Origin of the sequence: Paenibacillus sp. 203, assembly GCF_037027525.1 — a bacterium.
In the GTDB taxonomy this organism is placed as follows: domain Bacteria; phylum Bacillota; class Bacilli; order Paenibacillales; family Paenibacillaceae; genus Paenibacillus; species Paenibacillus polymyxa_B.
In genome coordinates this window covers 1-57,671 of record NZ_JAXCHD010000009.1, presented here as the reverse complement: position 1 = coordinate 57,671, position 57,671 = coordinate 1, and the positions used below count along the sequence as shown (strand labels likewise).

The following is a 57,671-nucleotide window of genomic DNA, read 5'->3' as shown; positions in this document are numbered from 1 at the left end:
CGAATAGCATCGCCCAGAAAAACATCTATATTCTGATGATATTCAGGTTTGTGAATAAACACACCGGGAATAAGCTTCTCCAATTCATCCGCTTCTTCTGTAGCCATGTTTAGTCTACCTATTCGTTCGTGAGCTATGTTAATGATCCAATCCTCTCCATCCGCATTCTGGAAGCACAAATCTTCAGGCAATTGGGGATGTACCCAGGAAAACAGACTGGACGCCGCTTGCTTTAATAGTCCCCCTGCCTCAGGCGCACATTGGTATCGGTAAAATGTTCCTTGTGTGTAGGCAATGGAATGCATGCCCCTAATTTCCTCATATGAGTGTGTGGACAGCATAAAAGGATTCAATTGCTGTAACAATTCCTTGAACAGGACATCCTGGTCGATCACTCCATTCTCATCCTCTGTCGCCCATTTATGTATGCCTAGCATAAACGTGTCTGCCCGTTCCATAGCATAATCAATCAGTCTTTCATAGGCTGCTCCCCGAACATCGCTGTATAATCTGAACATGTCTCTCCCCCTCTGTGCCCTCCGCCTTACAATAAAAAAAGCCGAACTCATATCTATTATGAGTCCAGCTGTCATATTTTTCAAACTTGATCAGAGACACCCAATACGACTTATTGAATAGGGCTTACCGCTTACTCTGTCACTGTTCCATAGATCAGCACTGGTGCTTCCGCATGATCCGCAATACGGATGTTCGCGTAGATTTTCTCCAGCACTTGGGCTACATCTTCACGGTTCGCATGGATGGTAACCAGTGAATCGCCTTTTTGAACAGCATCCCCGACCTTTTTGTTCAGCATCAAGCCGACAGCCAGATCAATCTCGGATTCTTTGGTCGCACGTCCTGCTCCAAGCAACATCGCAGCCGTACCGATTTCGTCAGCCACGATTTCAGCTACCACACCATCCTGCTTCGCAGGCACCTCAATAAGGTACTGTGCTTGTGGCAAGCGTTCAGGATGATCCACCACAGAAGCGTCGCCGCCCTGATTCGCAATAAACTCTTTGAATTTCTCCAGTGCTTTGCCATTGCGAATGACTTCTTTGAGCTTTTCTTCGGCGTTTTCAAGGGATTCTGCTTTCCCTGCCAAAAATACCATCTGACTGCCCAAAGTCATACACAGCTCTTCCAGATCTTTCGGTCCTTGGCCGCGTAGCGTATCAATCGCTTCTTTTACTTCCAGCGAGTTACCGATGGCCACACCCAGCGGTTGACTCATATCGGAAATGACTGCCATCGTTTTGCGACCCACATTGTTACCGATGCTCACCATGGCATGTGCCAGTGCTTTGGCATCATCTACGGTTTTCATAAATGCGCCTGCACCTGTTTTTACATCGAGCACGATGGCATCGGAGCCGGCAGCGATTTTCTTACTCATAATCGAGCTGGCAATCAGCGGAATCGAGTTGACCGTCGCCGTAACGTCACGCAAGGCATACAGCTTTTTGTCCGCAGGTGTCAGGTTGCCGCTTTGTCCGATGACCGCAATTTTGCTGCGATTCACCAGATCCACGAATTCGTCCTTGCTAATCTCGACGTGGAAGCCTGCAATAGCCTCCAGCTTGTCGATTGTTCCTCCGGTATGTCCGAGGCCGCGGCCTGACATTTTGGCTACCGGAATGTCCAAGGCCGCTACGAGCGGAGCCAGTACCAGCGTTGTTGTATCCCCCACACCGCCAGTGGAATGCTTATCGACCTTTACACCTTCAATCGCGGACAGATCAATGGTATCACCCGAATGAACCATCGCCATCGTCAGATCAGCGCGTTCGCGTTCAGTCATATCTTTGAAGAAAATGGACATCGCCAATGCACTGACTTGATAATCAGGAATTTCACCCTGAGTGTAGCCTTGGATAATAAAATTAATTTCCTCCGTACTCAGTTCTTTTCCGTCACGTTTTTTCTCAATCAAGTCTACCATTCTCATATGTCATTTCTCCTCACTGTGCGTATGATCGTTTACAGAGATACTGCTGTATCCAGTGCAACTTCCATCATTTCTTTAAAGGTCGTTTGCCGTTCTTCCGCCGTCGTTTCTTCACCTGTCAGCAAATGATCGCTTACCGTCAGAATCGTCAGTGCGTTTACGCCAAACTTGGCTGCCAACGTGTATAAAGCCGAAGTTTCCATCTCTACGCCCAGCACGCCGTATTCCATCAGCTTTTGTACCACTGATTTGTCATCACGGTAGAAGCTGTCTGAGCTGAATACATTACCGACATGCATGTTCAGGCCTTTGGCAACACCACGATCATAAGCGCCCTTCAATAGATCGAAGCTGGCAATCGGCGAGTAGTCGTAGCCGCCAAAGATATGGCGGTTCATACCGGAATCCGTACAGGATGCTTGTGCCAAAATGACGTCACGAACGTGCACATGCTCCTTCATTCCGCCGCATGTACCTACGCGGAACAGGTTTTTCACACCGTATTCGCTAATCAGTTCGTTGACATAAATACTGATGGAAGGCAGCCCCATCCCAGTTCCCTGCACAGATAGGCGTTTGCCTTGGTACGTACCCGTGAATCCGAGCATTCCGCGAACCTCGTTGTAACAGGTCACGTCCTCCAGATACGTTTCAGCAATAAATTTTGCCCGTAGCGGGTCTCCTGGCAGCAAAATCGTTTCTGCAATTTCTCCGGGTTTGGCTCCAATGTGTACACTCATGTTTTTTATTCCTCCGTCCCATTTGTCCATGCTTGTATCGTTATTTATATCGTTACTAGTAATCTCGCTTACTCTTGCTGGTCCTTGATTACTGAAGCTCTGCCAAAAAGCTCGTTCCGTGTTCAGGCAGTTTTACACCAAAGTTATCTGCTACAGTCGCTCCAATATCAGCAAAGGTTTTACGAACCGCAAGCTCCTTGCCCCCAGCTGTAAAACGCGGGGAATATGCCAGCAAAGGTACGTATTCGCGGGTGTGATCCGTTCCCCGATACGTCGGGTCATTCCCATGATCTGCAGTAATGATCAGCAGATCGTCATCGGTCATTTTGGCAAAAACTTCTGGCAAACGCGCATCGTAATCGTCCAAAGCTTGACCATATCCCTGCGGATCACGACGGTGACCGTATACAGCGTCAAAGTCCACCAAATTCAGAAAGCTTAATCCGGTGAAATTCTCATCGAGCGTAGCCACCAGCTTATCCATGCCGTCCATATTAGACACCGTACGCACCGCCTTCGTCACACCCTCACCGTCATAAATGTCGGAGATTTTACCTAAGGCGATCACATCCAGGCCTGCATCCTTCAGCTCGTTCATGGTGGTGCGACCAAACGGCTTGAGCGCATAATCATGTCGATTGGAGGTACGGGAGAAGTTCCCTGCCTCGCCTACGAACGGACGTGCAATAATGCGACCCAGCATGTACGGATCTTCCAGCGTGATTTTACGGCAGAACTCGCAAATCTCATAGAGTTCCTTCAAAGGTACAACTTCCTCGTGCGCCGCAATTTGCAGCACAGAGTCCGCCGAGGTATAAATGATGAGCGCTCCAGTTTTCACGTGTTCTTCGCCCAGTTCATCAATGATTTCCGTTCCGCTCGCAGGCTTATTGCCAATAACTTTGCGACCTGTGTGCTCCTCAATGCGTTGAATCAGCTCATCTGGAAACCCATCGGGAAATACACGAAAAGGAACAGCAATATTCAATCCCATGATTTCCCAATGCCCCGTCATTGTATCCTTACCATTGGATGCTTCCTGCATTTTAGTGTAATACGCGAGCGGCTTGTCGGCCGCTGCTACTCCTTCTATGGAACGAATATTGGACAGACCGAGCTTACCCATATTCGGCATCTTCAGGCCACCGCGTTCGCGGGCAATATGACCGAGCGTATCTACATCGTAATCATCAAACTGGGCAGCATCCGGCGCTTCGCCGATACCAACCGAGTCCATAACCACCAAGTGAATCCGTTTGAATTTAGACATCATAAAAATCCTTTCCTGATTCGCTGTTTTTTTTACAAAAACAACCCTGCAATCGTTGCCGACAGCACGCTAACCAGCGTTGCCCCGTACAACAGCTTCAGACCAAAGCGGGCCACCACATTTCCCTGTTTTTCATGCAACCCCTTCACCGCCCCAGAAATGATACCGATGGATGAGAAGTTAGCAAAGGATACGAGGAATACCGATACGATCCCGACCGTGCGCTCCGACAAGCCTGTTTGCTTGGTCAGATCCAGCATGGCCACGAATTCGTTGGATACGAGTTTGGTAGCCATAATGCTGCCCGCCTGAACGGCTTCGTTCCACGGAATACCCATGACAAAAGCGAAAGGCGCAAACACATATCCAAGCAACGCCTGAAAGCTGATTCCAAACAACCAGGAGAAAATCCCGTTAACCATGGCAATCAGCGCCACAAAACCGATCAGCATTGCAGCTACCGTAATAGCAACCTTGAAACCGTCCATAATATATTCCCCGAGCATTTCGAAGAAGGACTGCTTCTCTTCCTCCTGAACCTCCAGTAAATCGTCTTCCTTCTCAATCTTGTACGGATTAATAATGGAAGCGATAATAAAACCGCCGAACAGGTTCAATACCAAAGCTGTGACCACATATTTGGGATTTAACATTTGCATGTAAGCTCCCACAATCGACATGGACACTGTAGACATCGCAGACGCACACAGCGTATACAACCGATGTTTTGGCAGCAGACCAATTTGCTTCTTAACGGAAATAAACACCTCGGATTGACCCAAGATAGCCGAAGCTACAGCGTTGTAGGATTCCAGTTTACCCATTCCGTTTACTTTGCTCAAGACAAGCCCGATATATTTAATAATAAAAGGTAACACTTTTACATATTGCAAGATACCAATCAGTGCGGATATGAACACGATTGGCAGCAGTACACCGATAAAGAACGGTGCTGCTCCTTCATTCGCAATTCCGCCAAAAACGAAGTTAATCCCTTCAGTTGCATATGCCAAAAGACTCTTAAAACCTTCTGCAAAGCCTTTGACCAAAAATTCGCCAATTCCTGTATGCAGTAATACGAAAGCAAGCGCTGCTTGCAGAACAACCATAACTATCAGCGGACGATACCTGATTTTACGCTTGTCACTGCTGGCAACGTAAGTAAGTGCAAATACAACGAGCAGTCCCACCAGAGCGATTACATATTTCATTTAATTTCCCCCTCATTACATTAAGCGCTTACATTCCCTATAAAAAGAATGCGCTCCAAAGAGGCATTCTTTTTTTTATTTGCCCAGATCCGCAGGTCGAAAAGCACCCGGCAGTAATTGATCCACCGTCCACTCTTCCGTGTTGCCATGAAGGTTTGTCAGATAAATTTTGGTATCTTGATGAGCAAATTCGGAAATAACCTGACGGCATGCCCCACATGGAGACACAGGCCCTTCCGTATCAGCTACAACCGCAATCGAATCAATTTTACGGCAGCCTTCGGATACCATTTTAAAAATCGCTGTCCGCTCTGCACAATTGCATAAGCCGTAGGAGGCATTTTCCACATTACATCCGTGATAAATCGTGCCATCGCTTCCGAGAACCGCAGCACCCACCTGAAAATTCGAATACGGAACGTATGCCTGTTTACGCGCCTCAAGCGCTTTCTGAATCAATTGATCCTTCATCGCGAATCCCTCCATGACTTTAAAATAAACTTAGTAGGAAGATGTAGACTGCTCGCCCTCGATGATCTTCACACCGGAACTTGCACCGATCCGACTTGCGCCAGCTTCTACTAATTTTTGCACGTCTTCCAGACTGCGTACACCACCTGAAGCCTTAACACCAATCTCAGGTCCTACCGTTTTGCGCATCAAAGCCACATCTTCCGCAGTAGCACCACCTGTTGAGAAGCCTGTCGAGGTTTTCACAAAATTCGCTCCTGCTTTGACGGACAGTTCACATGCCAGTACCTTCTCTTCGTCTGTCAACAAACAAGTTTCGATAATCACTTTTACCAGTGTACCGGCAGCTGCCTCGACGACCGCACGGATGTCCTGCTCGACGAGCTGTACATCACGTGCCTTCAAAGCGCCTATGTTAATAACCATATCAATTTCAGTCGCGCCGTTAGCAATAGCATCTTTCGTTTCAAATGCTTTCGTTGCCGACGTGCTCGCTCCCAGCGGGAAACCGATAACTGTACAGATGGCTACACCTGTGCCTGCGAGCTGTTCTGCTGCATAAGCTACCCATGCCGGGTTCACACATACAGAAGCAAACTGATATTTTTTGGCCTCGGCAGTCAATTTCGTAATTTCATCCTTCGTCGCATCTGCACGCAACAATGTATGGTCGATTAATGCTGCAATGTTCATATCTAAAAGCTCCTTTATTAGATAAATAGTGTGAAGACAAAAGTCATTTATTTCTCTGTGATGAGACCATCATAGCACGGCTTTGAACATATGTAAAACACATTTTGAAATTATGTTCAAGCTTGTGCACAAGTCGTCACCTACATATCATATTACCCTGTAGGGACGTGCCATAACCGTATATTTTGCTGGGTTGAGACGACTTGCTCTATTGTAAAAGTGCTTGAGCCGTAAACTGATCCGTCACCAAAATATTCGCATACTTGCCACGCAGCGATGCCCGAATGGCCTCCACTTTACGCTGGCCTCCAGCGACGAGAATAGACTTCTCCTTCTTTCGCAAATCAGGCAAATCAATCCCGACGGTACGGCTATTGATTTCCTGACTGCATATATTGCCTTCAGCGTCAAAAAAGCGTGAGCAAATATCACCCTTGCCAATTCTTTGCAGTAGCTTCTGCTCTTCCCCGTTAAAATAACCCAATCGGAACAGCAACGCATCCTCCTTGACCGTCCCCACCGTAAACACAGCGATGTTCGCCTGCTTGCCAAGTTCAATAATGCGCTGGATATGCCGATCCTCCTCGACCATTTTCTTAACAGCGTGACTGTCGAAAATCACAGGCAGCGGTAAATACCTTGCTATGGTATGAAAGGCTTCTGCGAACAAATTCACGGTTTCCACGGCATATGTGTTGACATGTGAATGGCTCACGCCTCCTTTGAGCTGAACCACCTCAACACCCTTGACCTGCTTTTGTTGGAGATGAAGCGCCACGGCATGCATTGTTGTTCCCCATGTCACTCCAATAATATCAGCATCCTGTACCGTTTCATGCAAATAATCGGCTGCTTTTTTGCTAATATGCTTCTTAATCTCCTGATATTCATTTAACGGCGAATAACAGACTAACACAGTATCCAGTCCGTACTTCTTTTTCACCTGCTCTCCGAGCGCGTCCATATCCTCCATCGGGTCCACAATACTGATCCGCACGTATCCCTGTTCCTTGGCAGCCTGAAGTAACCGCGATACCGTAGGACGCGAAACCCCGAGTCTGACCGCGATATCTTGCTGACTGTAGTCGTTTAGATAGTATAATCTGGCTGCCTCGATACTTAATCGCTGCTTTTCATGATCCATTCTACCTCAACCCGCTTATCTTAAAATGTAGTGCCATCGGACACAGCTTTAGTCCCCAACATTATATATGAAGGGAAACTTGAAGCCACGCCTTGGCCGTATGGTTGTTATTTTGGAAGATTTAACTGCTCGTTTGTGATATTCTGTGATTAACTACAACTACTTTACCGCATCCTCAACTTTATCGTTCCATCTGTCAAAACGCAATAGTTAACCCATTTTACCGCTCATTCACAATCTGTGATGGCTTATCTGAATATGTAAGGAGAATTGCTATGTCTGAATTTATTGTGTGCAGTCTGGCGGACAAAAAGTTCGCTTTAAACTTTGTGGAAGTAGAAGAAGTCATGAATGCCAAAAAAGGGACCCCACTTCCCTTTTCCGAAGCGTGGCATGAAGGAATGGTGACTATTCGCGGTGGTGTCTTTACAATCCTTAACTTACGCAAAAAGCTACTTCTTCCTGCATCAAGCGATTCCTCCGAGGACAAAATGATTTTGCTCAGCCGTGCGAAGATTGCTCTGCTTGTCGATCAGGTAGAGGACACAGCTTCTACCGAGGACAGTCAGCTACAAAGCAATGAGGAAGAGTGGCAGCGCGAGTTGTTCCCTACTGTGATGGAGCATCAGGGGACCCTCATTCCGGTGATCGATATGGACGCTTTTCTTGCATCCACCAAGACGAACTAAAACGCAAAATACTCCCGAACCTTGAGCTGGCTTGCACTCATCGTTCGGGAGTATTTTCCGTTATTGGAGTCCCTGCCCCTCTTTCATGTGAACCAGCGTGTTCAGCTGCTCCAGCAACGTATTCCCGCCAGTCAGCGAAATCGTGCCAATCTTCTCGCAGATTTTTTCCATGAATTCCAGTTCTTTAAGACGATAGAGGGTGGCATTCTCGTCCATCAGCTTGGCCGTATTGAGCAGACTACGAGTGGATGCCGTCTCTTCACGTCGTGTGATAAGGTTGGCCTGTGCCTTCTTCTCTGCCAACAGCACGGTATTCAGAATATCCTTGATATCCCCTGGCAAAATAATATCCTTCACCCCTGCTGACGTAAAAGTCACTCCATATTCGCCGCTCTGCTCATTTAGTCGAGTCAAAACATATTCCGCAATCTCCTGCTTCATTTTCAGCAAATCATCCAGCTTCATCGTGCCAACGTACTCACGCAGCAGCAGTTGAAGCATAATGTACATTTGTTCCTCGTATGCTCGGAATTCCAACGCCCGCAACGGGTCGATGATACGGTACTGACAGACAAAGTTGAGGCGCAGCGTGATTTTGTCCTCTGTCATGATTTCCTGTCCCATCAGGTCCAACTGCTGCTGTCGCATATCTATCGTTTTGATCTCTGTATTCACTGTGGACATCCAGAAATAATATTTGCCCGGTTTCAGCTCACCCTGCAACACATGATCGTAATACAAAAAGCCCATTTCATAGCTGGCCACCTGAAGTGCCTTCCAGAAGCCCGGTGTCTTGGACAAGAATGCTTGCCCCAACAATGCCTTATCAATTGCAGGCTGCCGAGTATCTGCACGAACAAAACGATGCTCCTTAAGCATGTTCCAAAAAGCATATTTCCCAGCCGTCAGAAGCCCCACAAACCGATTATCCTCATAATGCAATACATATTCATGGTCCTCTACATCGATGACATTCAATTGTTCAAGCAATAGGGGATCTGCCAAAAACAAACGAATATCATGACCCGGTACAAAAAATGGTTCGGCTACATTCAAAATTTCAACTGCTTCCTGCTGAAATGTCTTTAATAGGTAAGTTCCTGGGTGCAACAACTTGTGGTAGCTTCCTTTTTTGAACAGCAGCCCGCGCTCATCAGATTTAATCGTTATCTTCTTAAACATCGTATCACTCCTAGTATTTAAAATCCTCCACTTAAAAGTATGCTTCTTTCTATGTGTGGCGGCTCCGCGGTCCATTTGATCTTCCGATCGCTGTTGCCACTGAATTTTTAGAATGGATGAACCCGTTATAGGGTAAAAATTCAGTGGCAAAGGCGAACGCTTCGCTTCTTCAGATTCAAATGGTCCGCTCCGCTGCTGCCCGCCTTAAAATCAACACACTTTTAAAAAGAGGATTTTTTATTTTTATTTGTTGTAGTAGGGTTAGTGACCCTTGCAGAGCATCCCTCCGGTGTGGACGGCGGGGCCAAGCTTGAGGAAAAAGGAAGATACCGCCTGTTCCCGTGTTCCTAAGATGGTGTCCAGCAGTCCGACTTCGACTGTGAACTCGCATCTCCCGAAGCTTCGGAGCCTGTCGGCGCTTGCTCTCTCCGGTATCCGCTGGCCGCATAGCCATCGTCCCGGTATCTGTCATCGAGACCAGACATGGGATGCTCTCATCCGGGTCTTTTCACTGTTTTTATTCGATCATTCGAATACTCTACCAGAAGTCGCGTGGAAGGCGATTGGGAATTGAACCCTAATTGTTGATAGATACATCAGATTTACAGGATACCTGACCCAATCAGGGTAGGCACTGCGGGACCTTTGGAAATCCACGCCTCGGTAATATCTTTCTGTATCAGCCTTTATCATTATCGCTCAACCTGGAACTCACGAACATGGTGAAAGTATTACGACCCTATAAAAAAAGACACAGGAGAAGCGTATGTGCTTCCCTTGTGTCTTTCTTTCTATAGTTAACTGTCGCGTTCGTATCTTAGGTCTGATCCACTAGGATGTTTTTTCGAAAACGGGATCAACGCTCGGTAGTGGAAGTTGTGGAACGTCTGTTGTTGTAGAAGAAGTCTGCTGGTGTGTATAGCTGAATGAAGGGGTCTCGTATTGCAATCCCGCCTTTTCATAGGTAAACCAATAGCTGACAGCCTTCCCGATATCGAGGTCTGTAACCCGCTGCTCCCAAACACCGCCGTTGTTTGTCATCCGGTAATTGAGCTGTTGTCCACCCGTTAAAGTATAATGCACGTCAACATAGGCTGAGGCTGTTTTTTTGGGTGTAAATTGAAGCAATGCTTCACGATCGCTGACAAAGCGAGCTCCTACTTTATAATCCTCCGTTTCTCCGCCACCCTCATTACCACCAGATGCTGGCTCTGTCGTTACCTCTACGGAATTGCTTGCTGCAGATAGGTTGCCCGCTGCATCGCGAGCCTTAACGGTAAAGCTGTAAGTGGAAGCTGCACTCAGCCCTGTAATTGAAGCGGAAGTACCGCTTATCTCTGCTGCCTGAGCCCCGTCCTTATAAACGATATAACCCGTAACGCCAACATTGTCTGTAGCTGCATCCCACTCCAGCGTGACTACCGAAGCCGTTTTGGTCGTAGCTCGAACATTCGCCGGGATGGATGGAGCCTCCGTATCAGGTTGCGGATTGCCACCGCCGCTTCCATTTCCGGTATTAAAGCTATTCGGCTGCACAGTAATACTGTGCCCATCTGAGAAGGTTACCGTTTTGACCTGGTTTGTAAAGTTGTAGGCCACATAAGTTTTTACACCGTTTTTATGAAATACAGCATAAATAGGTGAATTAGCGGTGATGCTGCGGTCGATGTTGCCTAAAGCATCCAAATTGTAGATCCAGTGGTAGGCATTCGCCTTGGAATTCCCTGCTTCCGGTGTCATGGCCGCTGCGCGTGCACTGAATTTGGCCTTGGCATCGGACGGGTCCGAGATCGCTCTGTACATATACACAATATCTTCCCACGGACTGAAGTTCCCACCGCTTTTTCGCAGCAGATCGTTATAGTTCTTAGCCGCATACTCCGAATATTGCGTCAGATACAAGGAGGCCGAGGTAATCGGGAGCCAGTTGATACCATGCACCTCTGTGGCATTATTGGTCCACCATGTTGCATTCCCTACCGTTTTACCGCCCCAGATCATGCTTGCCGTCGCGCTTTGCATCCCTGCAGGGGTGTTTGTGCCATGCACATCAAACCAGTATTCGTTAATCGCATTCATTTCCGTTGTGTATAGATAGATGCCGAGATCACGAGTTTGAGTATTTCCCGTCGCCTCGCCCCATAAAATAAGACCGGCCCAAGCATTCATCGCCTCCGAGGAGGATTCATTGTTGTTGCCGTCGCCAAATTTGGCATGGCCGGAAGCCCAAGTGTGCCCGGCATAGGGATCAAAATTACGCAAATACGGAAATTTTGAATCAGACCTGTCGGTATTGGCGATATCGCGAATGAGCAACTGCACCATTTGTCCCCATTGGGAATCGGATGCCCAGCTCTTGTCCACACGTGCAATTTCGGCTGCGGCCTTGATAAAGTAGCCATAATGGAAATGATGGTCATTTAATTCTACCGCACTACCAAAGCTGTCGGGATAACCGATCAATGTCCCCCAATGGTTGTTATACACAAATAGACTGGAGCTTTTCAGATTCCCCGAGCTGTCACTGGCCTTAAACCAGTCCTGCAGCCGGCTTTTGATCTCATTGCGGAACTGGGTCGCTGCTGCGGTATTGCCAGCCTGGTCGGCAATCGGCGCCAGCGCTGCTAGCTTGCCCAGACGTTTTCCAGTCCAGTACGTATCTCTATCGCCGGAGTAGACTTCTGCTTTCGCTTCGTTTATATAATTGTTGAGCGTATTTTTATCGTAGGACCCCAAGTCGGGCAGGGAAGGCAGTACTCCTGTAAATTTCATTTTCGTTTGAAAAGACGCACCCTCTGCTGTTTTCATCAGACCACGTACAGAATTGTACGTATAGCCTAGCAGGGGTTGTGATGAATTCTTCCACTGATGCGGGTATAAGGCAAAAATAGTGCCGCTTTGTGTGCCTTCCTTTGCTGTGGTTGCAACGTTAAAGGTGGTCGTTACCTCGGAAGAGGCTTCGTTATAGCTGTACTGTGCTTTGGAGTTTGTAACGAAAGAATAAGCGTATTGCTGAAACTTGTCCAATGTCGCTTTTGTTTTGTCAGGCAAAGCCGCCACTGTAAAATAGTTTTTCCCGTTCAATTGATTGATCAGAGTACTCGTTCCGAGGCCAGACCAAGTGCTGCCTGAAGGAGCAAACAGACCATAGTGTGAGCCATTAACCGTAATGCCAAGTACAGGAGAACTAGCTGACCCAGACCATACCTCTGGTACCCCATTAAATGAAAGCTTGGGATTGCCACCGCCAAACTCAAAAAAAACATAGGGGGAGCCGTGTCCATAGGTAGCACTCATTTTATTGCTGCCGCTTTGAAATAATGATTTGACAAACCAGTCGCTGAAACCGTCCACCTTGGCATCAGGAAATGAAGCGCTTACAGAATGACCGACGGTAAAATCGTTCACATCATCCATCCAGCCTGCGATGTATCCAGTATTTACCGTAATTTTCCCACTCGGGTTAAAGATGCGTAAACCGTTTTGCTGATTTTTCAAGGCAAGGGGATGTGGATATTGAGCCTCGGAGTACGGTACCCAGGCCAGACTGCTCCACCAGTCATTGGTAGGCATTGGGCTGGTTATATTCGCTGTTTTGTAAATCTCGTTTTGCGGTGTTGCTGCTCCGGTAGGTAGTGTGGTTGAATATGAGCCAGCGCCTTGTGTGACCTCACCCGAAAAGGCTTTAGTAGAAACTGGTGCAGCTAAAAATATCAGACTGGCACTTAACAAGCATAATATCGTTTTTTTCACAACCTACATCCTCCTTTGATTTCTCTAATCCCTTTTACTGCAAGGCTTTTCCCTTCTCTCTTCCAAGTTGAATTCAACTTCATTGTGCTTGATCTCAATTTCCAGGTCAATCCTTTTATTTCTATATTCTAACTAAACGAGGCGAAAGTCTCTAAAAATACATAAGAAACCAGTACGAAAAACCCAAGCATGCGTAATTATGTTATCTCGACTTCACCCCATAAGACATTCACCCTATGAGTTATTCATCCCATTAACCATTCACCCTAATAAACGTTTAGCATATAAAAAAAGAATCCTCCAGGCCTTTTAGCCCTTCAGATTCTCTGTTTTGAATTTATAAGTTTTTGAGTATTTAGTTTCTAATGACCTTCCCATGCTCCGTACCATTTCGAAAAATGAGTGACTTTGCGGTGGGCAGCAGCGGAGCGAGGGGGTTGAATCTGGAGAAGCGGTAGCGTTCGCCTTTGCAGTGGGATTCTTACCTTTTAAATATCTTAATACAATCCGAAGAATCCCACTGCAACAGCGATCGGAAGATCAACCCCTTCGCGGAGCCTCCTTCACTCGAAACAACTCACTCATTTTCCCCGCTCAAAATACCCTTCTATTTTCCAGTCTACGCCCACCTGCGTTACGCTCAAATCCTGCAATGCCACCGCATCGCTCATCGCAGACACGCCCTCTCCCCCGAGAAATCCCGGGGCAGCGCGTCCTCCAACCAGCTTTGGTGCAATGTACAGCACCAGCTTGTCTGCCAGCCCTTGCTGCACGAACGAAGCGTTCACCTCGGCTCCGCCTTCCACGAACACCGATGATACCTCCGCCGCACCCAGAATATCCAGCATTTGCGGCAGGTTCACCCGATCGCTGTTTTCATCCTGTGTCGGATATATCCTCACACCAAGCTGTTCCAACTGGCTTCGCTTGCTTTCATCATAAGTGCGTCCTGTGAATATCCAGGTAGGTGCCTCCCCATCTGTAATGACACGGGCATCCAATGGAATTCGAAGCTTGCTATCCAAAATGATACGAATCGGATTCCGTCCTTCCGGTAGACGAGTCGTAAGCTGAGGATTATCGTGAATCACCGTCTGTACACCGACCAGGATTCCCACATGCTCGTTACGAAGACGATGCACATCCTCCCGTGCAGCCTCAGATGTAATCCACTTGCTTTCCGAGGTCCGGGTCGCAATTTTACCGTCCAGCGTTACTGCCGATTTGATCGTAATAAAAGGACGCTTGCTCACGATATATTGATTGAACACTTCATTCATGCGGATGGATTCCTGCTCACATACTCCGACAATGACCTCAATGCCCGCATCTTTCAAAATCTGTACCCCTCTGCCGGAAACCAGCGGGTTCGGGTCCAGCGCTGCAATCACCACTCGACGAATGCCAGCCTTCACAATCGCTTCCGCGCACGGGCCTGTCCGACCGTGATGGGAACACGGCTCCAGCGTTACGTAAATCGTCGCTCCCTGAGCGTGTTCACCCGCCATACGCAACGCATGAATCTCGGCATGTGGCTCGCCGGGCTTCAGATGAGCGCCGATCCCAACGATACGACCGTTGTTGACAATGACTGATCCGACGAGCGGATTCGGTTCTGTTTGCCCTTTAGCACTTCTGGCATTTTCCAGTGCCAGGCGCATATATTTTTCGTGAGTGGTCATAGAACCTCCCTGAGATCGGAATCCCGCAAATGGCCGGATCGTTCCACTTTTGTATTCAAATACCGTTCATTATATTGCGACACATCGCCCCAGAGCGGCATGCGACCCGCCACATTCATACCCGATTTCTTCAAGGCATCCATTTTTTTAGGATTATTTGTAATCAAAGTTACCGGTTTTTGTCTCAGGTGACGGAGCACACTAATGGCATCCGCATAGTTGCGTGTATCATCTTCAAAACCCAATTGATGATTGGCTTCGACAGTATCCATGCCCTCTTCCTGCAGAATATAAGCCATTGCTTTACTAAACAAACCGATTCCGCGGCCTTCATGGTTAGCCAGATAGAACAATGCACCCGTTCCATGCTCCACGATCATTTTCATGGACTGGTGGAGTTGAAATCCGCAATCACAACGCTTGCTACCAAAAATATCTCCAGTATGACAAATACTATGCATGCGAACTAATGCATTTTCCGACTGTTGAAGATCACCGTACACCAAAACGCTTGACTGTTGTCCCTCTGCCAAATCCAGTGTGGACAATCGCTTCACAATCGTTTCAGCAGTGGCATTCAGTAAATCCTGACGATCTTCCTCATCCCGTACGTGCAACCAGCAGTACCACTGAAAAACAACCGTTTCTCCTTCCAAATTAACTGGCAGCTTGATCGGTCCTACCAAAATCGTCGAAGATTGCTCTCCACGAACGGTTTGAATTTTATCGTTAAGTAGCGTAGCTACATCTTTTTGGTTCATCTCCCTGCACCATCCTTTATATGAGCTCTATATAGAAAATGCCTATTCTTCAAAGGCTAATCGTTATTGTCAGGGTATAAATCATTGAACTATGTGTAAGAAATGTTCATGGAACGTGGATTCCATCGTCAGCTGCCGTTCCTGAAGCTCGGTGACAGCCTGTCGTCGTCCGTCTTCGAACGCCTTTAGGTCTCCTGCGGTATAGCTCTTCTGTCGTAAACGAAGAAGCTCACTAGCTAGCACATCGGCATCCTTCAAAGCTGCATTCAAGCCAAAAGCTCCGGTAGGTGTCATGGTATGCGCCGCATCTCCAATAAGGACCAGTCCGTTCTGCGTCCAGGTGTCACTGCGGCTGCTGAAAATATCCAACGGTACGAAGTCCTTCCATGAACGAATGTGATCATGCACACTATGCTTCAAATCTGGAAAAGCCTCGGTAAACAGTTGTATAAATGGTTCAAAGGATTGCTTAAACAGGGTTGAAAAGCTACCTTCCTCCACATTCCAGCCAATTTGAATATAGCCCTCAGCCTGCGAGAATAAAGCCAACTGCCCTCCGTTGACCCGTGCCAGACGAGTGACAGGCTCCCACCCAGCAGGTGCCGTGATTTTCGCCCATAGCAGATCATAGCCGTGTCGAATGTTCGTCACAGGCATCTGAGCCAGCTTGCGCACAGTCGAATAGCGACCGTCTGCCCCTACAATCAACGAACTGTCAATCGTGATCTCATGACCGTTCTTATTGCGGGCGATCAAGCCGGTATACCCCTGCGTGCTGTTCCCCTCCAACGCAGTCACCGTTGTACCTGCCAGGTAACGGAAAGACTCGTAGATGGACGCCTGCTTGAGCAAAGCCTCCAAAAATCGAGGCTGTGGAATATGAACCCCTACATTACCATTTACTGAACCCGGCTTGACCGTTTTTACCTGCTGCTGGTGCTGCCAATACTCGATTCTTGTGGAGGCGAGAATATAATCCTCATGAATTTGTTCGAGCAGCTTATGCTTTTGGATCACTTCTTGACCCTCATCATTTAAAATTTCACCGCGGAAAGCCTTTCCGGGCAAGCTCTGCCGCTCAACCAATATCGTGGAAACACCCTGCTCCGCCAGTAGACAGGATAACAAAGTCCCTGCGGGTCCTCCCCCAACTACACACACTTCACATTCCAGCTTCATCCGACTTCCCCCTGCGCCCAAACCATAACCACAACGATTCGTTCGTACCTGTTCATTTTATCATTAATCTTATCAAAACAAGTTCAATTTTTAAGTATTCACATAAAAGGCTCCGTATCAAATCCAACAAGTTACTTTATGTAACAAAGTATATTTATATCATTCAATTTCGTCAAGTAATAAATTTATGTAAAGTAAAATCATTTACTTTTAACAGTGAATCGTTAATAATAAGAGCATGAGGTGATCACATGAACATTCCGCAGATGTGCCCACGGTTTGAAAAAGCTATGGAGCTACTGAGTAAGCGTTGGACGGTGTTGATCGTATTTCAACTAACCAATGGTCCGCAACGTTTCGTCGCTATTGAGAATTCAATCCCTAATTTAAGCGGAAAGGTCCTTTCCGACCGTTTGAAAGAGCTGGAGGAAGAAGGGATCATACAACGTATGGTTTATCCTGAGAAGCCTGTACGGATTGAATACTCTCTTACAGATAAGGGACGCGACTTAGCTCCTTTGTTTGACCATATCGGTACTTGGGCTACACGCTGGATTGAGGTTCTACCAGCACTAGAAAAGCAATGATCTATATGGACTACAGCTATTTTTCCTAAACTAACATGATAACCACACACAGACTGCTAACATGCCAAAGAACGCCTTTGCTCTAAGTGCAATTTGTACTCATAGTGCAAGGCGTTCTTCATATAAAGGAACTTTAAACGTTCCCCTCACCGCTGCGTTGCATTTCCTCACGAATGGATTGCACCCGTTTTTTCCCCCAGTCATACATCATCTCCACAATCGGTAAAATCGTCATTCCCAGCTCAGTCATTGAATATTCCACTTTTGGAGGCACTTCGGGATACACTTCCCGATGCACAATACCGTCCTCCATCAACTCCCGCAACTGATTGGTCAGCACTTTATGCGACAGCTTCGGAAACAGCCTTTGCAGGTCACTGAAACGGTGCGCTCCTTCCACACCCAGATGCCATAAAATGACGACCTTCCATTTTCCGCTTAACACTGACAAGGTTAGTTCCTTTTCGCAGTTATAGTCTCCGTTAACGATCTTTTCCCGTATTTCTTCCCTCAGCGTATCGGTCATATATCAACTAACTCCTTCTAAACCATCATGGTCTTGCACTCTAATAGTAACCTGCAGGTAACCTCCGTACTTGAAAGTGCATTCTTCACAGCCTGACGAAGCCACCCTACAATAGTAGATAACGTTACACATTCAAGGAGGAATAAAGTATGAGTAAAAAAGCTCTTTTTATTATACCCCCAGAGCGCTTTAATGAGGATGAATTGTTTAAACCCAAGGAAGCACTGGAGCAAGCAGGTGTTACTGTGACGCTAGCTAGTACAAAAACAGGCGAAATCACGGGGGACTACAACGGTAAAGCGACAGCTGATCTTGTTTTTACAGACGCTGTGCTGGCTGATTATGATGTAGTATCTGTGATCGGCGGATCAGGTACGAATGACCATCTGTGGAATAACGCGGATCTCCAAGCTCTGCTAAAACAAACTCATGAGCAAAAGACTTTATTGGCTGGCATCTGCGCAGGCTCTGTAGCCGTGGCTCAAACCGGACTACTCTCTGGTAGAACGGCTACATGCTATCCAGTGGATGTACAAAAAGATCAGCTCCAATCGCATCAAGCCGAATATGTGGCGCAGCATGTCGTTGTGCATAGCGACATTATTACGGCCGACGGTCCAGATGGCGCACAGGCATTTGGCGAGGCGCTCGTTCAAGCCCTGCGATAAGCACCCTTTAAAGTCCCGTATGGGGACTAAAAACGAGCATCCCCAAAGAAGCCGCATCACGTCCTTTCTATTGTATGGGACCTGATGTGGCTTCTTTGTGTCATTTTCATGCTTAAGTGATTAATTTAATTGTATGGTCCTGGATTTTCGTGTTAGCTTTAAACAATCGACGTTTAGCATAGGAGGCTTATATGCCGTGTTTATGAAAGGTAAAATACATTTACATCAGGTAACGTCCGAATCGTTGCGACTGGGCGCCTTACTATCATTAGTAGGGGGCTTTTTGGACACATATACCTTTGTTGGAAGAGGCGGTGTTTTCGCCAACGCACAGACAGGCAATATCGTGCTGCTGGCTGTCAAAGTCATTCAGGGGCATTGGATTCAGGCGTTATCCTATATCCCACCCCTGATCGCCTTTTCACTGGGCGTTTTTGTTGCTGAAGGGATTAAACGAAAATCAACCCACCGTCTAACTCCGGACTGGACCCGCGCAATTATTTTATTGGAAATTGCAATTTTTTTCATCGTGGGACTGATTCCGCAAGGAGTTCCCAATACGGTAGTGGTGGTGATCGTCTCGTTCGTCGCTTCCGTGCAAATGACTTCCTTCCGCAAGCTCATTGATGTGCCGTACACCTCCACGGTCAGCACCGGTAACCTCCGATCAGCTATCGAGGCTGTGTATGTCGCCATAACGACCAAGGACACGAACGCTGCCATTCGAGCGATGCGTTATGGTGTTATCCTGGCAGCCTTCTTGGTAGGAGCCTTGCTGGGGGGATTTCTAACTTTGACAATTGGGGATAAAGCCGTTTGGGGCGCTGTTGTTGTACTTATTTTTTCTTTTATTTTATTTACAGAAAAGGAAAAGTGGAAGCTTCCCCTACGCCACTAATCCTCCATTACATCAGCCCTGAATGAACTGCCGCTGGGCCGTTTCAAAGAAATTCAAAAGGTCTTCGCGGGACGAGAATGCTGCCTGAGCAGATTGGTTGCTACCGCCCCCCTTACCGTGAAACGCGCCCAGATTTCCCTTTAAAAACGCTCCGCAGCTAATGGATTGGGTACCGTTGTGTGCCAGAATGATTTTGTTTTCTGCTGTTGTGGCAAATAAAACAAGCAGATCATGCTCAGCTGTCAGCTTGGTAGCCAATTGCTGCATCTCCTGAAAGGATTTCTGTTCGAATACACGAGCAAGAACATGCCCCTGTACAGCAGATAGCAACTCTTTCGCCTGATACGATGCATTTTCCTCTTGCAGAAGCTCCACTTGCGCCTTGAGCTGCTTATGCTCCTGCTCCCACTTTTCGAATCGAGTCAAAATATCCTTCCGCCCGGTATTGAATTTCGTAGATAACACGTCCAATATCTGAACACTATCGTTAAAATCCTGGAGTGCGCGAACGCCACATTTGAAATGGATTCTTGCCATCCCCTTCTGCTTCTCCCATTTTAAGCATTTAATGATCCCAATTTCCCCGGTCTGAGCTACATGTGTGCCGCCGCAAGCGTTATATTCAATGCCCTCGATCTCGACAATCCGAATATTTTCTGTCACTTTGGGCGTTTTCACCAGCGGAATATCCTTCAATTGCTCACTGGTTACAAAAAAACTTTTGATGCTGCGATTACTATAGATTTGCTGATTTACTTCCTGCTCGATTGCCGATAGCTGCGCAGGCGTTACATCCGAACAGTTCACATCAATCGTGGCATATTCTTGTCCCAGATGAAAGCTTTCAGTACGCGCACCCAACAACTCCAGACAAACCGCTGACAGCAAGTGCTGCCCGCTATGCTGCTGCATATGATCAAATCTGCGCTCCCAATCCAATCGGCAGGCTACTTTCCTATCCTCCGGCAAACGCTCTACCTGATGCCAAATATCCCCATCCTCAAGAACAACATCTAATACACGGATGCCCTGAATTGTTCCTGTATCACAAGGCTGACCTCCGCCATGCGGATAAAAGGCCGTTTCCTCCAGCATAACCAAATATTTTCCGTCTCTTTCCATGTTCTGTGTAATATGAGTGTCCCACTCCGTAAGATTTGGAGCAGTGTAGTATAATTTTGTCGTCATTACAGGTTCCTCACTTTTGAGTTTTTGGTCTCGTACGATATCCACTTATTATCAAGCACTTCATTGTAAATATCAATGTAGGGAATAACTTGAATTATTGTACGAAGAACCCTCCATATGGTGAAAATCCGCATGACGATTAACAAAATTTAGCTTGAAATTCATTTTTGAATAGATTAAGATTAGTCGGCTAACTAATTTGTCGATTGGAACATACTGTAAGAAGAAAGGAGAACCTTATGGATTTTGATTTACGGGACTTGCCCACTCGTGAGGCGCTACAAGAATTTTCTAAGCGTATCCCCGAGATTGATGTAAGAGCGACGGAAGCTATGTTATTTTTTATGCGAGTATCTTCCAGTGTTTTTAAAGTCAGCTTTGAGGGCTTTGAGAAATTCGGTATATCTCATGGTAAATTTTCGATATTAATTCTTCTGTACCGCAACATCCATACAGGATTGCTGGCTACAGAGCTTGCGGAGAAAGTAGGGGTTAGCAAGCCTACCGTTACCGGTCTGCTTGACCGCCTGGAACGCGATGGGCTTATTATTCGATCTGTTCATCCTTCCGACCGCCGCATGAGCATTGTTAAACTGACCGATCAAGGAACAGAAATGATGGAAAGACTGCTGCCTATACATTTTACAAGCACTTCCACACTGATGAGCTACCTGTCCACCGATGAAAAAGAGCTGCTCCTGACTTTACTGCAAAAAATAGAAAGCGGCATCCCTCAAGCAAAAGAGATATATAAAGCAGCAAAACCAGAATAAGTTTTAATTTTGCGTTTTAGTTAGCCGACTAACTTTTAAAATATTAAATAAAAGAATAAATAAAATGTACATATCAGGATATTTATTTATTCGAGTCTCTGTTTAACTCATTTTATGAATTTAAGGAGCGTATTACTCATGAATCGCACACAAGTCACCAGCCTCATCATCCCTCTCATTTCTATCGCCTGTCTTATCGGCGGGGGGTTCCTACTCCAGACCAACGGACAAGATCAAGTCAATGCTTCTCGATCCGTTAAAGGCACAACACTAAATGCGGATAGCATTCATGTATCGTTTGAACAAGTAGGAGGCAAAATCCTGAACATCCCGGTAACAGAAGAAACTAAGGTGAAAAAAGGAACTGTCCTTATGACTTTGGATTCCACAGATGTGGATTTGCAAATTGAGCAGCTGCGGACACAAATCGCCCAGTTCAATACGCAAATCAGCCAACAACAACAATCCATCCATTTAGGGTATACACGAGCAGCAACTCAGGAAAAACAGGCACAGCTAGATATCGCGCAAGCTCAAGTGACTAAGCGTAAAAGTCAGGCGGCATTGCAGCGGGCACAAGCGGCTGAGCGTCAAGCCACTGCTGCGGAACAACAGGTCAATAACGGGGCTCGGGCTGAAGATGTTCAGCAGCAACGAATTGCCGTAGCCTCCGCTACCAAAAACGTTCAGACGGCGCAAACCAACTATAAGCGTAATAAAGCACTCTATGATGCAGGAAGTGCATCCAAAGCAGCGTTGGATGATGCCGAATCCTCTTTGACTTTAGCGACAAATCAGTTGAGCCAGCAAAAAGAGTCTCTTCAAAAACTACTTCATGGTGCCACTTCCGAAGAACGTATGCAGGCCAGTGAACAGACGACACAAGCAGCCGTTTCGGTAAAACAAGCCGAGGAAGAAATTCGCGGTGCCCAATTGTCCGTCGATCGTTCCAAGACCCAGCTAGAAACCATTCAGCAGAGTCGTCAACAGTTGGCAGATCAGAAGCTGGCTATTGACCTCTTAAAGCAACAAAAAGACACACAGGAAGTTCAGCTTAAAACGTTGCTGCTCAAAAAAGAACGCCTGGTGTTAAAAGCACCACAGGATGGCAAGGTTACTTCGATTAGTACCAAAGTCGGCGAAAATGTGGCGCAAGGGGCTCCTGTGATTACCCTGGAAACCAATGATTTATATTACGATCTCTATGTGAATGAAGAACAAGCGGGGAAATTCAAGGCCAATCAAGAAATTAAAACTCATATCTCTGGTCTCAATAAGGACCTGAAAGGTACGGTACGCTATGTAACTGCTGCACCACAATTCGCTAATGTGAAGATGTCCCGTGAAAAAGGAGAAGCAGATACCGCTACATTCCAGGTACGTGTATATGTAACAAGAGAAGCAGCTTTGCTACCAGGCATGACAGTTGAGGTGAATACAAATGAAATCTCTTCGTGATGAATGGTCGTATCTGGTTCACTCCAAGTATCCGATCATAGCTATTATCTTCCCGTTGATTGCCGTACTGGGGTATTCACTGTTGCTCCCAAGCAGCCAAATTAACGACGCTAACGTGGTAGTAGTGGATCAAGATAACACAGCTTACAGCCGTGAGTTCATTCAGAAAATAGATGCTTCCCCGTATATGAACGTAGCTGAGATTGTTTCGTATACGGACAACCCTGAACAGTATTTTTATCACGAGCAATATTTGGCTGTTATTTCCTTGCCGCATGGTTTAGAGGATAATCACAATCGCTCCCTTTCCAGCCGCGTGGGTCTCATTCTCGATAATACCAATGTTCAATCTATTACTTCGATTCGTACAGCTATGCAGGAAATTAGCGTTTCCGAGAATATGGAATTGTCTGTTCCAGCTATGTTGAAAACCGGGATGAACGCAGAACAGGCTCAAGGGGCCCTCAATGGTATCGCCTTGGAAGTGCGTTCCCTGTTTAATCCAACTAATGACTATCAGAATACGACGATACTTGCATTCACTTGTATGTTCTCTTTTATGATACTGAATATAAATAGCTTACCTCTGGTCGCCAGACTCCGAGTTTCCAAGAGGCTGGCTGCTGAGCTGCAAAATCCATTCAACATCCTGCTGCGTATGCTTCCTTATACGCTGTTTTCGACGGCTGGCTTAATCTTCTCTCTCGGGATGCTTAAAGTGTTTGGGGGAGGCCGTTTCGAGGCCAATCCAATTCTCTTTATAATTCCAGTTGTCCTGTATGTATTCGGTACCGTTTGTATCAATGTCCTGGTTGCATGGGGCGCTGCACATCCGGGAATAGCCATCGGCAGAATGGTGATGATACTCATGCCTGCTTTTGTTCTATCGGGGGCTGTTCTTTCCAGATCACTGTTTCCACCTTTAGCGATTCAAATCGGTGATTTCTTCCCCTTTGTATGGATGTATAAATTCCTGCGCACCATGGGTCTGCGTGGTGCACCTTTGCAAGAGATGCTTCCCGAACTCGGTTCTCTGTTACTATATGTGGGTGTACTCTCCATGCTGGTGATCGCCAGGGCCCTGTGGGAAAAACAGAAGCTGGCCAAGCAAACTGCGGGTTCTGCTTCTGAAAAGGGTTCACCACATCCCGTTGTTCCAGCAAGCACAACTGGCGGCGGGTTATCTATGCAAGGGGCACCGTCAGCACCTATGCACGAGCCTATAAAAGGATAGAGTCTCGTCTATAAAATAAAAAAGGGTTAAGTGCCGTCTAACGAGCCTTAACCCTTTTTCAATAATATTAACTTCCCATTGTTATCAGAATAAAACTCACTTATATGCCCGACCTAATTGATAAGCGTGCTCCAGTAAACCTGCAATGTATTCTTTCGACTCGGACAAAGTATCATAGAAGAACTCCACCTTGGACTCTCTTACTCTTGCGTAACCAGCAATGGCTTTATTCAAATAATTAGTAACCAAATCGTGATATTCATACTTGATCAGATGTTCTTTCGTCCCTCCTGCCAAGCACATCCACAAAACCTGCTTCGTCGTAAATTCCTGAAGTAAACCTTTGTTCCAGACTTTATCCAGGTACCCTTTTAGCATGGAAGGCACACTGTACCACCATAGTGGAAACACAAAGACCAGAGCATCCGCAGCTGCAATTCTATCCATTTCTTTCCGCGTTTCAGGAGCATATTGTTTATGGGTCGTATTCCAATCCAGCTCATCTGCGGCGCTGTACACCGGATTGTATCCATCCCGATCCAAGTCCAAAATATCTACCTCGTGCTTATTCTCTTTCAATCCCTCTACAAAACGATTCATGACCGCAAGGGTAAGTGAATCCTCTCTAGGATGCGTCACGACCAATAGAACTTTCATGTTATCCGTAACCTTCTTTCTCCTCATAATTGTTGAACCCTGTCTACAGATGCTATTATGGTTGATATATATGAAAGTGTGAAGTACGCACTTCAATGTACTGTAGGTACTTTTAGGTTCCTTAGTGCCTTTTGTACTACAGATCGGAGAGGGGGAAAGTCTATGGAACACAAAGCCAAAACCTATATGCTCGGGATCGAGGCAACTTTGGAGGTCATCAGTGGAAAGTGGAAAGGCATCATCCTGCATCATTTAACCAGCGGCAGAAAACGTACATACGAACTTCGTCAACTCATTCCGAAAATCACCCAAAAAGTGCTTACCCAACAGCTTAGAGAGCTTGAAAAGGATGGAATCATCCACCGCATCATTTATAACCAGATTCCACCCAAAGTGGAGTACGAGCTTAGTGAATATGGATGGGATTTTAAAGATCTGCTTGATCGTTTTTGCTTATGGGGAGAAGATCATTTGGATAGGATCTATGGAGATAAAACAAAGGTGCTAGAAGAGTATTCTGTGAAGGAGAAAAACGCCAAACAAGCACCACCTCTTTAAGGAGGCGTGCTTGTTTGAAATACTATAGCTGTGCAGCTTGTTTATTTACCAGTCTCCGCAAATTTCCGAATACGAGCCTCGACTTCATCCCGTACACGCTGGAACACGCTCCATTTCTCTTCTTCTGTTCCTTTTGCTTTAGCCGGATCATCAAATCCCCAATGTTCACGACGAACGTGCGGAGGTGTGATAGGACATTTATCAGCAGCATCTCCGCACAAGGTCACAACCAAATCCGCGCTGTTCAGCAAAGCAGGATCTATAATATCTGAAGTTTGTCCGGAGATATCGATCCCTATTTCATTCATCGCTTGCACCGCTTTAGGGTTAAGGCCGTGTGCCTCAATGCCCGCACTGTATACATTCCAACGGTCTCCCAAGTATTTTTGGGCCCAGCCTTCTGCCATTTGACTGCGACAAGAATTACCAGTGCATAAAAAGTAAATTGTCTTCTTTTCCATCATTACCGTCTCCTTCAATGTTCAATTATGAAATGATTAACCATAGATATAAGCCCAGTAGGGTCATAAAAAGTGTAGGAATGGTTAAGACAATGCCTGTCTTAAAATAAGTTCCCCAAGAAATTTTCACGTTTTTCGAACGAAGCACATGCAGCCACAACAACGTGGCTAATGAACCGATCGGAGTTATTTTCGGCCCCAGATCAGAACCAATGACGTTAGCATAAATCAACGCCTCTTTGACCATACCGGTTGTATGGGTGGCATCAATGGCAAGCGCATTAATCATGACCGTAGGCATGTTATTCATGACCGACGAGATAATCGCCGCAATAAAACCCATGCCCATGGTGGCCACAAACATACCTTGATCGGCAGCCGCTTGAATCACATGGGCCAGCAGATCCGTCAAACCGGCATTACGTAGACCATACACCACAACATACATTCCGATAGAGAAAAATACGATGGCCCATGGAGCGCCCTTGATGACTTCTTTCATCGGCACTGCAGGGCTTCTACGCGCTATCAATAAGAAAAAGATAGCAATAATACCGGCCACCACCGAAACGGGAATGTTAAAAAATTCGCATGCAAAGTAGCCAACGAACAAAACCGCGAGAACGATCCAAGACATACGGAATATTTTTGGATCTTTAATCGCTTCCGCAGGCGTGATTAATTGTGCCGCATCAAACGTTTTCGGAATACTTTTGCGAAAAAAAAGATACAGTACCCCTATACTGGCTGCTAAAGAAAATAAATTAGGTATAATCATGCGACTCGCATATTCCATAAAGGTAATCCCAAAGAAATCGGCTGACACAATGTTGACCAAGTTGCTGACCACAAGCGGAAGCGACGTCGTGTCTGAAATAAAACCGCTCGCTATGATAAAAGGAAAAATCATTTTCTCATCCAATTTAAGTGCTCGAACCATCGCCAGTACAATCGGTGTCAGTATTAAGGCCGCACCGTCATTCGCAAAAAAAGCAGCAACAACGGCGCCAAGAAGGGTCACATAAACAAACATCCGGGTTCCGCTTCCTCGCGCAGCTCGTGCCATGTGGAGCGCCGCCCATTCGAAAAAGCCGATTTTATCAAGCACCAACGAAATCAGAATAATGGCTACAAAAGCCAGTGTCGCATTCCAGACAATATGAGTAACTTCCCAAACATCATGTAAATCGACGACACCCACCAGCAAGGCGAGTATGGCACCTCCGCAAGCAGACCAGCCGATAGACAGATTTCTAGGCTGCCAGATCACCAGCACTAAAGTGGCTAAAAATATAATGCATGCCAACAAAATCAATGTTTTAAACCTCCATTACATTACCTTATAAACATATACTTATGTTAAAAACACCGTCTATCCCCCAAGGAGATAAACGGAACAGCCTTTAGGATGAGCAGCAAGCCGATGAATCCGGTGCACAAGATGCTATCGGCTCCTCTTTATTCAGCCATTTTAAAATCTGCTTGGAGTCTGGCATACGCTCAAGAACGGCTTGAATATGCGGCTTGTCGTCTACATTTAAGGAATAGTATACCCACTGACTTCGTCGTTCTTCTTTTACAATTCCTTGCGACTTTAATTTTCTCAAATGTTGGCTAATTGCTGGCTGCGACATATCAAAGATATCTACAAATTCGCAAACACACCATTCTCTCTCTCTTAGCAGGGAAAGCATGGCCAACCGAGTTTTATCGCCCAATAGCTTTAAATGATCGGCTATATATCCAAGTTGCTCCAATGTGTAACCTCCTTTCATTTATATAACTGTATGCTTATATACTAATGGGGTACGTTTTTAATATCAAGAACAATAATACTTATCCATTCACCAATTGCATAATCCAGTCTTTTATATCAACGATTCGCAGTGTTTTGGGGCGTGTATTCGTTCCGGAAATAATTAATGGGACAAGGGAATCTTTTTCATGCAACGAACCATGAGCACCTCCACCGATGTGGGTGGGAGAACTTTCACCGACGAGTTCATATCCGGGTTGTACCGTGACGACAATATATCTTCCTTCATGTGAATACATTGCCCCGTGCAGCCTCGCCAAAACGTCTGGATATTTTCCATATTTGATCCGGTTGTTATTTATCGTAATATCCACAAGGGCTTCTTCGCCCGACAATGTCCACGATTGTCCATATTCATCGGTGTATTTTCCACCAGGATGATAAGAAAACAGCTTACCCTTTTTCCCCCTTGTAACATGAATATTGTTTTTACCATCTTTCATAGCGATAATGTCGAGCTTGTCCTCATTTTGTAAAAACCTCACCACATTGGATAATTCCACATCATCGTTTATGGCATAGATATAAGCCATCCGTTCATTAGCAGAAATCACGATTTGGTCATCGTTTCTTACTGGTTGATTTAATTTTGCAATGCGGTAATGATTCAAAAGCGACTTTAAATCAACCGTTGCTACCTGTCGATCATTATAAATAGCGCTTTGCGCACTGTCACCCATGACAATCCATGTCGCATTGTTTACAGCCTGTTCCCACGAACCATATGCATTCAACACAGTTTGCAGTGCTTGATCCGCTTTTTCGATTCCCTCCAGTTGAGTCGGGCCCTTTCTATGCGCCAAATTATCATTCTCTGGAAAGTATGTGATGGTTACGTCTGGAAGTTTCTTCTGACTTATTAGAAAAGCGGTATCTTTTGCGGAAAATTCGTCGTTCATCCCAAATTTTTTCCACAAAGGAGTATTCCAGCTATTTTTCGGATTCAATTGTGCCAGAGCTGCATAAGATAACCATTTAGGTCCTGTTACTATCATTTTTTCTGGCACCCTGTTGCTATTCGCTATGAAGTCAGGCACCTTTAAGGCATGTTTCGTTTTCCCTCTGAAGACAACAGCATTGATGGACGCGGATTCTTTACCTTTGTCAGCCAATTCCTCATGTATGGTTTTCGTTTTTTTGTTCAAATGAACTTGGTTTAATTGGTAAATTGCGTCTAAGAATACTTGCATTTGATCTATCTTCAAGGCTTCTTTGGCACCATTGCCGTAGAGAATCATGCGTTTCTTTTGGTCGCTGTACCAAACGAGTCCAGGCACATGATGTTGGTCTGCATACGTTCCCGTTAATAATGTACTGTCGATTGTCACAGACATCGTGGGAAATGAACTCACTACCTGCGGGAAATATTGCCCTTGTTTCAGGAGATATTGCATTGCCGGTGCGCGGCCTGCTTGAATCGCATCTTGCAAAGGCTTATCCATTAACGAATCAATCAAGATCATAATGACAGGTTTTTTGCCCATTTGATTTACTGTAATAGGTGGCTTCACACTCTGTTGTTTTAGCTGTTGACTGGAGTCCGCTCTACAGCCCAAGACCAACAACAATAAACTTAGCACTACTGCAATGGTAACTTTATTTTTCATGCCCATGTATGTGTCCCTTTCTTAGAAAAACTTGATCTTCTTATTTTTTTCTTGTACTTAAAATATTATTCCTGCATTGGATCATCGGGACAAAGGTATCTCATACAAGCAATTAAAGTTACACCTCCATGAATTTTTTGAATCTAATAAGCCAAATTTAAGATCAAAACCATTCAGGGAGAGAGCATAACCATGACTACGACAAACATAAATGAACATTCCATGCACTATATAGATTCTGGTGAAGGAATGGCCATCCTATTCATTCACCCTCCAGTACTCACAAGCTTAAATTTCACATACCAAATCCAAGGACTCTCGCCCCATTTTCGAACTATAGCTTTTGATATTAGAGGACACGGTAAAAGTCAGCCTTCCCAGCAAACGGTTACTTACCCTCTCATCGCCCTGGATATTAAACATTTGATGGACCGGATGAGCCTTGATAAAGTATTTCTGTGTGGATATTCTACCGGGGGCTCGATAGTACTTGAATTCCTCTTGACTTACCCAGATCGGGCATGGGGAGGCATTGTTATCAGTGGAATGTCGGAAGTAAACGAATGGCGACTAAGAAATAAAATTTCTTTGGGCATTGCTCTTTCCAAAATCGGCACAATCGGTACGATTGCCCTTTCTAATGCTTGGTCACAAACGAAACAGCTATCTTTATTCCGTAAGTTATTCAACGATGCGAAGCAGGGAAATCCAAGGAATGTCGAACAATATTATCGATACAGCTTGAAGTACAACTGCACCTCACGGCTCGAGGAAATCCATCTTCCTGTCCTGCTCGTTTATGGTGAAAAAGATAAGCACTTTCATCCCTATGCCAAAATATTGCATCAACAATTACCAAATAGTGAGCTGGTTTTCCTTAAGAAAGCTGATCATCGCCTTCCTACGAAGGCCGCCGGATTATTGAATGAACTGATCAAGCAGTTCGTAGATCGGTTCAGCCTTTAAAGCAAATCCTACAGGATAATTCCACATACATAGCTACATTCCACTCCTGTTACGTTAAGCGTCAAATAGCCCCCCACCTGTTCAACATCCGCTGGCCATGACATGCGGCGGATGGGGCATTCCTTTCCGGACCCCGGCCGAAAGGCAGGAATCAGCACATTACATGCTGTTTTCTGCGCCATCGTCGCGCAACCTTACAAGAGTGTTAGGCAATTGTCATCTAGATCAATGGTATCAACCTAGCTGCTCCTCTATACTAATCCATTGATAGGATTATTTTTAAGGGGGAGTTGGCGTGAGGTTTTTTGAAATGCTGCTATTCTTTTCAAGTGCTTGTTTGTTGGCACTCCTGTTCATTATCAATCAACGTATCCGAAGACCAGCTTTGCTCGTGACAAGCGGAGCAGGCTCTATTTTTTTAGTGATACATTTGCTTGTCGAAGGATACAGGGTTCAGCTTTTATTTTTATACGGATTTACGATCCTAATGCTTATGCTTTCGCTTATAGACGTTTTCATAACGCTGAAAGTCGTTCGGACTGCCTCGCGAATCCGTAGGGTGCTGGGCCGCCTTTTTATCGTGATTGGGCTAATCGCAACGGCGTGCTTCCTCTATGTGTTTCCCGTATTCGACTTTCCGGCGCCAACCGGCGAGTTGAAGGTAGGCACGAAAGTCTTTCATTTCATCGATCCAAGCCGGGAGGAGACATTTGGCAAAACCGCGACAGGCAAAAGGGAATTGATGGTTCAGGTATGGTATCCGGCTCAAGCTGGCACCGACAAGTACGCTCCCTTTATTCCCAATACCCAGATTTTACGTTATATGGCCGCGGACTATGGCCTTCCTGAGTTTACTTTTCAACATCTGAAGTACGTATCCAGTCATGCTTATTCGGGGGCCGAAGTCTCTTCGGCACAGACTTCATACCCGCTGATCCTTGCGAATCCCGGCAATGGCTCTTCCAGGTTCCTCCACACGTCGCAAGCCGAAAATCTCGCGAGTCATGGATATATCGTGGCAGTGATCGACCACACCTACAATACATTTGCAACCGAGTTTCCGGACGGGCGAATCACGACCAGCACAACCAACGACTTATTCTCGCCCGCCCATGATTACCAGACGAGTAGAGGAAATCGCGACAAGTTGGGACAAGTTTTAACCGGTGATGTGGCGTTTGCGCTGGACCAATTCGAGCTCATCCAATCGGGGCAGTTTCCAAGTGATCTAAAAGGGAGGATTGATCTCGGTCATGTCGGGGTGTTCGGTCATTCCATCGGCGGAGCGACGACCTATGACGCTTCTTACGATCCGCGAATCGCGGTTGGAATAGACCTTGATGGAGGGCTTTATCGACTGCGTGACAGAGAGGGTCTGCGAAAGCCGTTTTTGTTCATCAACTCGGAAAGCTATTTCGAAAAATTAAAAATGGTGATGGATAACCGGGTCTACACGGATGCAGAGCTTAACCGTATGGGCTCAACAAGAGAGTGGGAGGATCAAGTAACGGAAGATAAAAAGTTGGAGCTTGAACGGATGCGCGAAGCGGTCGACGAAGGGGGACAAGTTCTCTATATCGAAAATACGGAGCATTTGAATTTTGCCGACGTACAGTTTATTTCTCCGATTTTCGAAATGCTGGGCATTACAGGACAGATTGCGCCCGAAAGAGCGAACTCCGTTATCAATGCCTATATGCTGGATTTCTTCGATAGGTATCTGAAAAATCAAGGCGGAATCTTAATGAAAGGACCGGATAGCCGCTTTCCGGAGGTGAAGTTCGTAACCTCGCTATTATAAATTACGGAACAGGCTACCGATTTTGATATGCTCCCCTTCAAGTAGGCAGGTTTAATAAATAAACCGCTACTTGAAGGGGAGTTTTCCTTTGTCTAAGAAGAACGCATACAATGCGATTGAGAAACTAGCAATCATACAGGAGTTAAAAGCAGGACAGAGCAGCCGTGTGGAAGTAGCAAAAAAAACATAACATCAGCGTTACCACCTTAGTGAAATGGCGACATCGCTATGAGTTGTACGGAATGGGAAAGCGAAAGCTATGAGCAAGGGGCGGTCTATCAATCATCAGGAACGAATAGACAGTATCTTTGCCTGTATATTGTCCTGCTCATCAAAGTGAAAAATATTATATAATATTTTACACTATGTAAATATACAAATTATGCTAAAGTCATATATAGTTTGGTTGGGATAGGTATGTATTCGGAAGGAGTGTAAAAATGAAATGCTAAAGCGTATTCAGAATCTTTTTGTTATCCCTAACTACCCATTGTTCATGATCTGCATGTTATTGCAAGGCATGGCTATATCCATCAGCGCACCTTTTTTAGCTGTATATTTCACAAGTACACTTGGCGTATCTGTGGGAACCTTTGGTGTGTTTACAGCGGTAACTTTGATTTGTGGCATATGGATAAGCTCTCTGATTGCCAAACGTTCTGATACCGGATTAGATCGTAAACAAATTTTGGTGATTTGTACGTTATTTAATGCCATAGCCTTTGCAGGATATCTTGTAATCCAAAATTTTTATGTACTTTTTGTTTATATGACGATCTTTACGGCCATTGGTGCTCCTGGGATGCCGCAGTTATTTGCCAGTGCACGTGAAGCAGTAGATCGCAGTAAATCTGCGGATCACGCCTTTGCTAATTCAACACTTCGGTCTATGTTTTCTCTTGGATTTATTACCGGGCCGCTTTTTGGTTCCTTTTTGATTGCACATACGGGCTTTAAAGGTATCTTTATGGGGACGACCTCTATTTTTGTTCTTATTGCTGTTCTTTTATTCTTTTTTATCCAGCAGCCTCCCGCTCAGCTTAAACATAAGAATCAACTTTCACTTCATAACATTACATTACATAAAAATATTGAGATTCTGATCCCTTTCTCAGTTCTTACTCTGCTTTATACGTCTCACTGGATGAACAATTTAAATATTTCCTTGTTCATCATTTACAATTTAAAAGGTGACACAAGTGACGTTGCTCTAGTATCCAGTATTTGCGCCATTTTAGAAATACCCTTGATGCTCATGCTAGGCGTACTAGCAGCTAAATACTCCAACCGTTTGCTTGTATTTTTAGGGGCATTAACAGGAGTTGTCTATTATATCCTTGTCCTTATGTCTACGGAGATGTGGCAGCTATTCGTGGGGCAACTTCTTCTAGCCTTCTTTGTTGCAGTGATTTCTGCCATTGGCATTAGTTACATGCAGGATTTGTTGCCCTCTCTTCCAGGGTACGCATCGACGCTATATTCCAATGCGACAACTATCGGAAGACTAGTGGGGAGCTTAATGGGCGGATTAACCGCTCAATGGATGGGTTACCGAAACACCTATTGGGTATGTTTGGCCCTAATCATCTGCTCCCTGGGTCTTCTGGCAATTTCGAAGAAATTAGAGTTTGAAAAATCTGCTGCTTTAAAAGAAAGGAATCACAGTATATAGACTGCGCTTATTTTTCTATGGTGGAGAAATGACTCATAATTGTATCTGCCGCATGTCTGTACCCACCAGCCTGACGTAATGATTCGCCGATCACATGAGCCTGTTCTTTATAGGTCGGATGACTCAATACCTCTAATAAGGCAGCTCTCAAACTAGCGGGTGTAAGCTTATTTTTATCCACAACAACACCCGCTCCCAGTTCCTGCACCCGACTAGCTACGATCGGCTGATCCGATGTTAAAGGAATCATGACCTGCGGTACATTGTAATATAAGGCTTCACTTGTACTGTTCATCCCCGCATGTGTAACAAAAGGTCGGATTAACATGGCCTTCAGCTGGCGTGATCACTACTAACACACGTGCCATATCCTACACCTCCAAATCAATAATAAATTTCAATTTGAGATAAATGCACTTTTAACATAGCAAACATTTACCATATAAACAAGTATTTTCAATACCAAAAAATTAAGTATGTATCCTCTACTCAAACGATAGAAATAAGCGAGGCTGAACGCTAGAAGCGCTTGCCCCGCTTAACCACTGAACATCAAATTTAAAGACGCCAATCCCAATGATCTGTCCCGCTCAGAACAGCTTCAACGGTGTACTGACTTGCTTCATCAGCGGTAAGCTGTTTGGCCCAAGGTACACGCCCGCTACTTCCTGCACCTGGTCCAAAGTTGTCAAACTCTCCAAATCTTGCGGTTTGCTCATTGGATTCCTTGCCCCAATTGTTCCAGCCGCCCGGCTTGATATGGTCATCCATATAGGTCTTCAAAAAAGTAACATGAGCATAAGGGCGCCATGGCCGTCCAAGATCCACCTTGCCTGTCAAGCCATTTTCTGTTGTCAGACGACATTGAATAAATACAAAGCCCGGCTTGTTCTCTTCTGTTGAAGCTGCTGTCACATATCCAGCACGCAGGCTGTGTATGATCGAATTATCAAACACGGCAGGTGCATTGCCAAATATAAAATCTACACTACCACTGATGTAGCTGTCCTTAAAATACTGTCTGCCACGGTTCACAAGCAACGTATCCTGTAGGCCGGTAATTTTGACATTGTGATACTTACCACGATCACCTTCGGCATATAACGCTACAGCCTGCACCTGCCCGGTTCCTTCTGTATTGGCAACTGTGACATTCTCCAACACAAAATCGGGACTTTGCACACGCATGGTATAGCTGTTGCTTGTTCCTAATTCTTTTCCGTCCACCACCGTTTTGGCCGTATCATCAAAAGCAATGATCGTTTTGTCGCGATCTTCTCCGATAATGCTCAGATTTTTTTTGGAGGAATTCACCTTTATTTTTTCACGATACGTACCATTTTTGAGATGGATAACTGTCCTTGTGTTGCTGTCGTCAGGGACTGCGTCAATCGCTGCCTGAAGAGATCTAAAGTCAGCAGGGCCATAGGTCGCTACCACCACACTAGTGGGATGAGTCCCTCCTGAGTCTGTCAGGTTGCGGATGGTGACATTGCTGAATTCCGACGTATTGTAATTCCATACATCATTTTGTTGTTTGGATGCATCGGTAGCCAACCCGATCAATAGCGGCTGATTATTCGGCACATCTATAACAGTTTCACCAACCTTCTCCCAGTTCGTCACACCATCTGCGGATACCCAGCCGGTAACCTTTTGTCCTTGTCGTACCAGACGAACCGAATATGGCGTTGCAATAAACGTCTCCATTGACGCACGTTTCGTCTTACCATCCGTTTGATCACGACTGATAAAAATACCCTGTTTGCCATATTTAACAAATGCTAAAGACATAAAGGCCATTTTTGATCCAGGCTTCAGCGACTCACGAATCATTACACCCGCTTCGGCATTATCGTCCACCGGGGTAATTTGTTCCACACGGGCTGTAATTTCAGTGTCATCTTCCCATTTCTGATAGGCATAATGGAAAATATCTGCCTTACCGTCCACGTCTCCCGCTGACTTCAGTCGTATGCTGCTGCCGCTTGCATCTTCTTTTAAGACCTGAGTATGCCCTTTTATATAACCATCGTTGCCCTCAGAGCCAATCTCTTCGCTGAGCCAACTTCCCGACGGCGCAGTCGTATTGACGTGAATGGTAACAGGATTGGAAAATGCAGCAGTCCCCTTGCGATCGGTCACCCGTACAATAATATTATGGGTACCGTCTGTTACATGATTCCAATCGAGATGATAAGGCGGGGTCTCTACTTTACTAACAAATTTGCCGTCAATGATAAATTCAACATGAGCAATACCATCTTTGTCCTTGGCTGTTGCTGTTATGGTCGCATCACGGCCTGCTTCCAAAATATCGTTATGCTTTAGTGAACGTCCGTTTGCATCCGACACCTGAACGACGGCCTCTGGATTATCTACCTCATTTCCATTCGACAGCTTTTCAATAAGATCATTTAAATAGACCTCCAAATTGGTATAACCCTTGGCAAAATGAGTATACGTCCCTGTGCCGGCAAGCCCCTGATCGTTACGATCATCTGCATTATTGGGGTCCAGACCATGGGCACGTTCCCATTCATCCGGCATTCCATCATGGTCACTATCAGAAAGCTCCGTCGTCGTTACGTTAGAATCGTCGTAAATCCACCCTACTTCACGCGGAGAGTTAATAAACGCACCCGTTCCATTCTTCACATCATTCATAATTCGGGCGTCCACCGCATCTCTTCTTGGCAGCGTGGCTCCTGAGCCGGCAAGCACCTCCGTATATGCGGTTTGTGCATCTGTCGCTTGATATGGACCATACGCATCCGGTGAAATTCCGTTGTCGTATTCCCCTCTGACTTCAATCGGCTCCGCCAAACGGGTGGAAGGATCAATAATTGACCCAATGGATGTGCCAAGCTGCCAGTTGTCTTTCGTAACCGAGTCATTGCCGTACATGTAGTTACCACCAATAAAGATGCGTGTTTTATATTTTTTACTACCCACGTCTACAAAAATTTGACCGCGAACGTCCTCATATGTGTTGGGGCCATACTTATAATAGTTATTCAGCACATTATACAATCCTTCACCGCCACCGTATGAAGAGAAAAATCCCCAGTTATAAATGACATTATTGGTCATTTCCACAGCGTCGATTTGTTTTTTATCGGTTGGAAAACGCGGATTACGACTTGCATTGTGAGCCAACAAATTATGATGATAGGTGGAATTTCGTCCGCCCCATATGCCGCCATAGCCGTGGCGACCTTTCTGATGCGTGGTCATTAGCATACTTTCGGACGCAATGGACCATTGTACCGTTGTATTGACGTTGTCATACAGGCTCAGTACCTCATCCACCGACCAGCTAAAGGAACAGTGATCAATCATTATGTTTTTATGGTATCTGGCTCCTAACGCGTCATCCTCACTGGGGTAACGGTCGGTCAATCGGAAACGTAGGTAACGGAGAATGACGTTATCTGCATCAATCCCTGTCGTGTAATCGCTTACAGTTATACCATCGCCAGGAGCTGTCTGGCCCGCAACCGTCAGGTTGTTTCCCAAGATTTTAAGTGGCTCCTTGAGATGAATCGTTCCACCCACCCGGAATACGACCATCCGATTATCGGAGCTGACCGCTGCACGAAGAGATCCGGGTATTATCTGTTCCCCTTTGCCGTAGTCTGCCAGCGTGGTAACCTCATACACTTCACCTCCGCGTCCACCGGTAACATATTTACCGCCACCCTCAGCCCCCGGAAACGCCGGAATATCCGTCGCCACTTTTGACACCTTGGCGTTCTCTGTTCCTACCGCAGTCTCCGCTTGGATTAGTGGTGGGCACAAGGTCAACAACAATGAACCCACAACCACATTACATAGCACCTTTTTCCATGTACGCTGCTTGCTCATATTCTGTTTCCTCCCTAAGATTTTCTTCCACATCAGCGCATATTTTTATAAAAACACGATCCGAGACGTTCAGAAGCGCCTTCACCTCCTTTCATCAATCTTTTCTGCTTTTATCATTGGCAGGTTGTCATATATACTGGTGGTATATGAATGCGCTTACTTATCTTAATTTGTAAAGGAAGAAGCACATGAATGAAATGAAAGAAGATAAATATGTCCTTGGCGAACAACAATTCTCCATTCATCACATCTATCGTACCGGTTTCACGGTTATGCCCCGGCCTCATGTCCACGAGAACTATGAGTTGTATCTCTTACTGCGAGGAGAACGCATCTATTTTATGAATGGCAAGGTATACACCGCTCGCAAGGGGGATCTGATATTCATCCTTCCTCATGACTTGCATTCTACCGCCAGTACGCAATTGCAGGAAACAGAACGCATTTTGATTCATTTTTCTCCGACGTTTCTCCCACAGCAGGATCATGATATTCTTGACCTGCCACCGTATCAGCAATCCGCGTTGCTTCGCTTACCTGCGAGAGAGCAAGTGGAGGTTGAACGTTTATTCCTACAGATGAATACCGAATGCAGGAATAAGCAGCCTCTGCATGACCGTTGCGTACAGCATTTACTGCTGGAAATGCTTATTCTGGTGCACCGATCGGAAGCGATCGAGCGTAGTGAACCTGTTCCCTCTCATCCCATGCATCAGAAAATCACGGAAATTTCTTCTTTTATTCAGGATCATTACAATGAACCGTTAACTCTCGAACAAGTGGCCGCCTGCTTTTTCATTAGTCCAGCTTACCTAAGCCGTATCTTTCTAAAGTTGACTGGTTTTCATTTCAGCGAATACATCCGCGTAGTGAGGGTCAGGGCGGCCCAAACAAGACTGCGAACCACCAAAGACAAAATCCAGCATATTGCAGAGGATGTCGGGTTCGGTCATGCTTCCCACTTTAATAAAATCTTTAAAAAAATAACCGGGCTCTCTCCTCTTCAGTACCGCAAGCAGGTTCGGTAGATATTCAGTGTAAAGAATTAGACGCCGACTTTATACATCCGCTCTTGTCTTGTTTTTCCATTTTTATATCCACTTGCTCTTTCATGGAACTAAAGACAAGCCGCTTTGGAGCAAGTAAAATGCACAAAAAAACCATACTTCGCTGCAATGCATGCAACGAAGTATGGCTATTCCATAGTCATTCTACATCTTTAAAATTATAAATTACACTTTCTATGACCTTTATCGCAATGCTTTAATATCCTGAATCAGCATTGCAACATTTTCTTTCTTTGTAGCCCAACTAGTACAGAATCGAACAGCACTATGTGCATCATCAACCTTTTCCCAAAAGGAGTAAGTATATTTTTCACTCAATGCCTTTAGTATGCGATCTGGCAAAATCGGAAACTGCTGATTAGTTGTAGAACGGTATTGAAAAGAAAAACCTTGCTCAGATAATCCGTTTTGAAGCAGCATTGCCATATCTATAGCGTGTTTGGAAATTTCAACGTATAAACCGTCTTCAAACAAAGTTTCGAATTGAATGCCCAACATTCTTCCCTTAGCCAACAGTCCTCCTTTTTGCTTGATCATATATCGAAAATCTTTTTTCAATGTATCATTTAGAATGACTACTGCTTCTCCCATCAAGGCTCCAATTTTGGTCCCGCCAATATAAAATACATCGCATAGCTTCGCTATATCTGCTAAAGATACATCGCTATCTTCGGCCACCAAGCTATAGCCTAATCGGGCTCCATCTATAAACAGTGGTAAACCACACTCTTGACAGACTCTACTTAATGCTTCCAGCTCTGATTTGCTATAAATCGTTCCATTTTCAGTAGGTTGGGAAATATAAACCATCCCGGGCTGTACACTATGCTCAGGAGCGGCATCATTCCAGTGAGCGTCATATAGCTCCTTTACTTGCTCGGCCCGGATTTTCCCATCATCACTTGGCAAAGTAAGTACTTTATGCCCAGTAGCTTCAATCGCTCCGGTCTCATGTACGGCAATATGTCCAGAAACTGCAGCAACGACGCCTTGATGCGGACGCAGAATAGAAGAAATGACGGTGGTATTGGTCTGTGTACCTCCAACCAAAAAGTGTACATCCGCATTTGGGGAGTGACATGCTTCTTTAATATATGCTCTGGCTTTTTCACAATGATCGTCGACACCATAACCTGGAGTTTGTTCATCATTAGTCTCCAGTAGTCGCTTTAATATGCGCTTATGAGCACCTTCGGTATAGTCGCATTCAAATCGTATCATTCTGTATCCTCTCCAAATTATCCAATTTCTTCTGAATTAACAACATAGAAGCATGTAATTCCTTAATCTCTTCTTCTGAAAGTCCTTGAACTAATTTTAAAATCTGTTCATCAGACCTTTCATTCAGTTGGTTGTAGAATGCTTTTCCTTTAGGAGTCAACCGAATCAGATTTGTTCTATTATCCAACGTTGAATTTTCCTTAACAAGAAAGCCCTCTTTGCAAAATTTAGCAATGATCCTACTCATATAGCTGCGATCAATTTTAAGAGATTCGACTAGAGTATTCGCAATACATGGCTCGATCAACCCGATCTCTATAATGACACGGGCCTCAGTAAAGGAATATCCGCTATCCAGCACATGTCTATCTAAAACACCCAGTATATTCGTATAGAATCGATTAAAACGCCTCATATCCGCTATCATATTAGCATCTATATTGATCATAACTCCCCCAATTTAGTGGACTTTTGCAACAATTATAGTAATGATTTTTGTGGACTCTGTCAATGAAATAATAATCAATATCGACAAAAGAAAAAATCGTACATTAAGACACTCGTCTAATGCACGATTTCATATATTTACCTACAAGGTCAATGAGCTATCGCTATTTATAGCCTTTTCCTTCTTATGCTTCCGATTCAGTTTCAGATGAGCTACGACCATATACAGCGTCGGAACTACAAACAAAGTTAAAATAGTTGAAAAAATTAGTCCGAAAATAATGGTCGTTGCCAACGGTTTGAACAAGATCTCGCCTATTGTGGCAATAGGGATCATACCCACAATCGCAGTTAGCGAAGTAAGCAAGATCGGACGGAAACGGGCAGAGCATGCCATTAGAATGGCGTCTGTTAAATCAGCGCCTTCACGCCGCGCATCTTCAATAAACTCTATCAGCACGATACCGTTACGCACGACGATACCAGCAAGTGAAATGATACCCATAATACTCATGAATCCAATTGGCATCCCCGAAATAAAACTTCCAAGGATTCCCCCTGCCGCTGCCAGATAAACAGTGGTCATAATAATGAGCGGTGTGGAAACCGAGTAAAACTGCATGGTAATTAAGAGGAGAATAAGAAAAATAACAATCACAGCTAATTTGCCCAAATCCTTAAACATATCAGACTGCGCAGATGTTTCCCCTCCCATCTCCCAGGTGTAGTCTGGTTCAAACTGGGTATTTGTAAGTTTGCTACGGATATCATTAGTGAGTTCTGTAGCCGTACGCCCATTTCCATTGGCTGAGATCGTTACCGTCCGTTCCAGATCATAGCGGTGGATTTGTTGGATGGAAAAGTCCGGTTTCATCGTGGCTAATTGGGATAAGGGGATTTGCTCCCTTGCCGCATTGTTCACACTTAATTGTTGGAATAATACCTCAGGATCATGGTTTGGTTTGTTCATGTATATATTGACATCAAGCAATTCCTTACCCGTATCAAAATCCGTTACATTCACCCCGTCACCCATTAATAGCAAAGTACGCGTTAAATCGGAATAGCTAACCTGATATTTATCCAAGGCTTGCTGATTAATTTGGAAATTCAGATTATAGCTTTGCATACCCATATTATCGGTCACATCTACAGCTCCGGGGGTTCCCGCAACGATTTCTTTGACTTTAGTTGTCATGTTTTGCAGCTTATCAATGTCTTCTCCTTTTATACGGATAGACACCGCACTGCCGACCGGAATACCTAATTGGGGAACGCGAATGCTGATTAATGCAGATGGATATTTAGCTTGTAGCGTATGGGTCCAGTTATCCACTGTTTTTTTGAGATCAAATAGCCCCTCTTTTCCAACGACAGCAATTTGGCCATTTACCGCCCCCCCAGAGCCGTGACCACCTGCAACATCGCTGTACAACTGAGGCGCTCCTCCACCTGCCGTTGCCGCCAACCGCTCCGTTTCTGGCTGTTTTTTGACCCACATGCCAATCTCGTTAATAACCTGATTGGTTGCCTGCAACGATGTTCCTTCTGGCATCGTTATACTGATCGTGGCATCCGCTTGATCGGAATCCGGAAATAACTCAATAGGAACAACAGCAAGTAGTCCATAAGCTGCTGTACCCATCATAAGACCAATAAGCGCTGTTAAAAGTGGGCGTCGCAGTATTCTTGGCATCCAGTTTTTAGAGTACACATTGGATAGAGACTGGATTTGATTCCCCAGAAGTCCAGGTGGCTTAACTGTCCTACTACTCTCTTTTCCTTTACGACGTTGATCATACCATTGACGGAAAATAGGAATGATCGTTAATGACATAATCATGGACGCCAGCATCGTTAACGAAATAACGGTAGGTATCGGTTTAATAAAGTCACCAATGGTGCCCGGCAGGAATAAAAGCGGGGCAAATGCTGCAACCGTAGCTAGTGTAGCTGTAATGATTGATAAGGATACCTCTTTCGTTCCTTTAATGGCTGCCTCCGTAGCATCTTCCCCAAATTCAGTGCGTCGGCGTTCAATATTGTCATTGACCACGACGGCATCATCAACCAATATCCCTAGCACGATGATTAATCCGATGACTGAAATTTGATTCAGCGTGATTCCTGTTGTGGGCAAGAAAATAAAGCCGATGGCGATGGAAACAGGAATGGCCAAGGCCACAAATGCAGAAGTCAGCAAATTTAAACCTAATGTACATATAACAATGACCGATATAATAGCGATGATCATCTCTTTGGTCAGGTTTCCAAACATTTCATCTACTCGATCATTTTGCGCAAAAAGCAGCTCAAAATGTACATTCTTCGGCAAACTGCTAACAAGTTCATTGATTTTGGCTGTAGTCGCTTTAGATACTGTTGGCACGTCTGTGCCTGTATCTCCACTCACACTGATTGAAATAGCAGGCTTGTTATTCACATACGTATAACTAGCTGCTTTTTTAAAAACAAGTGAGGCTGTCCCTACATCTTTCAGAGATATCGGGAATCCATCGTCATTACTTGAAATCTGGACGTTATTTAGAATGGATGGATCGGTAGAGGCATTTACCGTCAACTGATAAGTACGCTCATTGAAATCCATACTACCTGTAGGAACTCTTTCATTCTCATTTTTGATTGCTTGAACAACCTGCTCCCAGGAGATGTTATATTGTTGCATCTTTTGTGTGTCTACACTGATTCGTACTTCTTGATCTGGTATTCCTTGAATATTAACTTGCGAAACACCCGAGACCGTTTTTAATTGATCTTTCCATTTGTTCATCAATTCATTCAACGAGTATAAATTCTCAATTTTATCAGAAGTAATCGCATATGAACCAATAAAGGAGCTTGTCATGCTATCATTGATAACCGGCTGCATCGCATCATCTGGAAGCTCGGACTGTGCATCCTGTACCTTTGTACGAAGATCAGCCCATACCTTTGTCGGGTCTGCATCTTCAAAAGCTTCTACAGTTATACTGGATTGGCCTTTAGATGAAGTGGAAGAAACCGTTTTGACACCTTGTACGGCTTTAATTTTCTGTTCCATGACCTTAGTAATGGTTTGCTCGATTCTTTCGGGTGAGGCGCCCGGATAGATGGTTGTAACACTGGCTGACAAGGGAATAACATCGGGCTGCTCTTGTTTAGGTAACGATGTAAAATTATAGAGCCCTAGCACAATGCACATGCCAAAGAAAATGAGTGTAATTTTTTGTTTTTTAACGATATATTTAATCATTCGGACGACTCCTCCGATTTCTCAAGTACGTCATTCCCAATTAAATCACCATTAAATAAGGTTCCTGCTCCTTGTGTAACGATTTGATCGCCTGCCTGTAATCCAGAGACCACTTCGAGCTGATTATTAGTCACTTTCCCCAGTTTAATCGGTGTTTTGACGGCTTTTCCGTTTACAGCTTTAAAGACATAAGGATCATTTCCCGTACTAATTACGGCCTCTACGGGCACTAAAAGCGCTTCGTTTTGATTCATGCTTTTAGATGCGCTTATGACTTGACCAGGTTTCCAATTCAGTTCGGGATTGGGAATGCTAACTTCCACATTGATGCTTCCCGTTTTGGAGTTAGTCGATGGATAGATCTGAGTAACGGTCCCTGTTCTAATTTCATCGTAGAGAGAGATATTTACTTTTTGGTTTTTCTTCCACGATAAGATTTCACTGTCCGGTACGGGGAGGAGTACTTTTAAAGTCTTGATATTTCCGACAACAAATGCCTCACTCCCGCTGGAGCCCAGTTGACCATCAGATATCTTTTTTTCAATCACAACACCCGTGATCGGGGAAGTTAAAGTTGCTTTTTTCAGTGACAAGGCTGACTGTTCATAAGCAGCCAATGCATCTTCATAGGTAGCCTGCGCCTGAGCTTTACTGGCTAGTCCTTGTTGTATAGTAGCCCTAGCCGATTCCAGCCCTGCCCTGGCCTGATCTACGCCGGCCGAAGCTTGGGCACGCTCTTCCTGGGATGCCCCTGCAAGCAAAAGAGACAATTTCTCTTGCGCATCACTTAAGCTTTTTTGTGCGTTTGCTAATTCCAGCTGCGCATTCTCATTTTCCGTTAATGATACTGCACCTGCCTGGAATAGACTTTGGGACCGTGCGGCATCCGCTTTCTTCTTGTTATAATTATTAGTTGCTACAGTAACCGCATTTTGAGACTGTGCAATCTCCTGCTTTTTGGCGCCATTGTTCAATTCCTGCAATTTGGATTGGGCCGCGTTGACCTGGGATTGTGAACTATGAATGCCCGCCTGGGCCGATTGGACAGTAGCCTCCGCTTGGCTTACACCAGCCTTTGCCTTTTCCATGGTTGCCTTTGCCCGATCCAGCTGTAACTGGTAAGCAGATGTATCTAACTTCGCAAGGACACTTCCTTTTTCTACTGAATCCCCAACTTCAACCATGGTGTTCAATATACGTCCATCCGCTTCAAAGGAAACATTGGCCTCATTACTTGCCTGCAATGTTCCCGCCAAATTAAAATCATTGGCCAAAGGTTTCATTGCAAGTTTCTCAATTTTCACCGGGTGACTGGCTTCTGTTACAGAGTTCTCCGATGCACTGGAGCAACCGGAAGCTACTAAGGCTAATGCAACCCCTGCAATCATTATCCTGATTTCTTTTCTCTTCAACTAATGTCATCCTCTCTGATTCTCTCTTCTAAAGGTGCTATCAGCAACCCGTGGGTCAAGTAAACTTTTTCATCCTTTTTTCATGTTATAGCAATGAACAAACAAAAAAATCGTACAAAGGGGCAAGCACCTTATGTACGACTGGGCAAATAAATAACATATTTTCAGTTATTATTTCTAAAGCTGTAAAATACCACGTTCCAACGAAACGGCAACGGCTTCGGATCTGGAATCAACACCAAGCTTGTTATAAATATTCGTTAAATGTGCCTTTACGGTACGCTCGGAAATTCCCATATCAAACGCAATTTCCTTACTTTTAAAACCATGTGCAACAGACTTTAATATGTGTCTTTCCTTATCAGTTAGAATTAAGTTTCTTTCGTGTGATTCTATCTCAGCTTCTCTCTTATTCGTAGTAGCAAATACCCTTGCTGTTATTTCTGGCTGAAGCAGCGTTTCACCCCTTAGCGCAGACTCAATAGTGCGAAATAAGTTTTCTCGACTGGTATCTTTTAGTAAATATCCTTTTGCCCCCAATGAGAGTCCCTTAATCATTAAATCATCTTCGTTATAGGTCGTCAGGATAATGACTGGTGTTTCATTTTGTTTTTCTCTGAGGGCTTTCATGGTTTCCAAACCACTCATTTGTGGCATATATAAATCCAACAATATGACATGCGGCTGAAGTTCTTCGATCAATTTAAGAGCCGTTACACCTTCTCCAGCTTCACCAATCACTTCATAACTGTCATTGGTCTCCAGCACCAGCTTTAATCCTTCTCTAACTACCCAATGATCGTCGACGATTAAAATCTTGTATTTCATGATAGGTCTCCTTTAGTAAGAGGCGCCTCTATTTTTATAGCTGTACCTTCTTGAAATATACTGCTGATATTGATTTTTCCACCCAGCATCCGTACACGCTCATGTATGCCTATTATTCCGTAATGCCCTGTTTGCTTGGCAATAATATCTGTATCAAATCCTTTTCCATCATCGCGAATCTGAATTTCAATCTTGCCTTCATTATCTAAAATATGAATCCATACGGTATTAGCATGTGAATGTTTCGCTACGTTGGTTAAACACTCGCTTATAATAAACAATCCATGTTCGAACAACAGTCTGGGGACGGAAGCTTTAATTTTGATGTTGCGTATTACACGAATGCTCGTAGCCATTGTAAATCGCTGTATTTCTTCCTCCACTGCTTCTGCAAAATCAACTTCCGAGATGGTTTTCGAACGCAGATTGTCTATAGCTCGCCTTGAATCAGACAATGTTCTTCGCACTTGTGACATCGATTGTTGGACGATCTCCTGAGCTCTTTGCGTACTCCCTTTTGTCAGATGGGCATCAATGGCTTCAAGTTGCATGATTAGCCCAGCAAGCCCTTGAGCCAGCGTATCATGAAGATCACGGGCCATACGTTGTCGTTCGTTAGCAATTGTAAGTTCTTCGACCTTTTGATGTGCGATTTCAAGTTCTTTAAGAACGTTTTGCGTTCGAATTCGTGCTTTGACTTGTTTGAGAAAAAGAACGGCATAAGCTACTATAACAACTGCAATTAGAAAAAATAGAGGGATGAACAAAACAAACTGCCTGCCATCATTATGCCAGACCACAGCCACACAAAAAAGTACATAGGAGATCAAAAATACAAGAATGACCTTAAGCGGCTTATAATAAATACCTATACTCTGACCCACCAAAATTGGCATTAACCCCACCAGTACAATGGAAAAACTGTTAGGTAGAAGAAATGCACTTGAAAAGATCAATCCCCCTTGCACAACAAAATAAGCCCATGAAAAATGTTTCGCAACTCTATGAGCATGCAAGTACAAGAGGATGTGCAATATGATGATTACAGTGAATAAGACACTTTGCAGCAGATTTAGACCCCCGAACAAATGTTGAAGAATGACAGACTCACTATAAATTATAAAAATCCATATTATGGTTAATACTTTAGAAATATCTTTCTGCTCAAATTCACCTTCACTTATTTCCGGATCTAGATTTTGAATCTGTTCATTGAATACATCAATCATAATTCCCTCCTACAATTCTGAATTCGGCTTTTCAACTTATTAGAGACAACGCCGCTATGACGACCTGGTCAATTTAATTTGGACAGAAATCATTTATATATTATTTTACAAAAAAACAAACAGAAAAAAACGTACACATGGGCAATATCATTTGTACGTTTGGGCATTAAATACTATTTGTTCGACTCCAGCCAAATATGTGTCATATAAAAAGCACGCAACAGGTTATCCTGTGCGCGCTTGGTCATTCTCTATTTCTCCTCCAACTCATCCGGTACATCGTATTTATTGATATGTGAAGTTATTGCTGCAACTGCTTCGCTGGCATCCGTCGTAGCCGGTACTTCTCTAACCACATCATCCGTCTGGTCACGAAAATTCAAGCGGTCTGCCTCGATTTCCTTCTGTTGATTGGGTTTCATTTTTCATATCGCTCCTTTCTTATTCCAGTGCCTGATCTCGTTCTGTTAACGTGTATAAAGGTACTTCCCGTTCCTCTTCTGGATTGCTCAGCGCATAAATGCGTGCCGTCTCACTCTGCTCGTTCACATGCTGAATATAAATGGGTAACCCATCACACAACACATTCGCCATAATGGAAGAGGACGCTATTTCTTGCGCTCTTTGAACATTCACTTAGAAAAAACCTCCCTTGCTAAGTAGAGTTCGCCTTTACTATGCACGAGTTAAATATTTGTTATACACATTTCATGCCAACATGTGTTTCACGATCATGAAAGGATATCATTTGAAAAAATAAATATTATTGTTATTATGGATTAAGAGATTCAGTGAAAACTGCGATCTTAATTGTAGAGAAAAGGAGTAATGATGGATGTTAAACGTATTAATGGTTAACTTTCCGGCAGAAGGACATGTAAACCCCACGCTTGGGATCACGCAAGCCTTTGCAGCACGAGGGGACCAGGTTCATTACATTACAACTGAGAAATACAAGAATAGACTCGAAGCAGTTGGAGCGAAGGTTCACCTGCATCCTGATCTAGTCAGGACTGCTTCCATTGATACCAACACTCCGGCAGGACTGAACGCATTTATGAATATTCATATCCAGACTTCGATGGACATCTTAGCCATCACTCAGGAGCTGTCCGAGCGTATTCAATTTGACTTGGTGTTCTATGATCGATTCGGAGCTGGTGAATTAGTAAGAGATTACTTGAATATTCCAGGCATTTCTTCATCCCCATCTTTTCTCATTTCAAATCATCTGATGGCTGCCAATCTCTTCCGCTCCGACGCTAAAGTACCGTTTCAGCCTGATGAACAAGTCACGTCTTCACTGCATCTCATGAAAGAAAGGTTCGGTGTTGCTCCCAAAGATCTGGTTCAATTTATGAACAATTCAGGAGCTTTGAATGTTGTATATACGAGCAGATATTTTCAACCGAATGGTGAACAATTTGGGGACGAGCATCTTTTTATTGGCCCCAGCTTCCCGGAGCGCAAAGGAGAAAATTCATTCCCGCTGGACAGCCTACAGGGTAAAAAGGTTTTATATATTTCGATGGGAACTGTGCTGGACCACACTGAAGACTTTTTTAACACCTGCATTGAGGCTTTTTCCGATTTTGAAGGCATCGTCGTGATTGCAGCTGGCGAGAAAGCTGACTTTACCAAAATTAACCCGGCTCCTGAGCACTTTATCATCTCGTCTTATGTTCCTCAATTGGAGGTATTACGTCATTCAGATGTATTTATTACTCATGGTGGAATGAACAGTGTGAATGAAGGAATTCACTTTAATGTACCCTTGGTCGTGCTGCCTCAGGACAAGGATCAGCCCATGGTCGCGCAGCGGTTAACGGAACTTCAAGCGGGCTATCGAATAACTAAGGATCAAATCAATACACAAACGTTAAGAGATGCCGTACATGAGGTAGTGTCAAACGCAGCGTATAAAGAGGGCGTACAAAAAATAAATGACAGCTTCCAGCAATCCGGCGGTACAAAAGAAGCTCTCGCAAAAATTGATGCTTATCTTGATGCTTATCTGCAACATAAGCGCGCCTAAAATCACACGAGCAAAATGGCCACAAAAAAACAGGAATCTGACCATCCACGGTCAGGTTCCTGTTTGTATGCGATTCTATGTGAGGATATCCCACTTCTGGAACGAGGCAATCGTACAGTTTCCGTTCGCGAACGCTCGAATGCCCGTAGATTCCAATCCCGGATACACTCTTCCTGTGAGGACGTATTCACCGTCGCCGATGAATATTTCCACCGAGCTTTTATCGACAAAAACCCGAAGCTCCAGGCGGCCCTCGTTTAAGCCCAAAGGCACTCTTCTCTCTCCACCCGGGCCTATACCGGCACGTTCTCGGTTAAAACGGAACAGACCGTCATCGGGACGGTACGACAGTACAGTCTCCTCTTCGCTACCCACCCGCAGTTTCAAACCGAATTCATCGGTGTTACTGGACTCAAACTCAAATACGACCTTCAGTTCGTAGCTATCTCCGCGCGTGTCCATAATCTGCTCACCTGTCAGTAAGATATCTCGCTGCTCGAACAGATTGCATCGGTAATTCTTTACCTCTTCAAGTGGACGGAACAGCAGCCTGGCGCCGTCGATAACCGCTTCCCGCGGAAGACTCATCGCACCAGCCCAATGGTGCCCCTCCTGAGTCGGCATCTCCGATTCCCACATATCCATCCATCCGATGACGATACGCCGCCCTTTATCATCCAAGGTTGACTGTGGTGCATAGAAATCGAATCCGTGATCCACCTGAGCATACCGCTCTGCCGTAAATGTTCCGGCAGCGGAATTGAAATCACCTATACCGTACATGGTGGAATGCAGATTGCGGTAAGCCTCCCCCTGTGCAGGCATGCGCTGCGGGGATAGCATAAATACGTGCCGACCACCGAGCGGGAACAGATCTGGACACTCCCAATTATCGCCGAAGCGTCCGTCACTCACGGCTAGTATATTGACATACGTCCAGCTTTTCAGGTCTTCAGAACGGTAAAGCAGTACAAGTCCGTTCCCTTTGGCATCATTAGAACCGAGAACGGCGTAATATTGATCTTCGTGCCTAAACACCTTAGGGTCACGGAAGTCTTTACGGCTGATCGTGTCCGGTATAGCGTCATAACCGATGACCGGGTTGCCCTCCCACTTTTCGAACCTTATTCCGTCTTCTGATACTGCAATTCCCTGCGACTGCTTGTAATCCTGATCTTTGTCAGGCCCGGTTACAACATGTCCGGTATACATCAGGACAAGCTTTCCGTCCCGCTCAATCGCACTGCCAGAGAAGCAGCCATCCTGGTCGAACTCACCGTCCGGTGCCAAAGCGATCGGTAGATAATCCCACTTCATAAGATCGCGGCTGACTGCATGTCCCCAGTGCATCGGTCCCCATACTGATTTATACGGGTAATGTTGATAGAACAAGTGATATTGCCCGTTATATTGAATGAAGCCATTCGGATCATTCATCCAGCCCAATTCAGCCATTAAATGGTAGTGCAGCCGATAATCTGGCCGAAGCATATGCTTCGATTGGGAAATAAATTGATCTGCACGCTCTCTCGTATACGTTCTAGTCTGTTTGATAAAGCATCCTCCCCCTGCAGTTATTTAATCGAGCCTTGCATAACACCCTGAATAATATACTTCTGGGCGAACAGATAGATGATAATGATCGGAAATATCGTCAGTACCAAACTTGCCATCAATGGACCATAATCCACTGTATAGGTTCCATAAAAGTTATACGTGGACAACGGAAGTGTCCTTTGCTCCGGATCGACCAGAATGAGGGAAGGCAGCAGAAAATCATTCCAGATCCACAGTACATTGAGAATGGAAATGGTGGCAGTCGTGGGCATCAGTACCGGAAACACAATCCGGAAGAATGTCTGAAACCGCGTGCAACCGTCAATTAGCGCCGCTTCCTCCAGTTCCTTTGGAATACTCTTTACAAAACCATGATAAATGAAGACGGCCAGCGAGCTGCCAAAACCGATATACATGTAAATCAACGACCACTTGCTGTTCAGCAGATCAAGTGACCCGTAGATTTTCACCAATGGAATCATGATAGCCTGGAATGGAATGATCATGGATGCAACCATCAGCATAAATGTATATTGGTTGAACTTGGTGTTGTTTCTGACAAAATAATGGGCCGTCATCGCCGCGAACAGTGAAATAAACAGAACACTTAACACCGTTATGACCAATGAGTTGGTGAAGGCAGCGATGTAATTCATTTTATCAAATGCATTCATATAATTGACCATACTGAAGCTCTCTGGAAGCGATAACGGATTTGAGGTGATGGCCATGTTTTCCTTGAACGAATTGATCAGCAGAAAGACGAAAGGTACGATGAACAATATGAGTATGACTGTCAGCACAATGAATTTGATCACGGAGGAAGCAATTCTTTTTCTTGTCATTACGCCTCCACCTCCAACTTCTTGCTAAAATAAACCTGAAGCAGAGTGATGAGAGCAACCATCAGGAACAACACGAATGCTTCTGCCTGCCCCACACCATAATCACGGGAAAGGAATGCCTTTTCATACACATGCATCGACACCATTTGAGTACTGCTGAACGGCCCACCTTTCGTGAGTGCAAGGTTCACGTCATAGACCATAAATCCGCGCTGCAGGGACAAGAATATACATACGATGAAAGAAGGAACCATCAAGGGCAGCACCATTTTCCGCAGTCTGGTCCAGCTGTTTGCCCCATCAATGCTTGCGGCCTCCATAATATCATTCGGGACACCAGTCAACCCTGCGATGTAAATGACCATCATGTAACCCGCGTTCTGCCACACGGTTACAATCACGAGTGCCCAGAACGCTTTGTCGGGATCAGCCAGCCAAGTCGTGCTGAGCGACTGTATGCTGGCATGTTGTCCCAAATAGACAAGCACGTTGTTGAATATAAACTGCCATATAAAACCGAGTACAATGCCGCCGACAAGGTTGGGCAGGAAAAATCCCGCCCGGAAAATACTCTGTCCTTTTAACCCTTTTGTCAGCACATAAGCCAGCATAAAAGCGATCACATTGATAAGAACAACGGTATAAAACACATACTTGAGCGTCAAGCTGAACGATTTCCAAAACTCAATATCTCTAAAAACAGCCAGATAGTTTTGGACGCCAACCAGCGATAGTGTGGTGGAAATACCATCCCAGTTTGTGAACGTCAGATAGATGCCGTACAAAAATGGAATGATCATTACCGTTATGAAGGCAAACAAGGTTGGTCCGGTAAACAGCAGCCGCGTCCGCAGCCGATTCCATACTCCTTTTTCCGCAATCATGATGATCCCCCTCTCTTTGTCCCTGATTTCTCTCTCTATTCCGGGTACTTTGAAAACAACCTTATTTTACGGTCTTCCAGTAGTTTTCGATTTCTTTAACCAGTGTTGCACGATCGCCCTGTTTCGCCAGATACTTTTGCATGGAAGATCCTGTCTTGGACCAGTGGTCGGCAGGCAGCATACTCATCGACTGCTCTGACTTGCCTTTTGCGATATAATCCTGGATGGACTTGCCAAGCGGATCGGCCGCAGGCAGTGTAATATTTTTGAACGCCGGGATGATGTTTGCTTGGTTCACGAGGAAATCCTGGCCTTTCTCTTCATAGACGATCCAGTTCAGGAACTTCTTCGCCGCCTCTTGCTGTTCTGGAGTAGCCTTCTCCTTGTCAATAACAATGCGCTTGGATACAGCAGACGAAATCTCCTGATTGCCGTAGTCATCGGCATTGTTGCTGATGGGTACAGGCAGAAAACCATATTCTTTGTTAGCGGTATCAAAACTGTTGATTTGCGGCCATGCCCAGTTGCCCATGAACCAAATGCCAACTTCACCTTTGCCGAGCAGTTCCGGTCCGCGTTCATAAGTTCCTGCTAGCGGAGAAGCCTGATCGATATTGTATTTCATCATGACGTCGAATGTATCCATAAGTCCGTTAAATACAGGATTATTAGCCAAGTCCGCCTGGCCCGCTTTTAGTGACGCCATGAATTTGTCCACTTCAGCCATGTCTTTGTTCTGGCCTGCATAAGCAAGAGGCAAATAATGAGCGCCCAGGGACCAGTCCATTGATGAAATCACCAGTGCTTTCTTTCCGGATGTCTCGATTTGCTGAAACAGTTTTTCAAGGTCATTTCGGGTTTTAATTGTGGTGGGATCAAAGCTTCCGCCTACCGCTTTATCTACAACGGCTTTGTTGTAAATGAATCCGTAGCCTTCAACAGCCAGTGGAAACGCGTAATTTTTACCATCAACTGTCGTAGCAGTGGTAGCGTTTTCAACAGTGTCCGCATTCCACTTTTCCCCGCTTAGATCGAGGATACGGTCCTTAAATTTCTCAACATCACCTGTATCTAGCATGATCATGGTCGGTGGGTTTCCTGATGCATACAAGGCAGAGGCACGCTCAAAAGGAGATCCACCAGTCGGAACCGGCTGGATTTCAACAGTAATGCCCGGATTGTCTTTCTGGAACGCCTTCGCGGCTTCCTCCAGCTGTGGAAGGATTTCGCCTTTGGAGTTCAAAAGCGTAATTTTCACATTTTTCGAATCCCCTGATCCCCCTCCAGAAGCCGAATTACCTTCTCCTCCGGAGCCACTGCATGCAGACACCACCATAACCAAAAGAAGCAGCATTACCATCCATTGAACTCTTTTGAATTTCCTCATTGTTGTCATCCCCTTATTTATATAATGGCTCTGAACGCTTAAATAAAACGCTTACAAACGGATTATATGTCAAAGGTTTAATTTGTGTCAATCGTTTGACATGTTAAATTTTTAACATGTACTAAAAAAAATCTGTTCCCCTTGTTAGAGGAACAGATTTTCATTCAGGTCGTTGCACGCTCAATTAGTTCAACAGGCAGCAGATTGACAGGTTGTACCTGCTCCCCTTCCGCCTGCCTGCGGATCAGCTCGACCGCCAGTCTGCCGATGTCTGCAATCGGCTGTCTTACCGATGTAAGTTCCGGCGTCAGCCAGGAAGCAACGCTTACATCATCGAAGCCTACAATGCGTACATTCTCTGGCACATGCCTTCCAGCGCGAATATATTCTTTCAGCGCAAAAGCAGCAATAATATCACTTGTTGCGAACACTCCATCAACATCCGGATGTTCATGAACGAGTTTTGAAATGATTCGCTCGTACTCCTTCTGGTCGAACACATTCAAGTCTGTTTGAACGATCACATGCTGGACACCATCCCTGCCCACGACATCCCGGAATGCTTTGGTCCGCTCATTGGACAGCATGTTCAGCTCCAGATTTCCGCATATATGCGCAATTTTCTGGCAGCCTTTGCTGATGAGCAGCTCCGTAGCCAGCTCGCCTCCGCGATAATTATCCGAGGATATGTAAGGAATACACGGGTCAATCTGTCTATCAAATGTCACAATCGGTGAATTCAAATGTCGGTACTCTTCTACTTCTAATGTATGGCTACCCATAATGATACCATCCACCCGGTTCCGCTTCAACATATCGATATACACTTTTTCCTTCACGGGATCCATATGGGAATTGCACAGCAGGACCTTGCAGTTTTGCTGATAGGCATAGAACTCAACCTGATTGGCAAGCTCACTGAAGAAAGGATGCGAGACATCGGGAATAATCAGGCCAATAATATTAGACTGCTTGCGCAATAGGGATCGTGCTATTTCATTCGGTTGATAATTAAGTTCCTCCATTGCGTCGAACACTTTTTTGCGTGTAGTTTCGCTGATATATCCCCGGTTGTTCATTACACGGGATACTGTTGTGACCGACACGCCCGCTTTTAATGCTACATCATGAATTGTCGCCATATTAACCTCTTCCCGCACAAAATAAATACATACAAACTATACTCTCTCCTCATCATTTCAACAACCTTACATAACGGAAGCCTAAAAATGGACGTAAATGTTAGGTGACGGAACTTTGTGAATCCCAAATTAGAGGTTACAGCAAGTTCTACTAACTTCATATAAACTGATCATCATACATAATTCGCGAAGAGATTTCTTCTTCCATTTGTTCACCGCCTGCTGAGTGATTTTGAGTTCTCATTTCTATAAAATAATACAACAGCCTATCCAATTGGATAGGCTGTTGGTTGCTGAAAGTATTAACATCATTCTGATTGTGCGTCAGTCGGTGCATTAATGTATGTATCTGTAAGCACATCAGTCGGTGCATCCGCAGGCACACTATCCGTTGCCGATTCACTGTTCTGGAGTAGTGCTCTCGGATAGGCCTGTGCACGCTCATAGTACCAGTTAAACAAGAAGCGGGCCATCGCCTGACGTCGGGTATCGCCATCCCACTTTAACCCTGCTGTTGGGTCCGCAAATGAACTCCTTGCTCCAGATTCCAGCAGAAAGCCATTCATGTGTGCGGTCATGCTGACATTACCGGCTGCTGTAAATATGGACTTCGTGTTTTTCCCAAATCCATCATTAGAGCCGTTAAACAAATTCCAGTACTCTGAATCGCCAGGTTGTGTTTTGAACCAGGTAAATTCTGTAATATTTATTGGATAGGCTTGAGCTGCCGCCTTAATGTTGGAATTCCATTGCGATTGCAGCTTGTCCTTGTTATCATAAGCTCCGTAGCCCGGATACCAGTGGACAGCATAGCCGTAGTTGTTCAAGGGGTCTGTCAGCGGGTGTTTTGCCACCGGGCTGTAAAATTGGTTGTATCCAAGTCCTGCAGCCCAGATGACATTATCCGCTCCTTTACTTCGAATCGTGGAAATGATAGAGTTCTGGAATCTTCTCAGATCATTCCAATGGTCAAGAAAATCATTCTCGCCGGGATAGCCTCCCCAATGCCCATTCGCATACGACTTAATTGGCTCGTTGATCAGTTCAAACATGACGTTATCCGCGCTATTAATAGACGGCTGCGAGGCAAGATACCCCCAGATTTGATTAAATTTGTCCAAATTGGATTGTGTTGTAGCCTGGTCGTTAGCCAAAGTGAAATCAAGACCAAGGGTAACATAAACGCCCTTTGTTTTCGCATAATTGATGTATGGAATAATTACATTTTGTGTAACTGCCTGTAAACCGGCGAAGTTGTATGACCCTGCGGCCACATCTCCCATATCCTGGCGGTCAATAAACAATCGGACCTGATTCATATACCAACCGTGGTTGCTTCCATACTTCGGTCTGGTGTCTGTAAAGGTGTCGGTGATATCCTTCAAATAAGCCAACATTGCTGCATGACGATTGTTACCATTCAAATTGAGATAATAATTACTGTTTTGATAGGTCCAGTATGCTCCCGACGGCTGATGCCAGCCACTCAAAACAACAGGTTTTCCGCTGCTGTTCACCAATTGATTGCCCCTGACATGGAGCTCTCCCATGGGCATACCTGACCATGCATCTATATGTTGGTCAAACACCGGTTTTAAAGGCAATATGAATACAAGTATCAAAACTATTTTACATACCATACCTAATTTTTTCAAAGAAAGGCCTCCTCCTCAAAAATTTAATTGACTATTATGCCAAAAGAATAAAATGGTATAAACATGTAGTGGCTCCGCTTCCTGAGTCTATCCTATTGCAAAATCATCATCTCCCTTAATGGAAAATTATAACGTTTATTTGTATTTCTTGCATCTAATTGTATAACTTACATTTCCAAACCACAACTTGATAAAATTTAGTTTTTTTAAATTTTTTTTCAAGTGTTAAGTTTGCTATAGTCTACGCCTCAATTTCAAGCTACAATGAAGATACCAAATATGGAAACGTTTTATATTTTTTCGATAAGCCGGTCAATACTTGAAATAATGTATTATTGTCAGCCGTTTCTTTCATGTTTGGTCAATCTTTTATGGAGGTGTAAAGTGAAGAAGAAATCTTGGTTTACTTTAATGGTCACGGGTATTGTCTCTCTGTTTTTTTCGGTAAGCGTTTATGCGGGGAATGTTTTTTGGGAACCACTTAATAGTTTCAATTCTGGTGCATGGCAAAAGGCGGATGGATATTCCAATGGGAACATGTTTAATTGCACTTGGCGTGCCAATAATGTCAATTTTACGAACGATGGCAAAATGAAGCTTGGCTTAACAAGTTCTGCGTACAATAAATTTGACTGCGGAGAGTATCGATCGACGAACACTTACAGATACGGCTTATACGAGGTCAGCATGAAGCCTGCTAATAATACTGGGATCGTATCTTCCTTTTTTACGTATACGGGACCTACTGATGGCACACAATGGGATGAAATAGATATTGAATTTTTAGGCAAAGACACGACAAAAGTGCAATTCAACTATTATACAAACGGGGTCGGGGGTCACGAGAAGATTGTTGATCTGGGCTTTGATGCATCAAGTGGCTTCCACACCTATGCTTTCGATTGGCAGCCAGGGTACATTAAGTGGTATGTTGACGGGGTTTTAAAGCATACGGCAACTTCAAACATACCAAGCACGCCAGGCAAGATTATGATGAATTTATGGAATGGTACTGGCGTTGACGACTGGCTGGGTTCGTATAATGGAGTGAATCCGCTATACGCTGAATATGATTGGGTAAAATACACGAGCAATTAGCCCGTAGTACAAAAGCAGCCCTGTATGAAGTGACCCCTTAAAGTTAGACAACTATTTTTATGCAACCAGTTGGGCATGAGCTCGGTATTGTACCGGGCTCATACCTTTTAATTTTGACTTGATGCGCTTGTGATTGTAGTAATTAATG

General features: G+C 44.8%; 52 protein-coding genes and 1 pseudogene (1 of these 53 running past the window's edge). 14 read left to right on the top strand and 39 right to left on the bottom strand.

The genetic code is table 11. From position 1 onward, the window contains the following. The 8 genes from WA407_RS20040 to WA407_RS20005 all read right to left on the bottom strand — a co-directional run. On the bottom strand, positions 1–518 hold the beginning of the coding sequence (locus WA407_RS20040) for a leucine-rich repeat domain-containing protein (RefSeq protein ID WP_336078223.1). 532 nt of this gene lie to the left of the window's left edge; only the first 518 of its 1,050 coding nucleotides appear in the window; the start codon lies at positions 516–518; its stop codon lies beyond the left edge, outside the window. A gap of 131 nt (positions 519–649) precedes the next feature. Further along, positions 650–1,951 (bottom strand): pyrimidine-nucleoside phosphorylase, encoded by a 1,302-nt coding sequence (locus WA407_RS20035; RefSeq protein ID WP_235306381.1) that lies wholly within the window; start codon positions 1,949–1,951, stop codon positions 650–652. Positions 1,952–1,983: 32 nt separating this feature from the next. Then, the gene (deoD, locus tag WA407_RS20030) at positions 1,984–2,691 is read right to left on the bottom strand and encodes a purine-nucleoside phosphorylase (protein WP_013312036.1); all 708 of its coding nucleotides are present in this window, start codon (positions 2,689–2,691) and stop codon (positions 1,984–1,986) included. A gap of 88 nt (positions 2,692–2,779) precedes the next feature. After that, positions 2,780–3,964, bottom strand: coding sequence for a phosphopentomutase (gene deoB, locus WA407_RS20025; RefSeq protein WP_190298005.1), 1,185 nt, complete (start codon positions 3,962–3,964; stop codon positions 2,780–2,782). Between the two features lie 29 nt (positions 3,965–3,993). Continuing rightward, positions 3,994–5,172, bottom strand: a complete 1,179-nt coding sequence (locus WA407_RS20020) for a NupC/NupG family nucleoside CNT transporter (protein ID WP_254329471.1) — start codon at positions 5,170–5,172, stop codon at positions 3,994–3,996. Between the two features lie 75 nt (positions 5,173–5,247). Beyond that, on the bottom strand, positions 5,248–5,643 hold the full coding sequence (locus tag WA407_RS20015; RefSeq protein WP_029519322.1) for a cytidine deaminase: 396 nt from the start codon (positions 5,641–5,643) through the stop codon (positions 5,248–5,250). 30 nt (positions 5,644–5,673) lie between these two features. Further along, entirely contained in the window at positions 5,674–6,336 is a 663-nt protein-coding gene (gene deoC / locus WA407_RS20010; protein ID WP_134903747.1) for a deoxyribose-phosphate aldolase, read from the bottom strand. Positions 6,337–6,544: 208 nt separating this feature from the next. Beyond that, entirely contained in the window at positions 6,545–7,480 is a 936-nt protein-coding gene (locus tag WA407_RS20005) for a sugar-binding transcriptional regulator (protein WP_023990386.1), read from the bottom strand. A 275-nt stretch (positions 7,481–7,755) separates the two neighbouring features. Between WA407_RS20005 and WA407_RS20000 the strand changes: the two genes are divergently transcribed. Continuing rightward, positions 7,756–8,169, top strand: coding sequence for a chemotaxis protein CheW (locus WA407_RS20000; protein WP_336078222.1), 414 nt, complete (start codon positions 7,756–7,758; stop codon positions 8,167–8,169). Positions 8,170–8,229: 60 nt separating this feature from the next. On the opposite strand, the gene WA407_RS19995 is transcribed toward WA407_RS20000, so the two are convergent. The 6 genes from WA407_RS19995 to WA407_RS19970 all read right to left on the bottom strand — a co-directional run bounded on the left by WA407_RS19995 (position 8,230) and on the right by WA407_RS19970 (position 16,726). Further along, positions 8,230–9,351, bottom strand: a complete 1,122-nt coding sequence (locus WA407_RS19995; RefSeq protein WP_336078221.1) for a slipin family protein — start codon at positions 9,349–9,351, stop codon at positions 8,230–8,232. Positions 9,352–9,698: 347 nt separating this feature from the next. Continuing rightward, entirely contained in the window at positions 9,699–9,836 is a 138-nt protein-coding gene (locus WA407_RS19990; RefSeq protein WP_336078220.1) for a hypothetical protein, read from the bottom strand. 346 nt (positions 9,837–10,182) lie between these two features. Beyond that, positions 10,183–13,104 carry a glycosyl hydrolase gene (locus WA407_RS19985; RefSeq protein WP_336078219.1) on the bottom strand — a complete coding sequence of 974 codons (2,922 nt, stop codon included), beginning with the start codon at positions 13,102–13,104 and terminating at the stop codon, positions 10,183–10,185. Positions 13,105–13,685: 581 nt separating this feature from the next. Next, positions 13,686–14,786 (bottom strand): bifunctional diaminohydroxyphosphoribosylaminopyrimidine deaminase/5-amino-6-(5-phosphoribosylamino)uracil reductase RibD, encoded by a 1,101-nt coding sequence (gene ribD / locus WA407_RS19980; protein WP_336078218.1) that lies wholly within the window; start codon positions 14,784–14,786, stop codon positions 13,686–13,688. Continuing rightward, the gene (locus WA407_RS19975) at positions 14,783–15,547 is read right to left on the bottom strand and encodes a GTP cyclohydrolase II (RefSeq protein WP_336078217.1); all 765 of its coding nucleotides are present in this window, start codon (positions 15,545–15,547) and stop codon (positions 14,783–14,785) included. Before WA407_RS19975 ends, ribD begins: the two co-directional genes overlap by 4 nt. A gap of 81 nt (positions 15,548–15,628) precedes the next feature. Beyond that, the gene (locus WA407_RS19970; RefSeq protein ID WP_235306388.1) at positions 15,629–16,726 is read right to left on the bottom strand and encodes an FAD-dependent monooxygenase; all 1,098 of its coding nucleotides are present in this window, start codon (positions 16,724–16,726) and stop codon (positions 15,629–15,631) included. A gap of 251 nt (positions 16,727–16,977) precedes the next feature. Here WA407_RS19970 and WA407_RS19965 point away from each other — a divergent pair, with 251 nt between their 5' ends. Then, a complete protein-coding gene (locus WA407_RS19965; protein WP_023990392.1) occupies positions 16,978–17,313 on the top strand; it encodes a winged helix-turn-helix transcriptional regulator in 336 nt (111 codons plus the stop codon). A gap of 133 nt (positions 17,314–17,446) precedes the next feature. Here the strand turns inward: WA407_RS19965 and WA407_RS19960 are convergent, their stop codons facing one another. Continuing rightward, entirely contained in the window at positions 17,447–17,839 is a 393-nt protein-coding gene (locus tag WA407_RS19960) for a winged helix-turn-helix transcriptional regulator (RefSeq protein ID WP_039273904.1), read from the bottom strand. 149 nt (positions 17,840–17,988) lie between these two features. Between WA407_RS19960 and WA407_RS19955 the strand changes: the two genes are divergently transcribed. Both WA407_RS19955 and WA407_RS19950 read left to right on the top strand, forming a co-directional pair. Beyond that, positions 17,989–18,507: a DJ-1/PfpI family protein gene (locus tag WA407_RS19955; protein ID WP_336078216.1), complete on the top strand. Its 519-nt coding sequence runs from the start codon at positions 17,989–17,991 to the stop codon at positions 18,505–18,507. A gap of 196 nt (positions 18,508–18,703) precedes the next feature. Next, the gene (locus WA407_RS19950; protein ID WP_336078215.1) at positions 18,704–19,405 is read left to right on the top strand and encodes a YoaK family protein; all 702 of its coding nucleotides are present in this window, start codon (positions 18,704–18,706) and stop codon (positions 19,403–19,405) included. A gap of 12 nt (positions 19,406–19,417) precedes the next feature. Here WA407_RS19950 and WA407_RS19945 read toward each other — a convergent pair whose 3' ends face one another. Beyond that, the gene (locus WA407_RS19945) at positions 19,418–20,593 is read right to left on the bottom strand and encodes an alanyl-tRNA editing protein (protein WP_336078214.1); all 1,176 of its coding nucleotides are present in this window, start codon (positions 20,591–20,593) and stop codon (positions 19,418–19,420) included. Positions 20,594–20,832: 239 nt separating this feature from the next. Here WA407_RS19945 and WA407_RS19940 point away from each other — a divergent pair, with 239 nt between their 5' ends. The 3 genes from WA407_RS19940 to WA407_RS19930 all read left to right on the top strand — a co-directional run bounded on the left by WA407_RS19940 (position 20,833) and on the right by WA407_RS19930 (position 24,058). Continuing rightward, the gene (locus WA407_RS19940; RefSeq protein WP_336078213.1) at positions 20,833–21,366 is read left to right on the top strand and encodes a MarR family winged helix-turn-helix transcriptional regulator; all 534 of its coding nucleotides are present in this window, start codon (positions 20,833–20,835) and stop codon (positions 21,364–21,366) included. 138 nt (positions 21,367–21,504) lie between these two features. Further along, positions 21,505–22,824: an HlyD family secretion protein gene (locus tag WA407_RS19935; RefSeq protein WP_336078212.1), complete on the top strand. Its 1,320-nt coding sequence runs from the start codon at positions 21,505–21,507 to the stop codon at positions 22,822–22,824. Beyond that, positions 22,808–24,058 carry an ABC transporter permease gene (locus tag WA407_RS19930; protein ID WP_061828944.1) on the top strand — a complete coding sequence of 417 codons (1,251 nt, stop codon included), beginning with the start codon at positions 22,808–22,810 and terminating at the stop codon, positions 24,056–24,058. The genes WA407_RS19935 and WA407_RS19930 overlap by 17 nt, the downstream gene beginning before the upstream one ends. 96 nt (positions 24,059–24,154) lie before the next feature. On the opposite strand, the gene WA407_RS19925 is transcribed toward WA407_RS19930, so the two are convergent. Next, on the bottom strand, positions 24,155–24,715 hold the full coding sequence (locus tag WA407_RS19925) for an NAD(P)H oxidoreductase (RefSeq protein WP_165179273.1): 561 nt from the start codon (positions 24,713–24,715) through the stop codon (positions 24,155–24,157). Between the two features lie 162 nt (positions 24,716–24,877). Between WA407_RS19925 and WA407_RS19920 the strand changes: the two genes are divergently transcribed. Next, positions 24,878–25,273, top strand: coding sequence for a winged helix-turn-helix transcriptional regulator (locus tag WA407_RS19920; protein WP_235306393.1), 396 nt, complete (start codon positions 24,878–24,880; stop codon positions 25,271–25,273). Between the two features lie 41 nt (positions 25,274–25,314). On the opposite strand, the gene arsC is transcribed toward WA407_RS19920, so the two are convergent. The 4 genes from arsC to WA407_RS19900 all read right to left on the bottom strand — a co-directional run bounded on the left by arsC (position 25,315) and on the right by WA407_RS19900 (position 29,163). After that, positions 25,315–25,734, bottom strand: a complete 420-nt coding sequence (arsC, locus tag WA407_RS19915) for an arsenate reductase (thioredoxin) (protein ID WP_254329462.1) — start codon at positions 25,732–25,734, stop codon at positions 25,315–25,317. A gap of 25 nt (positions 25,735–25,759) precedes the next feature. After that, entirely contained in the window at positions 25,760–27,049 is a 1,290-nt protein-coding gene (locus tag WA407_RS19910; RefSeq protein WP_302058646.1) for an arsenic transporter, read from the bottom strand. Positions 27,050–27,137: 88 nt separating this feature from the next. Then, complete coding sequence (locus WA407_RS19905; RefSeq protein WP_061828949.1) at positions 27,138–27,491, bottom strand: ArsR/SmtB family transcription factor; 354 nt, start codon at positions 27,489–27,491, stop codon at positions 27,138–27,140. A gap of 79 nt (positions 27,492–27,570) precedes the next feature. Beyond that, on the bottom strand, positions 27,571–29,163 hold the full coding sequence (locus tag WA407_RS19900; RefSeq protein WP_336078211.1) for an alkaline phosphatase family protein: 1,593 nt from the start codon (positions 29,161–29,163) through the stop codon (positions 27,571–27,573). Positions 29,164–29,349: 186 nt separating this feature from the next. On the opposite strand from WA407_RS19900, the gene WA407_RS19895 reads away from it, so the two are divergent. Next, positions 29,350–30,123, top strand: a complete 774-nt coding sequence (locus WA407_RS19895) for an alpha/beta fold hydrolase (RefSeq protein ID WP_336078210.1) — start codon at positions 29,350–29,352, stop codon at positions 30,121–30,123. 8 nt (positions 30,124–30,131) lie between these two features. Here WA407_RS19895 and WA407_RS19890 read toward each other — a convergent pair whose 3' ends face one another. Further along, the gene (locus WA407_RS19890; protein ID WP_336078209.1) at positions 30,132–30,305 is read right to left on the bottom strand and encodes a hypothetical protein; all 174 of its coding nucleotides are present in this window, start codon (positions 30,303–30,305) and stop codon (positions 30,132–30,134) included. A 113-nt stretch (positions 30,306–30,418) separates the two neighbouring features. Between WA407_RS19890 and WA407_RS19885 the strand changes: the two genes are divergently transcribed. After that, a complete protein-coding gene (locus WA407_RS19885; RefSeq protein WP_336078208.1) occupies positions 30,419–31,924 on the top strand; it encodes an alpha/beta hydrolase family protein in 1,506 nt (501 codons plus the stop codon). Between the two features lie 445 nt (positions 31,925–32,369). Continuing rightward, positions 32,370–33,596 carry a sugar efflux transporter gene (locus WA407_RS19880; RefSeq protein WP_069290457.1) on the top strand — a complete coding sequence of 409 codons (1,227 nt, stop codon included), beginning with the start codon at positions 32,370–32,372 and terminating at the stop codon, positions 33,594–33,596. Between the two features lie 7 nt (positions 33,597–33,603). Here WA407_RS19880 and WA407_RS19875 read toward each other — a convergent pair. Continuing rightward, a pseudogene (locus WA407_RS19875) lies at positions 33,604–33,909 on the bottom strand (nucleotide disphospho-sugar-binding domain-containing protein); the annotation flags it as partial. A gap of 245 nt (positions 33,910–34,154) precedes the next feature. After that, on the bottom strand, positions 34,155–37,463 hold the full coding sequence (locus WA407_RS19870; protein WP_336078207.1) for a pectinesterase family protein: 3,309 nt from the start codon (positions 37,461–37,463) through the stop codon (positions 34,155–34,157). A 188-nt stretch (positions 37,464–37,651) separates the two neighbouring features. Here WA407_RS19870 and WA407_RS19865 point away from each other — a divergent pair, with 188 nt between their 5' ends. Then, positions 37,652–38,491 (top strand): helix-turn-helix transcriptional regulator, encoded by an 840-nt coding sequence (locus tag WA407_RS19865; protein ID WP_254329455.1) that lies wholly within the window; start codon positions 37,652–37,654, stop codon positions 38,489–38,491. A 222-nt stretch (positions 38,492–38,713) separates the two neighbouring features. Here the strand turns inward: WA407_RS19865 and WA407_RS19860 are convergent, their stop codons facing one another. The 8 genes from WA407_RS19860 to WA407_RS19825 all read right to left on the bottom strand — a co-directional run bounded on the left by WA407_RS19860 (position 38,714) and on the right by WA407_RS19825 (position 47,556). Continuing rightward, positions 38,714–39,751 (bottom strand): threonine aldolase family protein, encoded by a 1,038-nt coding sequence (locus tag WA407_RS19860; protein WP_336078206.1) that lies wholly within the window; start codon positions 39,749–39,751, stop codon positions 38,714–38,716. After that, a complete protein-coding gene (locus WA407_RS19855) occupies positions 39,738–40,199 on the bottom strand; it encodes a MarR family winged helix-turn-helix transcriptional regulator (RefSeq protein ID WP_103048335.1) in 462 nt (153 codons plus the stop codon). The genes WA407_RS19860 and WA407_RS19855 overlap by 14 nt, the downstream gene beginning before the upstream one ends. Positions 40,200–40,340: 141 nt before the next feature. Continuing rightward, entirely contained in the window at positions 40,341–43,451 is a 3,111-nt protein-coding gene (locus WA407_RS19850) for an efflux RND transporter permease subunit (RefSeq protein ID WP_336078205.1), read from the bottom strand. Further along, entirely contained in the window at positions 43,448–44,839 is a 1,392-nt protein-coding gene (locus tag WA407_RS19845; RefSeq protein ID WP_336078278.1) for an efflux RND transporter periplasmic adaptor subunit, read from the bottom strand. Before WA407_RS19845 ends, WA407_RS19850 begins: the two co-directional genes overlap by 4 nt. Before the next feature lie 201 nt (positions 44,840–45,040). Continuing rightward, complete coding sequence (locus WA407_RS19840) at positions 45,041–45,691, bottom strand: response regulator (RefSeq protein ID WP_254329451.1); 651 nt, start codon at positions 45,689–45,691, stop codon at positions 45,041–45,043. Next, on the bottom strand, positions 45,688–46,920 hold the full coding sequence (locus WA407_RS19835; RefSeq protein ID WP_336078204.1) for a sensor histidine kinase: 1,233 nt from the start codon (positions 46,918–46,920) through the stop codon (positions 45,688–45,690). Before WA407_RS19835 ends, WA407_RS19840 begins: the two co-directional genes overlap by 4 nt. Before the next feature lie 251 nt (positions 46,921–47,171). Beyond that, positions 47,172–47,342: a hypothetical protein gene (locus WA407_RS19830; RefSeq protein WP_165179260.1), complete on the bottom strand. Its 171-nt coding sequence runs from the start codon at positions 47,340–47,342 to the stop codon at positions 47,172–47,174. A gap of 19 nt (positions 47,343–47,361) precedes the next feature. Next, positions 47,362–47,556: an H-type small acid-soluble spore protein gene (locus WA407_RS19825; protein ID WP_103048343.1), complete on the bottom strand. Its 195-nt coding sequence runs from the start codon at positions 47,554–47,556 to the stop codon at positions 47,362–47,364. Between the two features lie 199 nt (positions 47,557–47,755). Here WA407_RS19825 and WA407_RS19820 point away from each other — a divergent pair, with 199 nt between their 5' ends. Then, positions 47,756–48,955, top strand: a complete 1,200-nt coding sequence (locus tag WA407_RS19820; RefSeq protein ID WP_336078203.1) for a macrolide family glycosyltransferase — start codon at positions 47,756–47,758, stop codon at positions 48,953–48,955. Positions 48,956–49,030: 75 nt separating this feature from the next. On the opposite strand, the gene WA407_RS19815 is transcribed toward WA407_RS19820, so the two are convergent. The 6 genes from WA407_RS19815 to WA407_RS19790 form a co-directional block, all read right to left on the bottom strand. Next, positions 49,031–50,446 (bottom strand): glycoside hydrolase family 32 protein, encoded by a 1,416-nt coding sequence (locus tag WA407_RS19815; RefSeq protein ID WP_235306406.1) that lies wholly within the window; start codon positions 50,444–50,446, stop codon positions 49,031–49,033. A gap of 83 nt (positions 50,447–50,529) precedes the next feature. Further along, positions 50,530–51,357, bottom strand: a complete 828-nt coding sequence (locus tag WA407_RS19810; RefSeq protein WP_023990432.1) for a carbohydrate ABC transporter permease — start codon at positions 51,355–51,357, stop codon at positions 50,530–50,532. Further along, entirely contained in the window at positions 51,357–52,241 is an 885-nt protein-coding gene (locus tag WA407_RS19805) for a carbohydrate ABC transporter permease (protein WP_061828966.1), read from the bottom strand. Before WA407_RS19805 ends, WA407_RS19810 begins: the two co-directional genes overlap by 1 nt. Before the next feature lie 61 nt (positions 52,242–52,302). Then, positions 52,303–53,628, bottom strand: coding sequence for an ABC transporter substrate-binding protein (locus WA407_RS19800; protein ID WP_336078202.1), 1,326 nt, complete (start codon positions 53,626–53,628; stop codon positions 52,303–52,305). A 164-nt stretch (positions 53,629–53,792) separates the two neighbouring features. Further along, positions 53,793–54,770, bottom strand: coding sequence for a LacI family DNA-binding transcriptional regulator (locus WA407_RS19795; RefSeq protein WP_069290472.1), 978 nt, complete (start codon positions 54,768–54,770; stop codon positions 53,793–53,795). A 308-nt stretch (positions 54,771–55,078) separates the two neighbouring features. Then, positions 55,079–56,425 (bottom strand): cellulase family glycosylhydrolase, encoded by a 1,347-nt coding sequence (locus tag WA407_RS19790; RefSeq protein WP_235306409.1) that lies wholly within the window; start codon positions 56,423–56,425, stop codon positions 55,079–55,081. 411 nt (positions 56,426–56,836) lie between these two features. Between WA407_RS19790 and bglS the strand changes: the two genes are divergently transcribed. Beyond that, positions 56,837–57,523, top strand: a complete 687-nt coding sequence (gene bglS / locus WA407_RS19785; RefSeq protein ID WP_235308278.1) for a beta-glucanase — start codon at positions 56,837–56,839, stop codon at positions 57,521–57,523. 57 nt (positions 57,524–57,580) lie between these two features. Here the strand turns inward: bglS and WA407_RS19780 are convergent. Continuing rightward, a partial coding sequence (locus WA407_RS19780) for an IS3 family transposase (RefSeq protein ID WP_336078277.1) occupies positions 57,581–57,671 on the bottom strand: 91 nt, incomplete at its 5' end.

Coding starts and splice junctions, on each gene's coding strand:
- WA407_RS20035 (WP_235306381.1), bottom strand. CDS start 1,951: ATGAGAATGGTAGACTTGATTGAGAAAAAACGTGACGGAAAAGAACTG.
- deoD (WP_013312036.1), bottom strand. CDS start 2,691: ATGAGTGTACACATTGGAGCCAAACCCGGAGAAATTGCAGAAACGATT.
- deoB (WP_190298005.1), bottom strand. CDS start 3,964: ATGATGTCTAAATTCAAACGGATTCACTTGGTGGTTATGGACTCGGTT.
- WA407_RS20020 (WP_254329471.1), bottom strand. CDS start 5,172: ATGAAATATGTAATCGCTCTGGTGGGACTGCTCGTTGTATTTGCACTT.
- WA407_RS20015 (WP_029519322.1), bottom strand. CDS start 5,643: ATGAAGGATCAATTGATTCAGAAAGCGCTTGAGGCGCGTAAACAGGCA.
- deoC (WP_134903747.1), bottom strand. CDS start 6,336: ATGAACATTGCAGCATTAATCGACCATACATTGTTGCGTGCAGATGCG.
- WA407_RS20005 (WP_023990386.1), bottom strand. CDS start 7,480: ATGGATCATGAAAAGCAGCGATTAAGTATCGAGGCAGCCAGATTATAC.
- WA407_RS20000 (WP_336078222.1), top strand. CDS start 7,756: ATGTCTGAATTTATTGTGTGCAGTCTGGCGGACAAAAAGTTCGCTTTA.
- WA407_RS19995 (WP_336078221.1), bottom strand. CDS start 9,351: ATGTTTAAGAAGATAACGATTAAATCTGATGAGCGCGGGCTGCTGTTC.
- WA407_RS19990 (WP_336078220.1), bottom strand. CDS start 9,836: ATGTCTGGTCTCGATGACAGATACCGGGACGATGGCTATGCGGCCAGC.
- ribD (WP_336078218.1), bottom strand. CDS start 14,786: ATGACCACTCACGAAAAATATATGCGCCTGGCACTGGAAAATGCCAGA.
- WA407_RS19975 (WP_336078217.1), bottom strand. CDS start 15,547: ATGAACCAAAAAGATGTAGCTACGCTACTTAACGATAAAATTCAAACC.
- WA407_RS19970 (WP_235306388.1), bottom strand. CDS start 16,726: ATGAAGCTGGAATGTGAAGTGTGTGTAGTTGGGGGAGGACCCGCAGGG.
- WA407_RS19965 (WP_023990392.1), top strand. CDS start 16,978: ATGAACATTCCGCAGATGTGCCCACGGTTTGAAAAAGCTATGGAGCTA.
- WA407_RS19960 (WP_039273904.1), bottom strand. CDS start 17,839: ATGACCGATACGCTGAGGGAAGAAATACGGGAAAAGATCGTTAACGGA.
- WA407_RS19955 (WP_336078216.1), top strand. CDS start 17,989: ATGAGTAAAAAAGCTCTTTTTATTATACCCCCAGAGCGCTTTAATGAG.
- WA407_RS19945 (WP_336078214.1), bottom strand. CDS start 20,593: ATGACGACAAAATTATACTACACTGCTCCAAATCTTACGGAGTGGGAC.
- WA407_RS19940 (WP_336078213.1), top strand. CDS start 20,833: ATGGATTTTGATTTACGGGACTTGCCCACTCGTGAGGCGCTACAAGAA.
- WA407_RS19935 (WP_336078212.1), top strand. CDS start 21,505: ATGAATCGCACACAAGTCACCAGCCTCATCATCCCTCTCATTTCTATC.
- WA407_RS19930 (WP_061828944.1), top strand. CDS start 22,808: ATGAAATCTCTTCGTGATGAATGGTCGTATCTGGTTCACTCCAAGTAT.
- WA407_RS19925 (WP_165179273.1), bottom strand. CDS start 24,715: ATGAAAGTTCTATTGGTCGTGACGCATCCTAGAGAGGATTCACTTACC.
- WA407_RS19920 (WP_235306393.1), top strand. CDS start 24,878: ATGGAACACAAAGCCAAAACCTATATGCTCGGGATCGAGGCAACTTTG.
- arsC (WP_254329462.1), bottom strand. CDS start 25,734: ATGGAAAAGAAGACAATTTACTTTTTATGCACTGGTAATTCTTGTCGC.
- WA407_RS19900 (WP_336078211.1), bottom strand. CDS start 29,163: ATGGGCATGAAAAATAAAGTTACCATTGCAGTAGTGCTAAGTTTATTG.
- WA407_RS19895 (WP_336078210.1), top strand. CDS start 29,350: ATGACTACGACAAACATAAATGAACATTCCATGCACTATATAGATTCT.
- WA407_RS19890 (WP_336078209.1), bottom strand. CDS start 30,305: ATGGCGCAGAAAACAGCATGTAATGTGCTGATTCCTGCCTTTCGGCCG.
- WA407_RS19880 (WP_069290457.1), top strand. CDS start 32,370: ATGCTAAAGCGTATTCAGAATCTTTTTGTTATCCCTAACTACCCATTG.
- WA407_RS19870 (WP_336078207.1), bottom strand. CDS start 37,463: ATGAGCAAGCAGCGTACATGGAAAAAGGTGCTATGTAATGTGGTTGTG.
- WA407_RS19865 (WP_254329455.1), top strand. CDS start 37,652: ATGAATGAAATGAAAGAAGATAAATATGTCCTTGGCGAACAACAATTC.
- WA407_RS19860 (WP_336078206.1), bottom strand. CDS start 39,751: ATGATACGATTTGAATGCGACTATACCGAAGGTGCTCATAAGCGCATA.
- WA407_RS19855 (WP_103048335.1), bottom strand. CDS start 40,199: ATGATCAATATAGATGCTAATATGATAGCGGATATGAGGCGTTTTAAT.
- WA407_RS19850 (WP_336078205.1), bottom strand. CDS start 43,451: ATGATTAAATATATCGTTAAAAAACAAAAAATTACACTCATTTTCTTT.
- WA407_RS19845 (WP_336078278.1), bottom strand. CDS start 44,839: ATGATTGCAGGGGTTGCATTAGCCTTAGTAGCTTCCGGTTGCTCCAGT.
- WA407_RS19840 (WP_254329451.1), bottom strand. CDS start 45,691: ATGAAATACAAGATTTTAATCGTCGACGATCATTGGGTAGTTAGAGAA.
- WA407_RS19835 (WP_336078204.1), bottom strand. CDS start 46,920: ATGATTGATGTATTCAATGAACAGATTCAAAATCTAGATCCGGAAATA.
- WA407_RS19830 (WP_165179260.1), bottom strand. CDS start 47,342: ATGAAACCCAATCAACAGAAGGAAATCGAGGCAGACCGCTTGAATTTT.
- WA407_RS19820 (WP_336078203.1), top strand. CDS start 47,756: ATGTTAAACGTATTAATGGTTAACTTTCCGGCAGAAGGACATGTAAAC.
- WA407_RS19815 (WP_235306406.1), bottom strand. CDS start 50,446: ATGCTTCGGCCAGATTATCGGCTGCACTACCATTTAATGGCTGAATTG.
- WA407_RS19810 (WP_023990432.1), bottom strand. CDS start 51,357: ATGACAAGAAAAAGAATTGCTTCCTCCGTGATCAAATTCATTGTGCTG.
- WA407_RS19805 (WP_061828966.1), bottom strand. CDS start 52,241: ATGATTGCGGAAAAAGGAGTATGGAATCGGCTGCGGACGCGGCTGCTG.
- WA407_RS19800 (WP_336078202.1), bottom strand. CDS start 53,628: ATGAGGAAATTCAAAAGAGTTCAATGGATGGTAATGCTGCTTCTTTTG.
- WA407_RS19795 (WP_069290472.1), bottom strand. CDS start 54,770: ATGGCGACAATTCATGATGTAGCATTAAAAGCGGGCGTGTCGGTCACA.
- bglS (WP_235308278.1), top strand. CDS start 56,837: ATGGTCACGGGTATTGTCTCTCTGTTTTTTTCGGTAAGCGTTTATGCG.